The 54,246-nt window shown below is 68.0% G+C and carries 62 protein-coding genes (2 of these 62 only partly in view); 47 read left to right on the plus strand and 15 right to left on the minus strand.

Going from position 1 to position 54,246, the window contains the following annotated elements; translation table 11 throughout:
• Positions 1-1,042: the 3' portion of a DUF2264 domain-containing protein gene (locus V9K99_RS30180; RefSeq protein WP_337005399.1), read on the plus strand. Its footprint begins 824 nt before the window's first position; 1,042 of the gene's 1,866 nt are visible here — the last part of the coding sequence; the start codon falls outside the window, past its left edge; it ends in the stop codon at positions 1,040-1,042.
• Here V9K99_RS30180 and V9K99_RS30185 read toward each other — a convergent pair.
• The 5 genes from V9K99_RS30185 to V9K99_RS30205 form a co-directional block, all read right to left on the minus strand.
• A complete protein-coding gene (locus V9K99_RS30185) occupies positions 1,025-2,137 on the minus strand; it encodes a substrate-binding domain-containing protein (RefSeq protein ID WP_337005401.1) in 1,113 nt (370 codons plus the stop codon). The genes V9K99_RS30180 and V9K99_RS30185 overlap by 18 nt on opposite strands.
• 175 nt (positions 2,138-2,312) lie before the next feature.
• Positions 2,313-2,969: a DedA family protein gene (locus tag V9K99_RS30190; protein ID WP_337005403.1), complete on the minus strand. Its 657-nt coding sequence runs from the start codon at positions 2,967-2,969 to the stop codon at positions 2,313-2,315.
• A gap of 58 nt (positions 2,970-3,027) precedes the next feature.
• Positions 3,028-4,062 (minus strand): ArsR/SmtB family transcription factor, encoded by a 1,035-nt coding sequence (locus tag V9K99_RS30195; RefSeq protein WP_337005405.1) that lies wholly within the window; start codon positions 4,060-4,062, stop codon positions 3,028-3,030.
• A gap of 55 nt (positions 4,063-4,117) precedes the next feature.
• Entirely contained in the window at positions 4,118-4,498 is a 381-nt protein-coding gene (locus tag V9K99_RS30200) for a hypothetical protein (RefSeq protein WP_337005407.1), read from the minus strand.
• Between the two features lie 28 nt (positions 4,499-4,526).
• Positions 4,527-4,973 (minus strand): hypothetical protein, encoded by a 447-nt coding sequence (locus tag V9K99_RS30205; RefSeq protein ID WP_337005409.1) that lies wholly within the window; start codon positions 4,971-4,973, stop codon positions 4,527-4,529.
• A gap of 81 nt (positions 4,974-5,054) precedes the next feature.
• Here V9K99_RS30205 and V9K99_RS30210 point away from each other — a divergent pair, with 81 nt between their 5' ends.
• The 7 genes from V9K99_RS30210 to V9K99_RS30240 all read left to right on the plus strand — a co-directional run bounded on the left by V9K99_RS30210 (position 5,055) and on the right by V9K99_RS30240 (position 11,194).
• A complete protein-coding gene (locus tag V9K99_RS30210; protein ID WP_337005411.1) occupies positions 5,055-5,876 on the plus strand; it encodes a tryptophan 2,3-dioxygenase in 822 nt (273 codons plus the stop codon).
• Between the two features lie 86 nt (positions 5,877-5,962).
• Positions 5,963-6,547: a hypothetical protein gene (locus V9K99_RS30215; protein WP_337005413.1), complete on the plus strand. Its 585-nt coding sequence runs from the start codon at positions 5,963-5,965 to the stop codon at positions 6,545-6,547.
• Positions 6,534-7,487: a winged helix-turn-helix domain-containing protein gene (locus tag V9K99_RS30220; RefSeq protein ID WP_337005415.1), complete on the plus strand. Its 954-nt coding sequence runs from the start codon at positions 6,534-6,536 to the stop codon at positions 7,485-7,487. Before V9K99_RS30215 ends, V9K99_RS30220 begins: the two co-directional genes overlap by 14 nt.
• A gap of 75 nt (positions 7,488-7,562) precedes the next feature.
• Positions 7,563-8,141 carry a hypothetical protein gene (locus V9K99_RS30225; RefSeq protein WP_337005417.1) on the plus strand — a complete coding sequence of 193 codons (579 nt, stop codon included), beginning with the start codon at positions 7,563-7,565 and terminating at the stop codon, positions 8,139-8,141.
• Between the two features lie 80 nt (positions 8,142-8,221).
• The gene (locus V9K99_RS30230) at positions 8,222-8,902 is read left to right on the plus strand and encodes a response regulator transcription factor (RefSeq protein WP_337005419.1); all 681 of its coding nucleotides are present in this window, start codon (positions 8,222-8,224) and stop codon (positions 8,900-8,902) included.
• 2 nt (positions 8,903-8,904) lie between these two features.
• Positions 8,905-10,209, plus strand: coding sequence for a sensor histidine kinase (locus tag V9K99_RS30235; RefSeq protein ID WP_337005421.1), 1,305 nt, complete (start codon positions 8,905-8,907; stop codon positions 10,207-10,209).
• A 19-nt stretch (positions 10,210-10,228) separates the two neighbouring features.
• Positions 10,229-11,194 (plus strand): ABC transporter substrate-binding protein, encoded by a 966-nt coding sequence (locus V9K99_RS30240; RefSeq protein WP_337005423.1) that lies wholly within the window; start codon positions 10,229-10,231, stop codon positions 11,192-11,194.
• A 24-nt stretch (positions 11,195-11,218) separates the two neighbouring features.
• On the opposite strand, the gene V9K99_RS30245 is transcribed toward V9K99_RS30240, so the two are convergent.
• The gene (locus tag V9K99_RS30245; RefSeq protein ID WP_337005425.1) at positions 11,219-12,187 is read right to left on the minus strand and encodes an NmrA/HSCARG family protein; all 969 of its coding nucleotides are present in this window, start codon (positions 12,185-12,187) and stop codon (positions 11,219-11,221) included.
• 80 nt (positions 12,188-12,267) lie between these two features.
• On the opposite strand from V9K99_RS30245, the gene V9K99_RS30250 reads away from it, so the two are divergent.
• Complete coding sequence (locus tag V9K99_RS30250) at positions 12,268-12,768, plus strand: MarR family winged helix-turn-helix transcriptional regulator (RefSeq protein ID WP_442914737.1); 501 nt, start codon at positions 12,268-12,270, stop codon at positions 12,766-12,768.
• Between the two features lie 235 nt (positions 12,769-13,003).
• Here the strand turns inward: V9K99_RS30250 and V9K99_RS30255 are convergent, their stop codons facing one another.
• On the minus strand, positions 13,004-13,156 hold the full coding sequence (locus tag V9K99_RS30255) for a hypothetical protein (RefSeq protein ID WP_337005429.1): 153 nt from the start codon (positions 13,154-13,156) through the stop codon (positions 13,004-13,006).
• Between the two features lie 24 nt (positions 13,157-13,180).
• Between V9K99_RS30255 and V9K99_RS30260 the strand changes: the two genes are divergently transcribed.
• The 6 genes from V9K99_RS30260 to V9K99_RS30285 all read left to right on the plus strand — a co-directional run bounded on the left by V9K99_RS30260 (position 13,181) and on the right by V9K99_RS30285 (position 21,360).
• Positions 13,181-14,089 (plus strand): FAD:protein FMN transferase, encoded by a 909-nt coding sequence (locus V9K99_RS30260; RefSeq protein ID WP_337005431.1) that lies wholly within the window; start codon positions 13,181-13,183, stop codon positions 14,087-14,089.
• Entirely contained in the window at positions 14,089-14,661 is a 573-nt protein-coding gene (locus V9K99_RS30265) for a hypothetical protein (RefSeq protein WP_337005433.1), read from the plus strand. Before V9K99_RS30260 ends, V9K99_RS30265 begins: the two co-directional genes overlap by 1 nt.
• Positions 14,658-15,878, plus strand: coding sequence for an NADH-ubiquinone oxidoreductase-F iron-sulfur binding region domain-containing protein (locus V9K99_RS30270; protein WP_337005436.1), 1,221 nt, complete (start codon positions 14,658-14,660; stop codon positions 15,876-15,878). The genes V9K99_RS30265 and V9K99_RS30270 overlap by 4 nt, the downstream gene beginning before the upstream one ends.
• Entirely contained in the window at positions 15,875-16,084 is a 210-nt protein-coding gene (locus V9K99_RS30275) for a ferredoxin (protein WP_337005438.1), read from the plus strand. Before V9K99_RS30270 ends, V9K99_RS30275 begins: the two co-directional genes overlap by 4 nt.
• Before the next feature lie 128 nt (positions 16,085-16,212).
• Entirely contained in the window at positions 16,213-21,075 is a 4,863-nt protein-coding gene (locus V9K99_RS30280; RefSeq protein WP_337005440.1) for an NAD-glutamate dehydrogenase, read from the plus strand.
• Between the two features lie 45 nt (positions 21,076-21,120).
• The gene (locus V9K99_RS30285; RefSeq protein ID WP_337005442.1) at positions 21,121-21,360 is read left to right on the plus strand and encodes a hypothetical protein; all 240 of its coding nucleotides are present in this window, start codon (positions 21,121-21,123) and stop codon (positions 21,358-21,360) included.
• Here V9K99_RS30285 and V9K99_RS30290 read toward each other — a convergent pair whose 3' ends face one another.
• Positions 21,361-22,098 carry a GntR family transcriptional regulator gene (locus tag V9K99_RS30290; protein WP_337005444.1) on the minus strand — a complete coding sequence of 246 codons (738 nt, stop codon included), beginning with the start codon at positions 22,096-22,098 and terminating at the stop codon, positions 21,361-21,363. It abuts the gene before it with no gap.
• A gap of 194 nt (positions 22,099-22,292) precedes the next feature.
• Here V9K99_RS30290 and V9K99_RS30295 point away from each other — a divergent pair, with 194 nt between their 5' ends.
• From V9K99_RS30295 to V9K99_RS30350, 12 genes are all read left to right on the plus strand, one after another.
• The gene (locus V9K99_RS30295; protein WP_337005446.1) at positions 22,293-23,279 is read left to right on the plus strand and encodes a Gfo/Idh/MocA family protein; all 987 of its coding nucleotides are present in this window, start codon (positions 22,293-22,295) and stop codon (positions 23,277-23,279) included.
• Positions 23,280-23,308: 29 nt separating this feature from the next.
• Complete coding sequence (locus tag V9K99_RS30300) at positions 23,309-24,193, plus strand: sugar phosphate isomerase/epimerase family protein (protein ID WP_337005447.1); 885 nt, start codon at positions 23,309-23,311, stop codon at positions 24,191-24,193.
• A 233-nt stretch (positions 24,194-24,426) separates the two neighbouring features.
• Positions 24,427-25,407 carry a 5-dehydro-2-deoxygluconokinase gene (gene iolC / locus V9K99_RS30305; protein WP_337005586.1) on the plus strand — a complete coding sequence of 327 codons (981 nt, stop codon included), beginning with the start codon at positions 24,427-24,429 and terminating at the stop codon, positions 25,405-25,407.
• 76 nt (positions 25,408-25,483) lie between these two features.
• Positions 25,484-26,380, plus strand: coding sequence for a Cgl0159 family (beta/alpha)8-fold protein (locus V9K99_RS30310; RefSeq protein WP_337005449.1), 897 nt, complete (start codon positions 25,484-25,486; stop codon positions 26,378-26,380).
• Positions 26,377-27,270, plus strand: a complete 894-nt coding sequence (iolB, locus tag V9K99_RS30315; RefSeq protein ID WP_337005451.1) for a 5-deoxy-glucuronate isomerase — start codon at positions 26,377-26,379, stop codon at positions 27,268-27,270. The genes V9K99_RS30310 and iolB overlap by 4 nt, the downstream gene beginning before the upstream one ends.
• Complete coding sequence (gene iolD / locus V9K99_RS30320) at positions 27,267-29,180, plus strand: 3D-(3,5/4)-trihydroxycyclohexane-1,2-dione acylhydrolase (decyclizing) (RefSeq protein WP_337005453.1); 1,914 nt, start codon at positions 27,267-27,269, stop codon at positions 29,178-29,180. The genes iolB and iolD overlap by 4 nt, the downstream gene beginning before the upstream one ends.
• A 1-nt stretch (position 29,181) precedes the next feature.
• Positions 29,182-30,078 (plus strand): TIM barrel protein, encoded by an 897-nt coding sequence (locus V9K99_RS30325; RefSeq protein WP_337005455.1) that lies wholly within the window; start codon positions 29,182-29,184, stop codon positions 30,076-30,078.
• Positions 30,079-30,158: 80 nt separating this feature from the next.
• Complete coding sequence (locus tag V9K99_RS30330; RefSeq protein WP_337005458.1) at positions 30,159-31,157, plus strand: sugar ABC transporter substrate-binding protein; 999 nt, start codon at positions 30,159-30,161, stop codon at positions 31,155-31,157.
• Between the two features lie 9 nt (positions 31,158-31,166).
• The gene (locus V9K99_RS30335) at positions 31,167-32,213 is read left to right on the plus strand and encodes an ABC transporter permease (RefSeq protein WP_337005460.1); all 1,047 of its coding nucleotides are present in this window, start codon (positions 31,167-31,169) and stop codon (positions 32,211-32,213) included.
• Complete coding sequence (locus tag V9K99_RS30340) at positions 32,210-33,067, plus strand: ATP-binding cassette domain-containing protein (RefSeq protein ID WP_337005462.1); 858 nt, start codon at positions 32,210-32,212, stop codon at positions 33,065-33,067. The genes V9K99_RS30335 and V9K99_RS30340 overlap by 4 nt, the downstream gene beginning before the upstream one ends.
• Before the next feature lie 123 nt (positions 33,068-33,190).
• Entirely contained in the window at positions 33,191-34,201 is a 1,011-nt protein-coding gene (locus V9K99_RS30345; RefSeq protein ID WP_337005464.1) for a Gfo/Idh/MocA family protein, read from the plus strand.
• A gap of 55 nt (positions 34,202-34,256) precedes the next feature.
• Complete coding sequence (locus V9K99_RS30350) at positions 34,257-35,753, plus strand: CoA-acylating methylmalonate-semialdehyde dehydrogenase (protein WP_337005466.1); 1,497 nt, start codon at positions 34,257-34,259, stop codon at positions 35,751-35,753.
• Between the two features lie 261 nt (positions 35,754-36,014).
• Here V9K99_RS30350 and V9K99_RS30355 read toward each other — a convergent pair whose 3' ends face one another.
• A complete protein-coding gene (locus V9K99_RS30355) occupies positions 36,015-36,896 on the minus strand; it encodes a LysR family transcriptional regulator (RefSeq protein ID WP_337005468.1) in 882 nt (293 codons plus the stop codon).
• A gap of 76 nt (positions 36,897-36,972) precedes the next feature.
• On the opposite strand from V9K99_RS30355, the gene V9K99_RS30360 reads away from it, so the two are divergent.
• Positions 36,973-37,716: a CTP synthase C-terminal region-related (seleno)protein gene (locus V9K99_RS30360; RefSeq protein ID WP_337005470.1), complete on the plus strand. Its 744-nt coding sequence runs from the start codon at positions 36,973-36,975 to the stop codon at positions 37,714-37,716.
• Here the strand turns inward: V9K99_RS30360 and V9K99_RS30365 are convergent.
• Both V9K99_RS30365 and V9K99_RS30370 read right to left on the minus strand, forming a co-directional pair.
• Positions 37,671-38,672, minus strand: coding sequence for a Gfo/Idh/MocA family protein (locus V9K99_RS30365; RefSeq protein ID WP_337005472.1), 1,002 nt, complete (start codon positions 38,670-38,672; stop codon positions 37,671-37,673). The genes V9K99_RS30360 and V9K99_RS30365 overlap by 46 nt on opposite strands.
• Positions 38,673-38,859: 187 nt before the next feature.
• Entirely contained in the window at positions 38,860-39,993 is a 1,134-nt protein-coding gene (locus tag V9K99_RS30370) for a phytanoyl-CoA dioxygenase family protein (protein WP_337005474.1), read from the minus strand.
• 99 nt (positions 39,994-40,092) lie between these two features.
• Here V9K99_RS30370 and V9K99_RS30375 point away from each other — a divergent pair, with 99 nt between their 5' ends.
• The 12 genes from V9K99_RS30375 to V9K99_RS30425 all read left to right on the plus strand — a co-directional run bounded on the left by V9K99_RS30375 (position 40,093) and on the right by V9K99_RS30425 (position 48,640).
• The gene (locus V9K99_RS30375; protein WP_337005476.1) at positions 40,093-41,106 is read left to right on the plus strand and encodes a LacI family DNA-binding transcriptional regulator; all 1,014 of its coding nucleotides are present in this window, start codon (positions 40,093-40,095) and stop codon (positions 41,104-41,106) included.
• A 67-nt stretch (positions 41,107-41,173) separates the two neighbouring features.
• Positions 41,174-41,917 (plus strand): GntR family transcriptional regulator, encoded by a 744-nt coding sequence (locus V9K99_RS30380; RefSeq protein WP_337005478.1) that lies wholly within the window; start codon positions 41,174-41,176, stop codon positions 41,915-41,917.
• A 162-nt stretch (positions 41,918-42,079) separates the two neighbouring features.
• Positions 42,080-42,391, plus strand: coding sequence for a hypothetical protein (locus V9K99_RS30385; RefSeq protein WP_337005480.1), 312 nt, complete (start codon positions 42,080-42,082; stop codon positions 42,389-42,391).
• Positions 42,392-42,406: 15 nt separating this feature from the next.
• Positions 42,407-43,852 (plus strand): recombinase family protein, encoded by a 1,446-nt coding sequence (locus tag V9K99_RS30390; RefSeq protein WP_337005482.1) that lies wholly within the window; start codon positions 42,407-42,409, stop codon positions 43,850-43,852.
• Between the two features lie 319 nt (positions 43,853-44,171).
• Positions 44,172-44,375: a hypothetical protein gene (locus V9K99_RS30395; RefSeq protein ID WP_337005484.1), complete on the plus strand. Its 204-nt coding sequence runs from the start codon at positions 44,172-44,174 to the stop codon at positions 44,373-44,375.
• Positions 44,365-44,682, plus strand: a complete 318-nt coding sequence (locus tag V9K99_RS30400; protein ID WP_337005486.1) for a hypothetical protein — start codon at positions 44,365-44,367, stop codon at positions 44,680-44,682. Before V9K99_RS30395 ends, V9K99_RS30400 begins: the two co-directional genes overlap by 11 nt.
• Positions 44,679-46,094 carry a hypothetical protein gene (locus V9K99_RS30405; protein ID WP_337005488.1) on the plus strand — a complete coding sequence of 472 codons (1,416 nt, stop codon included), beginning with the start codon at positions 44,679-44,681 and terminating at the stop codon, positions 46,092-46,094. Before V9K99_RS30400 ends, V9K99_RS30405 begins: the two co-directional genes overlap by 4 nt.
• Positions 46,095-46,168: 74 nt before the next feature.
• Positions 46,169-46,456: an HNH endonuclease gene (locus V9K99_RS42780; protein ID WP_442914738.1), complete on the plus strand. Its 288-nt coding sequence runs from the start codon at positions 46,169-46,171 to the stop codon at positions 46,454-46,456.
• A gap of 165 nt (positions 46,457-46,621) precedes the next feature.
• Entirely contained in the window at positions 46,622-46,870 is a 249-nt protein-coding gene (locus tag V9K99_RS30410) for a hypothetical protein (RefSeq protein WP_337005490.1), read from the plus strand.
• Complete coding sequence (locus V9K99_RS30415; protein WP_337005492.1) at positions 46,867-47,124, plus strand: hypothetical protein; 258 nt, start codon at positions 46,867-46,869, stop codon at positions 47,122-47,124. The genes V9K99_RS30410 and V9K99_RS30415 overlap by 4 nt, the downstream gene beginning before the upstream one ends.
• A 221-nt stretch (positions 47,125-47,345) precedes the next feature.
• Entirely contained in the window at positions 47,346-48,488 is a 1,143-nt protein-coding gene (locus tag V9K99_RS30420) for a phage major capsid protein (RefSeq protein ID WP_337005494.1), read from the plus strand.
• Positions 48,488-48,640: a hypothetical protein gene (locus tag V9K99_RS30425; protein ID WP_337005496.1), complete on the plus strand. Its 153-nt coding sequence runs from the start codon at positions 48,488-48,490 to the stop codon at positions 48,638-48,640. The genes V9K99_RS30420 and V9K99_RS30425 overlap by 1 nt, the downstream gene beginning before the upstream one ends.
• 230 nt (positions 48,641-48,870) lie before the next feature.
• On the opposite strand, the gene V9K99_RS30430 is transcribed toward V9K99_RS30425, so the two are convergent.
• The 3 genes from V9K99_RS30430 to V9K99_RS30440 are packed head-to-tail and all read right to left on the minus strand — an operon-like array spanning position 48,871 to position 49,495.
• A complete protein-coding gene (locus V9K99_RS30430) occupies positions 48,871-49,011 on the minus strand; it encodes a hypothetical protein (RefSeq protein WP_337005497.1) in 141 nt (46 codons plus the stop codon).
• Entirely contained in the window at positions 49,008-49,205 is a 198-nt protein-coding gene (locus tag V9K99_RS30435; protein WP_337005499.1) for a hypothetical protein, read from the minus strand. Before V9K99_RS30435 ends, V9K99_RS30430 begins: the two co-directional genes overlap by 4 nt.
• On the minus strand, positions 49,202-49,495 hold the full coding sequence (locus tag V9K99_RS30440; protein WP_337005501.1) for a hypothetical protein: 294 nt from the start codon (positions 49,493-49,495) through the stop codon (positions 49,202-49,204). The genes V9K99_RS30435 and V9K99_RS30440 overlap by 4 nt, the downstream gene beginning before the upstream one ends.
• A gap of 105 nt (positions 49,496-49,600) precedes the next feature.
• Here V9K99_RS30440 and V9K99_RS30445 point away from each other — a divergent pair, with 105 nt between their 5' ends.
• The 7 genes from V9K99_RS30445 to V9K99_RS30475 are packed head-to-tail and all read left to right on the plus strand — an operon-like array spanning position 49,601 to position 53,887.
• Complete coding sequence (locus V9K99_RS30445; protein WP_337005588.1) at positions 49,601-50,590, plus strand: CpaF family protein; 990 nt, start codon at positions 49,601-49,603, stop codon at positions 50,588-50,590.
• Positions 50,590-51,450, plus strand: a complete 861-nt coding sequence (locus tag V9K99_RS30450) for a type II secretion system F family protein (RefSeq protein ID WP_337005502.1) — start codon at positions 50,590-50,592, stop codon at positions 51,448-51,450. The genes V9K99_RS30445 and V9K99_RS30450 overlap by 1 nt, the downstream gene beginning before the upstream one ends.
• A 59-nt stretch (positions 51,451-51,509) precedes the next feature.
• Positions 51,510-52,385 carry a type II secretion system F family protein gene (locus tag V9K99_RS30455; RefSeq protein ID WP_337005590.1) on the plus strand — a complete coding sequence of 292 codons (876 nt, stop codon included), beginning with the start codon at positions 51,510-51,512 and terminating at the stop codon, positions 52,383-52,385.
• Positions 52,386-52,399: 14 nt separating this feature from the next.
• Entirely contained in the window at positions 52,400-52,597 is a 198-nt protein-coding gene (locus V9K99_RS30460) for a hypothetical protein (protein WP_337005504.1), read from the plus strand.
• A 35-nt stretch (positions 52,598-52,632) separates the two neighbouring features.
• A complete protein-coding gene (locus V9K99_RS30465; RefSeq protein ID WP_337005505.1) occupies positions 52,633-52,986 on the plus strand; it encodes a TadE family protein in 354 nt (117 codons plus the stop codon).
• Positions 52,983-53,462, plus strand: coding sequence for a TadE/TadG family type IV pilus assembly protein (locus V9K99_RS30470; protein ID WP_337005506.1), 480 nt, complete (start codon positions 52,983-52,985; stop codon positions 53,460-53,462). Before V9K99_RS30465 ends, V9K99_RS30470 begins: the two co-directional genes overlap by 4 nt.
• A 26-nt stretch (positions 53,463-53,488) precedes the next feature.
• A complete protein-coding gene (locus V9K99_RS30475; RefSeq protein ID WP_337005507.1) occupies positions 53,489-53,887 on the plus strand; it encodes a Tad domain-containing protein in 399 nt (132 codons plus the stop codon).
• A 5-nt stretch (positions 53,888-53,892) separates the two neighbouring features.
• Here the strand turns inward: V9K99_RS30475 and V9K99_RS30480 are convergent, their stop codons facing one another.
• Positions 53,893-54,246, minus strand: the end of a protein-coding gene (locus V9K99_RS30480; protein ID WP_337005508.1) for an NAD(P)H-binding protein. 459 nt of this gene lie beyond the right edge of the window; 354 of the gene's 813 nt are visible here — the last part of the coding sequence; its start codon lies off the right edge, out of view — the gene reads right to left on this strand; the stop codon is at positions 53,893-53,895.

A 54,246-nucleotide genomic window follows, 5' to 3' on the forward strand; every position in this document is an offset into this window, starting at 1 on the left:
CGGTGCGACCGACGTACCACCGGGCCTGCTCCGGCGCGCGGCATCCGGCATGCTCGGGCACTTCCTCGACAACGAGGTGCCCGACGACCGCGGCCTGCTGAACCTTGGCTGGTACGGCGAATGGCCGCGGATCGCACAGTCGTACTCCGGCCCGGGATCGCCGTACTGGGCGGTGAAAGGCATGCTCGGCCTGATGCTGCCGCCCGATCACCCGGTGTGGACCGCGACGGAGGAACCGCTGCCGGTGGAGACGGGGGACTTCACGCTGGAGGTGCCGGAGCCGGGCTGGATCGTCAGTGGTACCAAGGCCGACGGGGTGGTCCGGATCGTCAACCACGGCACGGACCACTCGGTGCCGGGTGATCAGCGTGCCGACTCACCGCTGTACGCGCGGCTCGGGTACTCGACCCACACGATGCCGCCGCTGGATCAGACGGCCTGGTCCGAGGCGATCGAGAACAGTGTGGCGATCGTGCATCCGGAGTTCGGTCCGAGTCATCGCAACGGGTTCTCCACGGTGCGCACTGGTGTCTCGGTGACCTCGGCGCACTGGGTCCGGACTGACGAGGACAAGGGCGCCGAGCACGGATCCGGTCGTGGCGGGAGTGTCATCGAGGGGCCGCGCCTCGTGGTGGGCTCGGTGGTGCACGGCAGTCACGAGGTGCGGGCGGTGGTGATCGAGGGGGAGATCGATCCGTCCCGGCACTTGGAGTTCAGCGGCTGGCCGCTGTCCGCAGTGGAGCCGCCGACGGAGACGGTCGAGGGGTTCAAGTCGGGGGTCGAGGCGAACGGGCTCAGCTCGTACGTCGCCGCTGGGACCGCTTTCGAGTACGACGTACGCCGTCTGACCGATGCGAGTCCGGTGGGCAACCACACCGCGATTCCCTGCGCCAGAACGCATCCCGACGCCGGCGAGGTGTACGTGGCGATCGTCACGCTCGGCGGATCACCCGAGCCACCGCCGACCGTCTCCGACGAGGGCCGCACGGTTCGGGTCAGCTGGTCGGACGGTCGTGTGGACTACTTACGGCTGGACACGTGACGCCAGCGGGATCGAGGAGTCGCGGATCATCAGTTCCGGGGTGATCAGGATCCGTTGCGACGGACGCCGTCGGCCCTCGACCAGGCGAGCCACCATCAGCTCGACGGCGGTCCGCCCGACCATCGGTTTCGGCGGCCGGATCGCGGTCAGGGCCGGCTCCGCCAGTCGCGCGACTTCGTCGTCGTAGGCAACGATCGCGAGGTCTTCCGGGATCGCGATCCCGCGTTCGGCGCAGTACTGCTCAATCGACATCGCATCCGGATCCGAGTGGACCACGAGTGCCGTCGTACCGGACGCGCGGCAGCGTTCGATGAGGTGGCCGATCGTCTCGCGGTAGCCGGGTTCCTCCATCCGGACCGACTCGCGCACGATCAGGTCGGGGGAGATCCCGAGCTCCGCGCAGACCAGCTCCCAGCCGCGTTCGAGATGCGCCGACGTCGGGCTGCCCTTGGACAGCACCAGACCGATACTGCGATGACCGTGCTGGTGCAGATGCCGTACGGCGATCTCCAGGCCGAGCGCGTGATCACTGCGAACCCATTCCAGCTGGTTCTTCGTCGGCGTCCACCGCGGTGGCTGCCGCTCGACCAGGATCACCGGGACCGGCAAGTCGCCGATCCACTGGATCATCTCGGGAACATCGTCGCCGTCCAGATTCGGCGCGAGCAGCAGCCCCTGCACCCGCTGAGCCTCGATCAACCGGGTGATCTGCCGCTGATCCTCGGCCCAGTCGTACGTCGACCCACGCAACTGGATCTGGACATCCTGAGCAACCGCCGCCGAGCGTGCACCAGTCACGATCGCCGGCCAGTAGTAGTCGAGTGACGGGACCACCATGCCGATCGTGAACCGCGGCGGCCCGGTCCCGCGACGACGGATATGAGTCGCCGGCCCCAGGTCAGTCGGTAGCGTCGCCCCGCCATGCACCTTCGTCAGCAGATTCTGCGATGCGAGCGCAGCGATATCCCGGCGCACAGTCAACTCACTGACCCCGAGCAGCGCCGCAAACTCCCGGACCCGGATCGACCCATGGCGCCGCAACTCATCCATCAACCGCTCCTGCCGCTGCGGCCCGAACAACCTCTCCTCAGCCACCACGCCTCACCTCCGAAGCATCTGTGAAGGGCAGCACCTCCGGCAGCGACTCTTCCTTCAGCCGCCTCCGGCGGCGAGCCGCCCAATGCTGACACGGATCGACGTGAGGGGCGACCGAGCCGTCCACAGCCAGGCGGCCGGATCACCAGTTCACGTCCCGCCGAACGCGGTGTCCTTACTTGGTTGCCCGCCTGGTCGGCCGAATCCACCGCTTGATCAGCGGGATGAGCAGGGCAACGCCGATCATCGTCAGGCTCACGACGGAGGCGTACTTGTCGACGAGCAGGACGATGTCCACGGCCCGTTGACCGGCCCAGTAGCCGAGTCCCGTCACCAGACCGGTGATCAGCAAGGCCCCGGCGAAGTCCAGTAGGAGGAACACGGTCAGCCGCATCCCGGCCCAGCCGGCCATGGCGTACACCACCGCCGTCGGAACACCTGGAAGTACGGCGAAGAGTACTGCTGCCCGGATGATCCAAGGATTGAGCTCGGTCGTCCGGCCGGCGAAGCGCAACACTCGCTCGCTGGTGGTGAACATCCTGATGATGCCTTCGCCCCACTGGCGGCCCGTCCACCAGGTCAGCCAGTCGAACTTCACCATGCCGATCGCCCCGGCGAGGACGACAAGCCAGACCGGAGCATCGCCGACCCGGGCGAACGCTGCCGCGGCGCCGATCGCGACGAGATCGCCGGTCAGGAAGGCCAACGCGACCGGATGCGACGCGACCAGGAACGGCTTGAGCGGCCGCAGCGCCAGCCCGATCGCGACAACGCCGAGGATCGCGCCCAGTAACGCCAGGTCGGTCCGGGTGGCGCGTCCCTGCCAGGGCACGAAGCGACGCCAGCGAGGGGCCGCTTGCTCCGGAGCATCGGCTGGGTCGGACACCGCCTCACGCCTCCAGCAGCGAGTCGCCCAGTGGCGTACGGCGATAGACGACCTTGTTGCCACGTCGGGTTCGTCCGACGAGACCGGCCCGCAGCAGTACCTGAAGGTGGTACGACACCGTCGGAGCGCTCCAAGGCAGCCGGCTGCTCAGCTCCGTCGTCGAGTGGTGATCGCCGAGCTCGGTCAGCAGCACCGCACGCGTGTCGCCCAGCAGATCAGCTAGCGCGCGGCCGGGGGCCTGCACGTCGCGCTGCCAGAGACGTCCGATCCCGTTCGATCGGTAGACGACGGCTGGTTGCTCTGGGCACTTCACCGTGAACTGCACCGGCCCGACGTGTGTCGACGTCGGAATCATCAGTACGCCGTCATCGGCCCAGTCGACGGTGACGTCGTACGGGCGATCCAGGACGATGCCGCTGCCGTCCCACACCATTCCGCGGCCGAGGTCGTTCAGCATCGCGACGGCTCCTCGGGATGCGAGGAGATCGCTCTTCCGGCGTACGTCGTCTTCGAGTACGACCGTCGTACGGCGCCAGTCCGGTTCGATGGCCAGCTCGAAGAAGAGCTGCAGGGCCTTGGCCGCGGCGACGGCCACCGCCTCCGGACCTTCGGCGATCACTCGCTCGAGCGCATCGGGTGCCGGTCGACGCCACCTGCGGTAGGTCTCCTCGTCGCCGAACAGTGCCACCACATCGTCGCGAACAGGCCGTCCGTGCAGGCCGATGTCGAGCTGGCGCTCGATGTCGTCGGGGGACGTCCGGGCGATGATCCGGGCCTGCTCCTCGATCGTCGCCAGCGGGCGCGCCGGTGGCGGGGTCAGGAAGTCCGGGGCGTAGTCGTGGTCAGCCGGTACCAACGCCTCCAGCAGGGCCAGCTCGCCGGGCGGCATCAACGCCTGGGCTCGGCGGTACCAAGTCCTCGCGTGCCGCGCGGGATGCGCAGCGCGGAGACGAACCGTGCTGACCACTTCCTGGGCGGGCGAGATGGCGAAACGCGATCGGCCGAGCTGGTCCGCGGTCATCGTGAGGTGAATCGCCACCACTGCAGTATGCCCAGCGGCGACTGAACAGGAAGCAGATTCGAGGAGGTTCGAATCAGTCGTTGATCCAGCTCCACACGCTCGTGGTCGCCGCCACCCCGGCCACCTCGAAACCCTCGAGCACCCGGCGCTGATTTCCTTTCAGGCCGAGGCGGTCGCCGTCGCTGAGTGCTGTCCTGAGCCCGTCGACCAGCCGATCCGCCGCGGCCCCTTTCGCGTCCGGCGCGTAGTGGTCCGCGAGGGTGTCCAGGGCGTCGTACGGCGCGTGCACGCTGTAGCCGTACTCGCGGCCGGGATCGTCACCCGCCGGGCCGTAGTCGTAGAACTCGGTGAACGTGATCCCGCGGTCGCCACCCTCCGGATCGAGGATCAGCGTCAGCGTGAAGATGCAGCCGTTCTGCCGATGAACACGCAGCAACGTCTCCCGTCGCGTCATGCCACGCAAGGTACCCCGCGTCAGTCGATCAAGACATCAGCAGCGAGCCGAGGACGACTGTCGCCATGAGGACGGTGAAAGCGATCGCCACCCGGCGACCGCGCTCGGTCCGCTGCGGGATGGTCGTCGCATCGAGGTCCCGGGCACACGGGTTGAAGTCCAGCGCGTCGGACGGCGCGAACACGCTGCCCAACCGGCACAACGCCGTACGCCGCGATGCCTGCCGGGCAGCCTCTTGTACGACGCGCCGCCGGAGGAGCTCGCGATGGTACGACCCGTCCGGCATCACCCGCTGTACGACGCCATGCGCCGAGGCGATCCGCCGGGGCCGGCTGATCGACGGCGGCAGGATCAGGTAGGCCAGCTGGACCAGGGAGGCGTAGTCGTCGGGCAGCAGCGCCTCGATCTGCGGTTCCTCACGCGTGGGCCCCTGAATGGGACCCGGGACGAGCGGGGTCTCAACCGTGGCGGACATACAACTCCTTGTATCGGCGTACCTCAGGTCCAACGAGCGAATCGCTGACCGGTCACGGAGCGGTCATATACCCTCGGCCTCATGAGCACTGGTGACGGGGTGGCCGGACGGTGGGGCGGGGTCGACATCCACTTCGGTGAGGAGGGTGGCCGGCTCACGTACGGTAGTTATCTGCGGCTGGCCGAGCTGCTCGACCAGCAGCGGCTGGAGTCGGATCCGCCGGCCCATGACGAGCTGCTGTTCATCACGATTCACCAGGTGTACGAGCTGTGGTTCAAGCAGGTGCTGCACGAGCTGACCGCGTCCCGCGACGCGATGCTGTCCGGTGAACTCTGGCTGGCCGAACACCTGCTCCGCCGGGTGCACACGATCGAGCGGACGCTGACCCAGCAGGTCGACATCCTGGAGACGATGACTCCGCAGGACTTCGGCGAGTTCCGGCATCGGTTGTCACCGGCAAGCGGCTTCCAGTCGGTGCAGTTCCGGGAGATCGAGTTCCTGTCCGGTGCGAAGGACCCGTCGTTCGTGAAGCGGTTCCGCGGCCTGACCGACACCGAGAAGGCCCGCCTCGGGCAACGCCTGGACGAACCCACGCTGTGGGACGCGTTCCTCGCCGTACTCGAGAAGGCGGGCTTCGCCACCGACACCGAGGACGCCGTCCGCGACGCCCTCCGCAAGGTCGCCGGCGACCGCGCCCACTACGCCGCCGTCTGGGAGCTCGCCGAAGCCCTGCTCCAGCACGACGAACTCGCCGCCGCCTGGCGCGCCCGCCACGTCGTCATGGTCGAACGCATGATCGGCACCAAGCCCGGCACCGGCGGCTCCTCCGGCGCCGGCTACCTCCGCAGCCGCCTGGACCTCCGCTACTACCCCCTCCTCTGGGACCTCCGCTCGAGCCTCTAGAAAGCCACGAACATACAAGCGGGAATCAGTCTGCCTGCTCGGACCGACCTGTTTACATGTTCGATTCGAGTGGATAACGTAGTGGTATGTTCGCGCTCGAAGGACTGCAGGAAGCGCTTGAGACTCTCGGTGCCGTGCTCGCGAGCCGAGGCATCGACAGTCGCATCCTCGTGGCCGGGGGTAGCAGCCTGCTGCTGTTGGGTGTGGTGAAACGGCCGACCGCCGACCTGGATGTCATCGGGCTGGGCGAAGATGGTCGCTATGTGAAGGCCGAGACCATCCCGCGGCCGCTCGCCGAGGCCGTTCGCGATGTCGGTGCGGCGCTCGGCTTGTCGGAGAAGTGGCTCAACAACGGGCCGGCCTCGTTGTTCGATTTCGGCCTGCCGGAGGGCTTCGAGAGTCGCGTCACGGTCCGGCGGTACGGATCGCTCGAGGTTCATGTGGTCGGCAGGTTCGACATGATCTGCTTCAAGCTGTACGCCGCGGTCGATCACTCCGGCCAACGGACCAGCAAGCATCTGACCGACCTCGAGGCGCTGGATCCATCAACCGGCGAGTTGCTGACAGCGGCGCGCTGGACCCGGACTCACGATGACTCGGACGGCTTCCGTCAGGAGCTCACGAAGATCCTCGGGCATCTGGGAGTAGGGGTCGAGGATGCCGAGTTCTAGGAAACGTCGTACGTCGCTGCTCGAACTCGAGATCGAACTGCTGTGGGGTGCCTGGTCCGAGCTCGGAGTCTCGGGGTGGGGCCGGACGCACCGGGACTGGGTGGTAGATCCGGAGCCGTTGATCGTTCGTACGGCGGAGGTGGCCGACTCCGATCCCAGGCTTCGTGACGAGGCACTCGACTGGTGCATCCACTACTGGCGCTACGTCTCTCGTGTTCGCTTGCGTGGTCTATTACGCGGCAGAACGGATGAGGCCGCAGAAGCATGGGGCTGGTTTGCGGCGACCGTCAACAAGCACTCGACCGCTCGCTGGCCGGGATCGACCGATGAGATCTCCTACAAGATCACCGGACGCTCGTCCCTGACGACGATGAAGCAACCGTCGCGTGCTTGGCTGCGGATGCGCGCCGCATTCGGCGTGGGAGCCCGCACCGAGATCCTCCGGTACTTCCTCTCCGGTCCGTCCTTGGGTTCGACAACCGCCATCGCCGAATGGGTCGGGTACGCGAAGAGCAACGTGGTCAACGAATGTGACGCACTCGAGAAGGCAGGGGTCCTACGGCGTCGGCATATCGGCAACCGGTTCTACTACTCGCTAGCCCACCGGGAGGCGCTGCAGAACTTCGTCGGCGACATAGCTCCGCACCGACCGTCCTGGGCAGCGCTGCTCGGTGTGACATCTACTCTTGTCGACCTGGAGCAAGCCGCGGCGACGCTTCCGAATCCTGTGTTGATGGTCGAATCGCACCGGGTGAACAGTCAGATCGACGATCTCCTTGATCAACTGGAGATCGAGGAGCGGCCCGACCTGAGCCGGCCTGACGAGTACTGGCCGAAGACGAGAGACTTTGCCTACACCTACCTCTCCGCGTGGGCATCGGGAGCATGGGACCCTGCTTCACCAACGCGTCGATCACCTGGCCCGAAAGCACCGTCCTAAGGAGATGTTGCCGTGAAGCTCTACTCCGATGTTGGGGGTCAGCGGGTTGGGCAGGTTGTTGGGGATTTGGTGTTGGTGGGGTGGATCTGGGTGTGTGTGGAGCTCGGGCGGTTGGTGTTCCGGATCACCAATGCGTTGGGGGCGCCGGGGCGGAAGGCGGCTGAGGCGGGGGACGGGCTGGCGGGGGATCTGCGGCGGCTGTCGGAGCCGATCGGGAAGGTGCCGGTGGTGGGGGACCAGTTGCGGTCGCCTGTCGACGGTGCCGCGGGGGCGGCGGGGAAGCTGGCGGAGGCGGGCCGGGATCAGGCGCATGCGGTGGAGCAGTTGGCGTATCTGCTGGCCGGGGTGACGATCGGGCTGCCGGTGCTGTTCGCGTTGCTGATCTGGTTGCCGCGGCGGATCCGGTTCTCGCGGCGGGCGACGGCGGCGCGGAAGTTCATCGACAGCGCCGCGGACCTGGACCTGTTCGCGCTCCGGGCGATGGCGAACCAGCCGATGCACCGGCTGGCCAAGATCTCCGACGACCCGGTCGCGGCCTGGCGCGACGGCGACACCGAGATCATCACCCGGCTCGCGAGCCTTGAACTCCGCAGCACCGGGCTGAAGGTGCCGCGGACCTCCAGCACTCAGCAAGTCCCGACCGAGGGCCCCTGAACCGGGCAACCACGCTCAGCGCGCCGGCAAGTTCGCGGTTGGTGAGTGGTGGAGTTCCGCCCGCCGTCTACCCTCATCGCATGGCTCGGGTGTTGCTGGTCGAGGACGATGATGCGATCCGGACGTCGCTGGGCAAGTCCCTGACGGCCGCCGGCCATGTCGTCACGGCCGTGGCCGCCGGTGCCGAAGGTGTCGCCGTGGTCGCGCGGGACCGTCCCGACGTCCTGCTGCTCGACCTCGGCCTGCCGGATCTGGACGGCCGCGACGTACTCGCGATGGTTCGCGCGGTCAGCGACGTACCGGTGATCGTGGCAACGGCCCGCGACGACGACGCCAGCGTGGTCAAGTTGCTCGACGCCGGTGCGGACGACTACGTGATCAAACCGTTCAGCTCGGCCCAGATCGACGCCCGGATCCGCGCCGTACTGCGGCGACTCGGTCATGACCAGCAAGGCGAGTCGACGGTCGACCTGGGCGCGCTGCGGATCGACCCGCGCAGTCGCGAGGTGACTGTCGACGGTGCGCCGGTCGACCTGACCCGTAAGGAGTTCGACCTCCTGCTCGCCCTGTCCCGTCGCCCTGGAGCGGTGGTCACCAAGCGCGAGTTGCTCGCCGAGGTGTGGGGTCTGCCGTGGGGCGGCGGCGATCGTACGGTCGACGTCCACCTGTCCTGGTTGCGCCGCAAGCTGGGTGAGACGGCGGCCGAGCCGCGGTTCCTGCACTCGGTCCGTGGTGTCGGCATCAAGCTGTCCGGCGGCTGACCATGCGTCGAAGGATCCTGCTGCTCTCGGTCGGCATGACCACGCTGGTCGTGCTGGCGTTCGCCGTACCGCTGATCATCCTGCTGCGGAGCACGACCGCGTCGGAGTCGAAGGACGAGGCGCGTTACCTGGCCGAGTCGGTCGCGTACTACGTAGGCGACAAGGACCACACGGCCGACGACATCACGGCGTACATCGAGGGCCTCGCGGACAAGCCCGGGACCATCTCGGTGCGGCTCGCCGACGGGACGACGCTGGGCGATCCGCCGCCGGGTGGAGTCTCGGCGCCGAAGGCGTTGCCGAGCGACTACGGCGACGGTGACGACGACGACAAGAAGGGGCCGCCGAAGATCGGTGACGCCGACTACCGCGACGTCGGCAGCGGGATGGCGGTCGAGGTCAGTGTCGGTACGGCGAGCGGCCCCGCGTCCGTCTGCCTGTACCTGACCGCGGACGAACTGTACGACGGCCTCGTCCCGCGCGTGCTCATCCTGATCGGCGGCAGCCTGCTCGTCCTGCTGCTCAGCATCCTCGGCGCCGAACTCGTCTCCCGCCGGCTCGCCCGCCCGCTGGAAGAGACAGCCGGTACGGCGGAACGCCTGGCACTCGGCGACATGGACGCCCGGGCCCCGACGACCGGCCCGGCCGAGGTCGCCAAGGTCGGTGCCGCGCTCAACGGTCTCGCCGACCGGATCGACGAGGTGATCGCGGTCGAACGCGAAGCCGTCGCCGACCTGTCCCATCGACTCCGTACGCCGTTGACAGCACTCCGGCTGCAGGTCGAGGCGTTGCCGGATCGCGAGCGCGCCGAGGAGCTCAACACCCAGGTGAACAGCCTGGAGCGGACCCTGACCGCGGTGATCAGCGCGGCCCGACGACCGCAGCGAGAGGGCCGTGTACCGCACTGCGATGCGGTCGAGGTGACCAGGCAACGGGCTGCTTTCTGGGAGCCGCTGTTCGAAGACCAGGGCCGGGAGCTCGCCCTGGATCTCCCGGCGCCGCCGGCGATCGTTCGTGCGTCCGCGGAGGACCTCGGTGCCGCGCTGGATGCGTTGGTCGAGAACGTCGTCGCCCACACGCCCGACGGCACACCGGCACGGATCACGTTGACGCGCGAGACTCACGGCGTACGGATCGTCGTCGCCGACAAGGGGCCTGGCATCCCGCTCGGCGCCGGTGAGCGGGGCCGGAGCGATCGTGGCTCGACCGGCCTGGGACTCGACATCGCTCGCCGCTGCGCCGAGGCCGCCGGCGGGCACTTGTCCATCGGACGGAACGAGGTCGTCCTGGTGCTCGCTGCACCCTAGGTAAGGTTAGGCTCCCCTCATGACTTCACGCGTGAGGCGGCCTAGCGTGCTGGCGGGTGGGCTTGCGGTCCTGCTGGCCGGGTGTGGGCAGGATGAAGCTGCCGGGCCTTCCGAACCGGCATCCTTGGTCATCGAGCACCACTACGGATCGACGACGATCAGCGGGTCACCCAAGCGGGTGGTGACCATGAGCGGCTCGTGGACCGATGCCTTGATCGCCCTCGAGGTGCCGATCCTGGCCGAGTACGTCACCACCGGGTACTCCGGTCCCGGCAACCGCTTCTCCTGGACGCCGGAGCACGAGTCGCAGCTGATCGAGATGACCACGCTGGCGGAGATCAGCATCGAGAAGCTCGCCGCGCTTCAGCCTGATCTGATCCTGGCCGGGTACGTCGGCGACAAGGCGACGTACGACAAGCTCGCGGCGGTGGCGCCGACGGTCCCGGTGATGGACGCGAAGGCAGTCCTCGACAGCTGGCAGGACGTCACCACGACCGCGGGCCGGATCGTCGGCCAGGACGATCAAGCGAAGCAACTGGTCACCGAGGTGGAGAAGAAGGTCACCGACTTCAGGGCCGCCCATCCGCTGGACGGCAAGACCTTCGTCTTCGGCCAACTGACCGCCGACGGCCAGTTCGGCCTGGTCGCCGACGAGACCGACCCGGCCACCAAGCTGATCACTTCGGCCACCGGTATGAAGCTCCTGCCGGCCATCAAGACAGTTGCCAAGGGCAACACCAGGGTGATGATCTCGGCCGAACGCGTCGATCTGCTCGCCGCCGACTTCGTCCTGATGTGGCCGCTGAGCGGCGGCCCGGAACAGTTCGCCAAGGTCCCCGGCTGGAACGCCCTCCCGGCCGCCCGCACCGGCGCCACCCTGTTCCTCACCAACGACAACGCCGCCGCCTTCGGCAACCCGACCATCTACTCCGTCCCCTACACCCTCACCCTGATGCAACCCGCCCTGACCAAACTCACCAGCTGACCCGGCCAGGGCGGATCGGCCGGCCTACTTCGTGGGGATGACGTCCTTGTGCTTGGCCAGCCAGTCGGGGAAGGACTGGAGGGCCGGGTTCAGCTCGCGGACCTTGGCGAGGTTGCGGTCGCCGGTGAAGCGTTCGTGGTCCTCGGCGTAGAACTGGAACATGTTCGAGAACTCAGTGGCCAGGGGGAAGGGGAGGGCTCGGTACTGGTCCCACGAAAGGGGGCGGTAGGCAACTTTCTCGCCGAGGGCCTCGGTGAGGGCTGCGGCGTATTCGGAGCCGGTGAGGTGGTCGCCGGCGATCGAGATCGTGGTGCCGATGAGGTCGGGGCGCTTGAGGATGGCGAGGGCGGTTCGGCCGATGTCGTCGGAGGCGATACCGGACAGCGGCTTGTCGGCCATCGGCATGGTGATGGTCAGGGTGCCGTCTTCGGCGCGGGTCGGTCCCATTCCGCTGATGAAGGCGTCGAAGTAGAACGTCGTACGCAGGAATGTCGTGGGTACGGCGTGTGACGTGAAGAGGGCGTCGGCTTCGCCCTTGGCGTCGAAGTGGGGGACCTTGTAGCGGCCGTCGTCCAGGCTGGATACGTCGTCCCGGTCGCCGAAGAACGGGCGGGTGTCCTCGAGGGTCGACCAGATCACGTGGGCGACGCCGGCCTCGCGAGCGGCCCGGGCGGCGGTCTCGGCCTGGGCCAGCTCCATCTCGGCGCGGGTCCGCTCGGCCTCCTCCTCGGGGGTCCGCGGAGCCCAGTAGTTCGTCACCACGTAAGCGCCGTACACGCCCTCGAAGGCGGCACGCACGCTGGCTTCGTCGTCGAGGTCGGCCGCGACCACCTCGGCGCCGGCCGCCGCGAGTGCCTTGGCGGCAGCGGATTCCGGGTTCCTGGTCAGCGCCCGTACGGCGAACTCCCCGGACGGGTCCTCGAGGATCGCGTGGGCCAGTCCTCCGCCCTGTGCTCCGGTGGCTCCGACGACGGCGATCAGCTTCTTGCTCATATTCGCGAACTCCTTGGGTTGATGTGTCAACTCACCCCAGCTTAGCGAGTTGAGTTGATGTGTCAACCCAGTCGGGTAGGATGGGGTTCGTGGGCAAGGGACCGTGGCTGGATGCCGACGAGCAGACCGCGTGGCGGAGCTATCTGCTGATGAACAAAACGCTGACGACGCACCTGGAGCGGCACCTGCAGCGTGAGTTCGGCATGTCCAGCTCGGACTTCGAGATCCTGGTCAACCTGTCCGAGTCGGAGTCCGGCCGGATGCGCGCCTTCGAGCTCGGCCGGGCGACGCAGTGGGAGAAGAGCCGGATGTCGCACCATCTGAGCCGGATGGAGAAGCGCGGCCTGATCCGCAAGGAGGCCTGCGACTCCCGCTACCCCGAGATCGTCATCACCGAGGAGGGCCTGGCCGCGATCCGGGCCTGTGCGCCCGTGCATGCCGCCCGGGTCCGCGAGTTCTTCGTCGACGTCCTCGGCAAGGACCGGTTGATCGCCCTCGGCGAGGCCTCCGACGAGATCGTCGACGCCATCGGCAATCACTGCGAGTCCGACTGCCCACCGGAGGTCAGCGGCCTGTGCTGACCTGAGAAGCACTTCTCAGAGAACGCTCAGGAGAACTTGATGGTCGCTTGACGTTCTCTTGGAGTGCGGCTGAGGAGCCTCCCGGGAGGCTTACGGCCATGGTCACCACAGATGCGTTCGAAGCGTCCCACTCTCCCCGCCGGCGCTGGTTGCGCCGGGCCTCGGCGGCTGCGGTCGCGACGGCGGTGCTCGGCATCGGCGGCACCGGGCTGTCGGTCGCCGTCCTGTCCGCCCGTCAGTCCGACTCCGGCAGCAGCACAGGTACGACGGCGAGCTCCAGCAGCTCCGACTCCGGCAGCTCCACCAGCAGCTCCGACAGCTCGAGCAGCAGCTCCAGCTCGGACGACTCGAGCAGCAGCGGGCTCGGTTCGGCGTCGTCGGGTTCCACGTCGCAGGGTGGGAGCAACGGGTCATGAGCGCGTCCCGGACCTGGACCGCGTGGAGCTGCACGGTCCGGCTGACGGTCGACGACCCGGCCGTCCTCGGCGCTGCCTGCGGTGAGCTGAAGGCGCTGATGGACCGGGTCGACAAGGCAGCCAGCCGATTCCGGCCGGATTCCGAGCTGTCGATTGTCAACAACCGGGCCGGCTCGATGGTCCCGGTGTCGCGGCTGCTGGTCGATCTGGTCGACGTCAGCCTGGTCGCCGCGTCGATGAGCGGCGGCGCGGTCGACCCGACGGTCGGCGCCGCGGTGATCGCGGCCGGCTACAACGACGACATCGAGCGGGTACGGAGGCGCCTCCCGCAGCCGGCCGAGGACCCGAAGCCGATCCCCGGCTGGGAGCAGGTTCGACTCAACCGGAAGCTCGCGCTGCTCGGCGTACCGAAGGACTCTGCTCTTGACCTGGGGGCCATCGCCAAGGCGTGGACTGCGGACCGGGCCGCGCTGGTACTCAGCAAGCGGTACGGGTGTGCGGTGCTGGTCGAGATCGGTGGGGACCTGCGCGCTGCCGGTGAGCCGGCCGAGCCGTGGGTCATCACGGTCGCCGAGCGCGCCGGCGATCCCGGAGTGCTGGTCACCCTCGCTCACGGCGGCCTGACGACCTCCACGCGGACAGTACGGCGCTGGGAGACCCCTGAGGGCTCCGCGCATCACCTGATCGACCCGCGCACCGGCAAGCCCGCGGACGGGCCGTGGCGGACCGCGTCGGTCTGGGCGCCGACCGCCGTACGTGCGAACACCTTCAGTACGGCGCTCGTCGCGACAGGCGAGGCGGCTGTCGGGCGACTGACGCTGGCCGGTCACCCGGCTCGGCTGGTGGCGGACGACGGTGAGGTCACCGAGCTGGCGGGCTGGCCCGCGGCAAGCAGGGCCGCCTGATGACGCTGTGGTACCTGGCCCGCGCGGCCGGGGTCGTCGCCATGGTCATGTTCACGGTGTCGGCGTCACTCGGCATCCTCACGTCGGGCAGTCGCAAGCCCGAGCGGCGGTTCTGGCTGCAGTACGTGCACCGATCGGCCGCAGCCACCGGTCTGATCCTGCTGGTCGCTCATGTGGTCGCGGTGATCTCCGACAGCTACGTGGCTATCAGTCCGACGGTTCTGGTCTGGCCGTTCGCCGCTGGCTACCGTCCCTTCGCCATGGTGGTCGGCACGCTCGCCCTGTACGGGCTGGTGCTCGCCGCCCTTGTCGGAGCCGCCCGTGGTCGGCTGGCCAGCTCCGAAGCCTTCACCAAGCACTGGCGGACGATCCACATCGCCGCGTCGGCCGGCTGGTTGCTGTCCATTGGGCACGCGCTGCTGGCCGGTACGGACCGCAGTACGCCGTGGATGCTCGCCATCACGATCGGCTGCCTGGCCGCAGTCGCCGGAGCGGGTGCCTACCGGATCCGCAGTCAGGCAGCACGCACCAGTACACCGCTCAACCTCGCACGAGCCGGGAGAACCCGATGATGACGTTGCAAGCAAGCAGAGTCGACCTGAGGGTCATCGGTGAGCCGAGACTGCTGGCCGGACTCGAGCAGGGCCGGGCCGACCGGCAGCGACACCTCTTTACTCATGGAGCTCAGCCGAACCTCACTCGCGAGGACTACACCAAGCTGGCCGAGGCTGTGGGACTGCGAGGACGCGGTGGTGCTGCATTCCCGGTCGCGCTCAAGCTGGCCGACCTACCGGCCAAGGGCATCGAGGCTGTGGTCGTCAACGGTTCTGAGAGCGAGCCGGTGAGCCGCAAGGACCGCCTGCTTCTCACACTCGCGCCACACCTGGTTCTGGACGGTGCCACGGGACTGGCCCGGGCCCTCGGCGCTCCACACGTGCTGATCGCCGTGCACGATGCCGAAGCCGCCAGCTCTGTCCGTGAGGCGCTGATGGAGCGAGAGGACGGTCTGGCGATCGAGGTGAGTGACACCCCGGGCCGCTTTGTCGCAGGCGAGGCCCGTGCGGTGTTGAGCGTGCTCGAAGGTGGTCCCGCCGTACCGCCGGGTCGGAGGGTGTTGCCGACGCGGAAGGGGTACCACCGGCGTCCGACGTTCCTGTCGAACGTGGAGACGTTCGCGCAGCTCGCCATACTCGCTCGGCTGGGGGCCAAGGGGTTCAGTGGCACCGGGTTGATCAGCGAGCCCGGGACGCAGTTGCTGACGGTCGATGGTGCGGTACGGCGACCTGGAGTGATCGAGACGCCGACCGGCGTACCCCTGGAGGCCGTGATGCAGTACGCCGGCGCCGAGGCCGGACCGGTGTTGCTCGGTGGGTACCACGGCCGATGGCTGCCGCATAGCGGCGGTGTGGTCCTGAAACGACCGGATGTGTCCGCGGGGATCATTCTGGCGCTGGGTACAGAGACCTGTCCGCTCGGCGAAGTACACCGGGTCTCGCAGTGGCTGGCGAGTCAGTCGGCCGGGCAGTGCGGGCCGTGCGTGTTCGGACTCGCCTCACTGGTCGACGACTTCGACCGGCTCGTGAAGGGCGACCCGTCCGGCTGGCACGACGCGCAGCGACACCTGGGCCTGGTCCCGGGGCGGGGAGCGTGTGCACACCCCGACGGATCGGCGCGGTTCCTCGCGTCCGCGCTGGAGGTGTTCGGCGAGGACGTCAGGCTGCACCTCGACGGTGGCGGCTGCGGGCGACAGACGAAGGGCATCTTGCCGGTACCAGGAGGCGCGTGGTGAACAAGGTAGAGATCGACTGGACCCGCTGCGACGGACACGGCCTCTGCGCCACCCTGTTGCCGGACGACGTGGCTCTCGACGAGTGGGGATTCCCGGTCCTCCGAGGCCGTGAGATCACCGCCCGTGAGCTGCCGCATGCGCGCCGCGCAGTACTCGCCTGCCCGGCTCTGGCACTACGTCTCGACGCACCTGTTAAACGTGATTGATCAGGCTTCGGACAGGCTCGTCCCGACATCACACCAGTGACAAAGGTGGACTAGTCTCTGAGTGACGGCACAATGTCGTGCGGTCCGGCGCGAAGTGCGCCGATGTCACGCGTTGGAGACGGTGGGGAATGCAGAGCAAGCTGGACGTCCAGAAGGCGGAAGTGCTCGCCAAGGCGGTGGCTGCGGGAACACACGGGCACGACAAGTCGATCGATCCGGCCAGACTGAAAACCTTCCTCGAGCGGTACTACCGCCATGTCGCCGCCGAGGACGTCGCCGAGCGGGAGCCGACCGACTGCCTGGGTGCCGCGAAGCACCACTACAAGTCCGCGACGTCGCGGCCGCAGGGGACCGCGAAGGTCCACGTCTTCACCCCGACCCCGGAGGACCACGGCTGGTCCGCGGAAGGCCGGACCGTGGTGGAGATCGTCATCGACGACATGCCGTTTCTCGTCGACAGCGCGTCGATGGTCATCAACGAGCACAACCTCGAGCTGCAGGGGCTGATCCACCCGCAGTTCGTCGTACGGCGAGACATCGCGGGCACCCTGCAGGAGGTTCTGGACGACACCTCCTCCTCGGACGAGCACGACCTGGTCCGGGAGAGCTGGATGCACCTGGAGATCGAGCGGATCCCCGACGTCGGCGAGCAGCGGGCACTGGAGGAGGAGCTGCAGCGGGTGCTGCACGACGTCCGGGTCGCGGTCGAGGACTGGCCGAAGATGCACGAGAAGGCCGTCACCATCGCCGAGGGGCTGGACGCCGCCAACCTGCCGGTGGGCGAGAACGAGGTCGAAGAGGCCCGCGAGCTGCTCGAGTGGCTCGCCGACGAGCACTTCACCTTCCTCGGCTACCGCGAGTACGACTTCACCATGGAGGGCGAGCAGGGCATCCTCCGCGGCCGGCCGGGCTCTGGCCTGGGCATCCTCCGGGCCGACCCGAAGCCGAACTCGGGCAAGCTGCCGCCCGAGGTGAGCGCGAAGGCGCAGGAGCGCAAGCTGCTCATCCTGACCAAGGCGAACTCCCGCTCCACCGTGCACCGGTCAGCGTACCTGGACTATGTCGGCATCAAGCAGTTCGACGCGAATGGCGAGCCGGTGGCGGAGTCCCGGTTCATCGGTCTGCTCTCGTCGACGGCGTACACCGAGAGCGTCATGCAGGTGCCGGTGCTGCGGCGCAAGGCGCTGGAGCTGTTCCGGCTGACCGGCTTCGACCCGAACAGCCACAGTGGCAAGGGCTTGCTCGACGTACTGGAGACCTACCCGCGCGACGAGCTGCTGCAGGCTCCGGTGGAGGATCTGCTGCCGATCGTGCAGTCGGTGCTGCACATGCAGGAGCGCCGCGCGGTCAAGCTGTTCGTCCGGCGGGACGTCTACAACCGCTACCTGTCCTGCCTCGTCTACCTGCCGCGTGACCGCTACACCACCGCGGTCCGGTTGAAGATGCAGCAGATCCTCAAGGACGCCATCGGCGCCGAGACCGTCACGTACGCCGCCTATGTGACCGAGTCCGTGCTGGCCCGCGTCCACTTCGTCGTCCGGATGAAGCAGGGCGAGACGGTCGGCGAGTACGACGCCGACCTGGTCGAGCAGAAGGTGGTCGAGGCGACCCGGGCCTGGGCCGACGACTTCACCGCCGCACTGCACGCCAAGGGTGGTGACGGTGCGGTCGCCCAGCTGGCCCGCAAGTATGCGGACGCGTTCCCGGAGGCATACAAGGAGGACTTCGACGCTCGCGTCGCTGTCAACGACGTCGGCGTACTGGAGGGCCTGCCGCCGGAGAACGGCCTGGCCATGTCGCTCTACACCCCGATCGACGAGGAGTGGGCGGGCGAGCGGCGCTTCAAGGTCTATCGGACCGGTTCGTCGCTGTCGCTGTCGCAGGTACTGCCGCACCTGACCCACATGGGCGTCGAGGTGATCGACGAGCGTCCGTACGAGATCCGGTCCGGCGACGCGACGGCGTACATCTACGACTTCGGGCTCAAGGTGCCGACCGACACCGAGGAACGGCCCGAGCTGCGCAAGCTGTTCAACGACACGTTCCAGGCGGTCTGGGAAGGCCGGGCCGAGTCCGACAAGCTGAACGCGCTGGTGCTGCGCGGGAACCTCGAATGGCGGCAGGTGTCGATCCTGCGTGCCTACCAGAAGTACATCCGTCAGGGCGGTACGCCGTTCACCCAGAACTACATCGAGAACACCTTCCTGAACCACGTGGACGTGGCGAGACTGCTGGTCCAGTTGTTCGAGGCCAGCTTCGACCCGGCTCGCGGTGCCGCCGACGACCCGGACCGGCTGACTGTGGCGGGCCAGCTGGAGAAGGAGATCCTGGCCGCGCTGGACACGGTGAAGAGCCTGGACGAGGACCGGATCCTGCGGTCCTACCTGACCGTGATCAAGGCGACGCTGCGGACCAACTACTTCCAGCCGGCCGTCGCCGACGGCTCGCCGCGCCCGTACATCTCGCTGAAGCTGGAGCCGAAGGCGATCCCGGATCTGCCCCAGCCGCGGCCGGCGTACGAGATCTTCGTGTACTCGCCGCAGGTGGAAGGTGTGCACCTGCGCTTCGGCGCCGTCGCCCGCGGTGGTCTGCGCTGGTCGGACCGGCGGGAGGACTTCCGGACCGAGGTGCTCGGCCTGGTGAAGGCGCAGATGGTGAAGAACTCGGTGATCGTGCCGGTGGGTGCGAAGGGCGGGTTCTACGCCAAGCAGTTGCCGGACCCGGCGGTCGACCGGGACGCGTGGTTGGCCGAGGGCATCGCGTCGTACAAGACCTTCATCTCCGGGCTGCTCGACATCACCGACAACATTGTCGCCGGGGACATCGTCGCGCCGCGGGACGTGGTCCGGCACGACGGTGACGACGCCTATCTGGTGGTGGCCGCGGACAAGGGCACCGCGACCTTCTCGGACATCGCGAACGGGGTGGCGAAGGAGTACGGCTTCTGGCTGGGTGACGCGTTCGCCTCGGGTGGTTCGGTCGGGTACGACCACAAGGCGATGGGGATCACCGCACGCGGCGCATGGGAATCGGTCAAGCGGCACTTCCGCGAGCTGGGACACGACTGCCAGAACCAGGACTTCACCGTGGTCGGTGTCGGCGACATGTCCGGTGACGTGTTCGGCAACGGGATGCTGCTGTCGGAGCACATCCGGCTGGTCGCGGCGTTCGACCACCGGCACATCTTCCTGGACCCGTCACCGGATGCGGCGAAGAGCTTCGCGGAACGGCGCCGGTTGTTCGAGCTGCCGCGGTCGTCCTGGGCGGACTACGACGCGGCGCTGATCTCGGCCGGCGGCGGGGTGTTCCCGCGGACCGACAAGGCGATCCCGATCTCGCCCGAGGTGCGCGAGGTGCTCGGGATCGAGGGGGCGCCAGCGACGCTGACCCCGGCCGAGCTGATGAACGCGATCCTGAAGGCGCCGGTCGACCTGTTCTGGAACGGCGGGATCGGCACCTACGTGAAGTCGACAGGCGAGACCAACGCCGACGTCGGCGACAAGGCGAACGACGCGATCCGGGTCAACGGGTCGGAGCTGCGCGCCCGCGCGGTCGGCGAGGGCGGCAACCTCGGGTTCACCCAGCTCGGCCGGATCGAGTACGCGCTGAGCGGCGGCCGGATCAACACCGACTTCATCGACAACGTGGCCGGCGTGGACACCTCTGACCACGAGGTGAACATCAAGATCCTGCTGGACAAGGTGGTTGCCGACGGCGACCTGACCGAGAAACAGCGCAACGACATCATCGCGTCGATGACCGACGAGGTGGCCGGGCTGGTGCTGAAGAGCAACTACCGGCAGAATATCGCGCTGGCGAACGCGACCGCGCAGGCGCCGGCCCTGATGCACGTCCATCAGGACTGGGTACGGCGGCTGGAGAAGCAGGGACTGCTGGACCGCGAGCTGGAGTTCCTGCCGAGTGCGGCGGAGTTCAAGCGGCGCAAGGCCGAGGGCCGTGGACTGTCGACGCCGGAGCTGTCGGTGCTGGTCGCCTACACGAAGATCGTGCTCGAGGCGGACCTGCTGAAGACGTCGCTGCCGGACGACCAGTTCCTGGCGCACAAGCTGGCCAGCTACTTCCCGAAGCCGATCCAGCAACGGTTCGCCGACCAGATCCAGAACCACCAGCTGCGTCGGGAGATCATCACCACCCAGGTGGTGAACGAGTTCGTGAACACCTCCGGCATCACGGCGTACCACCGGCTCTCGCTGGAGACCGGCGGCACGGTCGAGGACGTGGTCCGGGCGAACCTGGCGGCCAGCCGGATCTTCCAGCAGCCGGATCTGCTCTCCCGCAACGCCGAGCTGGACAACCTCGTCGACGCCAAGACCCAGACCGGGATGCGGCTGGAGACGCGGACCCTGGTCGAGCGGGCGACCCGCTGGCTGGTCAGCAACCGGCGCCCACCGGTCGACATCGAGGAGCTGATCGAGTTCTTCGCGCCGGGGATCGCCAAGCTCACCGCCGCACTGCCGGAGGTACTGCGGGGACGCGAGCTGGCGTTGTTCGAGCAGCGCCGGGAAGCCCTGGTGGAGAAGGGGGTTTCGGCCGACTTCGCGACCAGGATCGCCGTACTGCCACCGGCGTACGCAGGCCTGGGCATCGTCGAGACCGCGTCGCATGACGACCTCGACATCCTCGAGGTCGCCAAGGTCCACTTCGCCCTCGGCGAGCGCCTGCAGCTCGGCCGCTTCCTGGAGCGCATCATCAACCTGCCGCGCACCGACCGCTGGCAGACGATGGCCCGGGCGGCACTGCGCGACGACCTGCACGCCGTCCATGCCCGGCTCACCGCGCAGGTGCTGGAAACCACCGACGCGTCGGCCGAACCCGAGCAGCGCGTCATCACCTGGCAGGACCAGAACGAGGCCGCGCTGTCCCGGGCCGCCACCATGCTCGAGGAGATCGTCGAGACCGAAGGACCGGAACTGGCGCACCTGTCGGTCGGCCTCCGGCTGGTACGGACCCTACTGGCGAACCAAGCGTGAACTTTTGCCTGATTCGTCAGGCAAAAGGTCCGACAGGATAGGTGTGTGAGCTACGAACCGGGTGCTGAGTTCGCGGCCTGGATGGATGCTTACCAGGTGGCGTCGGCGGATGCGGACAGGGTGGGCAGTCTGCCTTGTCCGCACTGCGGGCGGAGCTGTCTGAACCTCGTCTATGTCGTGCGTGACGAGGCCGCCGAGTCCGGTCTGGGTGTGTTCTGGTGCGGTCACTGCCTGTTCGGCCTGATACAGCTCGCGCCGAGCTTCAAGGCTGCCGTGGTGCGCTGATCAGCGTTCGGAGACGATGACGTCGACGGAGTACTGGTCGGCGCGGTAGCAGTGGTCGCCGAACTCGACCGGCGAGCCGTCGGCGGCGTACGCGGACCGCGTCATGGTGACGAGCGGTTCGGCCTTGGACATGTGCAGGGTACGGCGTTCGTCGGCAGTCGCGTTGCGCGCGCCGATCCGCTGCCGGGCAACCGTCGGCCGGATCCCGCGCGCCCGGAGGACGGCGTACAGACCGGTGCTGGTGAGTTCCTCCAGGGTCAGGTTGTCGAGTGCCGGAGGCAACCAGTTGCGCATGATCGCGAGCGGCATGTCGTCGGCGTACCGGAGCCGCACGATCGCCACCAGCGGGGTCCCGGGTGGGAGTTCGAGTACGGCGGCCGCGCGGTCGTCCTGGGTGTCGCAGTCGAGTGAGAGCACCTCGGTGCGCGGTGTCCGTCCCTCGCGTTCGAGGTCGTCGTACAGGCTGGTCAGCTCGGCCTTGCGGTGCACCATCTGGTTCGCGACCGTGGTGCCGATGCCGCGCCGGCGGACCAGCAGGCCCTGGTTGACCAGCTCGGAGATGGCCCGGCGGACGGTCGGCCGGGACAGGTTCAGCCGGTCGGACATGCCGATCTCGTTCTCGAACGGGTCGCCCGGGCGCAGCCGGCCGTCGGTGATGGCAGCGGTCAGCTGCTCGGCGAGCTGGTGATACAGCGGCACCGGGCTCGACCGATCGAGCTGAATCGGCAAGGCGGTCATGAGCGGATGTTACAACGACGAGGTATGTATGTCTCTACGTGAAAATGTGTTAACAAACTATTGACACCTCCCGCACGGGCCGGAAAGCTGGCGATCAACCAGCGCGCGGCCGGGCGGGATCCGGCGCGCCAGTGGGGTGGACATTTCCGGTGCTGTGCCGGGTGATGTTTCGGATGCCGAGGAGAGGGCTGCGGATGCGGATCGGGTTGGTCGGGGTCGGGCGGATCGGGGCGTTCCACGCCGCGACCCTGAAGGGGTTGCCGGCGGTGGACCAGGTGGTGGTCGCGGATGCCGACCCCACGCGCGCCGAGCTGGTCGCCAAGGATCTCGGGCTGGAGTACGCGCCGGACGTGGACGCGTTGCTGGCCGCGGGCTTGGACGGTTTCGTCATCGCCGCCGCGACGTCGGCGCACGCGGACCTGATCGAGGCCGGTGTCGCCGCGGGGATCCCGACGTTCTGCGAGAAGCCGGTCGCGATCGACCTGGCCGACACCCTCCGCGTGGTCGAGCTGGTCGAGGGCTCGAACGTGCCGGTGCACATCGGTTTCCAGCGCCGGTTCGACGCCGGGTACCAGGCCGCGGCCGCCCAGGTACGCGCCGGTGAGCTCGGCTTCGTCCACCACATCCGGGCGAACACGAACGACGCGTTCCCGCCGCCGGCCGAGTACATCCCGACCAGCGGCGGCTTCTTCCGCGACTGCACCGTGCACGACTTCGACATCATCCGGTACGTCACCGGCCGCGAGGTGGTCAGCGTCTTCGCCACCGGCGCGAACCGCGGTGAGCCCTTCTTCGGCGAGTACGGCGACATCGACGCGGCGGCCGCGCTGCTCACCCTCGACGACAACACGTTCGTCTCGGTCAGCGGCACCCGGTACAACGCCGCCGGCCACGACGTCCGGATGGAGATCCTCGGCAGCCTCGGCTCGGTCGCGATCGGTCTGGACGAGCACACCGCGCTGCGGTCGGCCGAAGCCGGTGTCATCTTCCCCGGCGGTCCTCCGCACGCCACCTTCATGGACCGCTTCCGGCCCGCGTACGTCGCTGAGTTGACCGCCTTCACCGAGGTGGTCGCCGGGACCCGCGAGGTCCCGTGCACGGTCCGGGACGCCTACCAGGCCTTCCGGATCGCCGACGCCTGCGAACTCTCCCGGCGCGAGAACCGCCTCGTCCACCTGTGACCCCTTCGACAACAGAGGAGATCGGCCCGATGACTGACCTTGTACTCCGGATCGCCGGAGCCCCGATCTCGTGGGGCGTCTGCGAGGTCCCCGGGTGGGGCTGGCAGTACGACCCGGAGACGGTGCTCGCCGAGATGCGCGACGTCGGCATCGCGGCGACCGAGTTCGGTCCGGACGGCTTCCTCCCCGACGACCCGGCGGAGAAGGCGAAGACCCTCGCCGACGTCGGCCTCCGCGCCGTCGGCGGTTTCGTCCCGGTCGTCCTGCACGACCCGTCGCATGACCCGTCCCCGGAGGTCGCCACGGCCCTCGACGGCTTCGTCGCCGCCGGCGCGACCACGCTGGTCCTCGCCGCCGCGACCGGCCAGGAGGGGTACGACGACCGCCCGGTGCTCGACGAGACCGGCTGGAACACGCTGCTCGGCAACCTGGACAAGCTGTCCGCCCTCGCTGCCGAGCGCGGGGTGCTCGCCACCATCCACCCGCACGTCGGGACCATGGTCGAGAACGCCGACGACGTCGACCGGGTACTGCGGGGGTCGTCGATCGGACTCACCTTGGACACCGGCCACTTGCTGATCGGCGGGGTGGACCCAGTCGCGCTGACGCTCGAGCACACCGCGCGGATCAAGCACACGCATCTGAAGGACGTCGACGCAGGGTGGGCCGCGAAGGTCCAGGCCGGTGAGGTCTCCTACACGGACGCCGTACGCGAAGGCATGTACCGGCCGTTGGGCGCCGGTGACATCGACCTCACCACGATCGTCGCCACCCTGGAGACCGCCGGCTACCGCGGCTGGTACGTCTTGGAGCAGGACACCATCCTCCAGTCCCGCCCCACCGACGAAGGCCCCGTCACCGACGTCCGCACCAGCATCACCCACCTCCACACCATCGCGGAGACCCTCGCATGAGCCCCGACGACCAGATGCCTCCCGCCCCCACCTCACCGGCAGGTGCGCAGCCGGTCGCGCACAACCCAGCCGACGGGCAGGTCGCTGGCGCCGTAGCCGGGCAGGTCCCCGCAGGTCCTGCGGGCCCCGGCTCCACCTCGCCGGTCGGCGGCCTGCCTGGTGCCACCGCACCGGGTACAACGGAAGGCGGCGCCACAGCGCCGGGTGCGGCGGAGGCCGGCAACCCGCGTGATCTGAGTGCGGAGCAGGTTGGCCCGGCGGATGGGCAGGCGGCGGCGGACGAGGTACTGACTATTGGGCGGATCGGGGTGGATCTGTATCCGTTGCAGGTGGGGACTCACCTGGAGGATGTGGAGAGCTTCGGGAAGTTCCTGGGCGGGAGTGCCACGAACGTCGCGGTGGCGGCGGCCCGGCACGGGCGGCGGTCGGCGGTGATCAGCCGGACCGGCAACGACCCGTTCGGCACTTTCATCCACCGGACGCTGCGTGAGCTCGGCGTCGACGACCGGTACGTGACGCCGGTCGACAACCTTCCGACGCCGATCACCTTCTGCGAGATCTTCCCGCCGGACAACTTCCCGCTGTACTTCTACCGGTTCCCCAAGGCCCCGGACCTCGAGATCTACCCGTCCGAGCTCGACCTGACCGCTATCCGCGACGCGCGGATCTACTGGTCGACGGTCACCGGCCTGTCCGCCGAGCCCAGTCGCTCGGCCCACTTCGTCGCCTGGGAAGCCCGCGAACGCCGCCCGCTGACCGTGCTCGACCTCGACTACCGGCCGATGTTCTGGGCCGACCCCACCGAGGCGCACGACCAGGTCAGCCGCGCCCTCGAGTTCTGCACGGTTGCCGTCGGCAACCGTGAGGAGTGCGAGGTTGCGGTCGGCGAGACCGACCCGGACAAGGCTGCCCAGGCCCTGCTCGATCGCGGCCTCGATCTGGCCATCGTCAAGCAGGGCCCGAAGGGAACCCTGGCCCGCACCCGCGACGAGCGCGTCGAGGTCCCACCGTTCCCGGTCGACGTGGTCAACGGCCTCGGTGCCGGCGACGGCTTCGGTGGCGCGCTCTGCCACGGACTGCTCGCGGGCTGGCCGCTGGAGAAGGTGATCCGGTTCGCCAACACGGCCGGCGCGATCGTCGCCTCCCGCCTCGAATGCTCGACCGCGATGCCCTCCGAGGCCGAGGTCCTGAATCTGCTGGGTGAACAAGCATGAGCGAGCGCAGCGAGCGAACAAGAGACACAGCCGAGTTCTCGCTCATGTCGGAGCCGAGCGCCAGCGAGGTGGAGGCATGAGCGAACGAATCATCAGCACGGCCGATCTGACTGAGTTGCGGGTGCGGCAGCCGGAGCGGATTACTGAGGCGTGGCAGCAGCGGCGTCGCCGCGAGCTCGTCGGTGCGGACGGTCGACTGCTGATTGTCGCGGCCGACCACCCGGCGCGGGGTGCGCTCGGCGTCCGCAGTGACCGGATGGCGATGGCGAGCCGCCCGGCCCTCATCGACCGGCTGACAACGGCGTTGGAGCGGCCCGGTGTCGACGGTGTCCTTGCGACTCCCGACGTACTCGAAGACCTGCTGTTGCTCGGGGCGCTCGAGGGCAAGGTCGTCATCGGCTCGATGAACCGCGGTGGCCTGCAGGGCGCGTGCTTCGAGCTGGACGACCGTTTCACCGCGTACCGCTCGGCCGGCGAGATCGCCTCCCGCCGGCTCGACGGCGGCAAGATGCTGACCAGGATCGACCTGGGCGACCCGGGCACGGTGGCGACGCTGGAGAGCAGCGCCGCCGCCGTCACCGGACTCGCCGAGCACAAGCTGATGGCGATGGTCGAGCCGTTCTGGTCGACGCGATCGGACGGGCGGGTGACGAACCTGCTCGACCCGGACTCGGTGATCAAGTCGATCCACATCGCCGCCGGCCTCGGCGCGACCAGTGCGTACACCTGGCTCAAGCTGCCCGTCGTCGATGACCTCGAGCGGGTGATGGAGGCAACGACACTGCCGACGCTGCTGCTCGGCGGTGACCCGACTGTCTCACCCGAGGAGACGTACGCCTCGTGGGGCAAGGCGCTCAGCCTCCCATCCGTCCGTGGTCTCGTCGTCGGCCGGGCTCTGCTCTTCCCGCCCAACGGTGACGTGGCCGCCGCCGTCGACCAGGCCGCCGCCCTCGTCCACGGAGGTGCCGCATGACGCAATGGTTCAGGCCCTCCGGTACGACGGCACGCGACGGGTTCGAGTTGATGGTCCAGCCGGGGGAGCCGGACTGGCATCACACCGGACTGTCGATCCGCACGCTGCTGCCGGGCCAGTCGGTGCAGATCGACACCGGCGACTGCGAGTACCTCGTCCTGCCGTTGAGCGGCTCGGCCGAAGTGATCGTCGAAGGCGAAACCCTCGCGCTGGGCGGCCGCGCCGACGTGTTCGCCGGCCCGACCGACCTCGCGTACGTACCGCGTGGCACGACCGTCGCGGTCACCAGCGCAGGCGGCGCCCGCATCGCCTTCCCGCACGCGAAGGCCGCGAACGACTACCCGTACCGCCGGATCGGCGTCGAGCAGGTGGAGACCGAACTCCGCGGCGCCGGCGTGTCATCCCGACAGGTCCGCAACTTCGGTACGCCGTCCGTCCTCGAGGCCGACTCGATCATCGCCTGCGAAGTTCTCACCCCGGCAGGGAACTGGTCGTCGTACCCGCCGCACAAGCACGACGAGCACAAGCCTGGCAAGGAGAGTGAGCTCGAGGAGATCTACTACTTCGAGCTGCAGCTCTCCGACGCCGCCCCGGAAGGTGTCAAGGGCAACGACCCGATCGGTTACCAGCGGGTCTACGGCACCGAGGACCGCCCCATCGATGTCCTCGCGGAAGTTCGCAGTGGGGATCTGGTGCTGGTGCCTCATGGTTGGCATGGTCCTGCGATGGCGCCTCCTGGCTATGACATGTACTACCTGAACGTGATGGCCGGCCCGGGGACCGAACGCGAGTGGCTGATCACCGACGACCCCCAGCACGGCTGGGTCCGTGAGCTGTGGAACACGCAGCAGATCGACCCCCGACTGCCCTTTGGAGGAGAAGAGTCATGACGGTGCGTCTGACAGTCGCGCAGGCGTTGGTGCGATTCCTGAGCGTCCAGTACTCGGAGCGCGACGGACAACGGCAGCGGCTGTTCGCCGGATGCCTGGGCATCTTCGGCCACGGCAACGTGGCCGGTGTCGGTCAGGCGCTGCTGCAGGCCGAGCTCGACGACCCGGACGCGCTGCCGTACATCCTGGCCCGCAACGAGCAGGCCATGGTGCACACCGCATCCGCCTTCGCCCGCACCCGGGACCGGCTCCAGACCTATGCCTGCACGGCAAGCATCGGCCCGGGCTCGACCAACATGGTGACCGGCGCGGCCCTGGCAACTATCAACCGGCTGCCTGTTCTTCTCCTCCCTTCGGATGTGTTCGCGACCCGGGTGGCGACACCCGTGCTGCAGGAGCTGGAGAGCTTCGGCGCCGGCGACCTCACCGTCAACGACGCGTTCCGCCCGGTGTCGAAGTACTTCGACCGCGTCTGGCGCCCCGAGCAGTTGCCGTCGGCACTGCTCAACGCCATGCGCGTGCTGACCGACCCGGTCGAGACCGGCGCGGTGACCCTGGCCCTGCCGCAGGACGTTCAGGCCGAGGCCTACGACTGGCCCGAGGAGCTCTTCACCGAGCGCACCTGGTACGTCGCAAGGCCGTTGCCCGAAGCATCAATTGTCGACAAGGCGGTAGATCTCCTACGGTCCGCGCAGCGGCCGTTGATCGTGGCGGGCGGCGGTGTGCACTATTCCGGGGCCGAGGACGCGCTCCGCGAGTTCGCCGAGGCGACCGGCGTCCCGGTGGCGGAATCCCAGGCAGGTAAGGGATCGCTGCGTTACGACCACCCGCAGTCGGTCGGAGCCGTCGGCTCGACCGGGACCACGGCAGCCAACGCTCTGGCCCGGGACGCCGACCTGGTGATCGGCATCGGCACCCGGTACAGCGACTTCACGACGGCCTCCCGGACCGCCTTCCAGAACCCGGACGTGCGGTTCGTCAACATCAACGTGGCGCGCTTCGACGGTGGCAAACATGCCGGCCTTCCTCTCGTCGCGGATGCCCGGGAAGCCCTTGTTTCCTTGCGATCCGCGGTTGGTGACTGGTCTGTGAGTGACCAGTACAGGTCGTTGACCGTCACGCTCGCAACCCGGTGGGACGCGATTGTGGAAAACACCTACAACCCGCCGGCCGAGGTGACCGCGAATCTCGCCGAAGGCCTGCTGACACAGGGCGAAGTGCTCGGTGCCGTGAACGAATTGTCGGCGCCGTCTGATGTGGTGGTCTGCGCAGCCGGTTCGATGCCGGGCGACCTGCACAAACTGTGGCGGACGCGCGACCCGAAGGGATACCACGTCGAATATGGCTACTCCTGCATGGGCTACGAGATCGCCGGCGGTATCGGCGTCCGCCTCGGCGCACCGGATCGCGACGTGTTCATCATGGTCGGCGACGGGTCGTACCTGATGATGTCGACCGAGCTCGTCACCGCGGTCCAGGAGAACGTGAAGGTCGTCGTCGTCCTGGTCCAGAACCACGGCTTCGCCTCGATCGGCGCGCTGTCGGAGTCGCTGGGTTCGCAGCGTTTCGGTACGTCGTACCGGCGCCGGAGCAACGACGGACGCCTGGACGGCGACTACCTGCCGGTCGACCTGGCCGCGAACGTCCGCAGTCTCGGCCTGGACGTGATCGAGGTGCACGACCGCGCCGAGCTGGAGAAGGCGATCGGTACGGCGAAGGCCGCGGACGGACCGATCGCGATCCACGTGACCACGGATCCGTTGATCGGCGCTCCGGACAGCGAGTCCTGGTGGGACGTGCCGGTCAGTGAGGTGTCGGCGCTCGACTCCACGCAGGCCGCGTCGGCGTCGTACCAGGAATCCAAGAAGGACCAGCGGCCGTATCTGACGCCGACCGAGGGAGATCGCTGACATGGGCCAGGTAAGGGTCGGTAGCGCCCCGGACTCGTGGGGTGTGTGGTTCGCCGACGATCCGCAGCAGACGCCGTGGGAGAGGTTCCTCGACGAGGTCGCCGCGGCCGGGTACACCCGGATCGAGCTCGGGCCGTACGGCTACCTGCCGACCGACCCCGCCCGGTTGAAGGAGGAGCTGGACAAGCGTGGCCTGACCATGACGGCCGGCACCACCTTCGAGCAACTGCACCGGTCGGACTCGTGGGACTCGACCTGGCGTGACGTCTCCAAGGTGGCCGAGCTGACCGCGGCGATGGGTGCGAAGCACCTGGTCGTGATGCCGTCGATGTGGCGCGACGGCGGGACCGGCGAGATCACCGAGCCGCGTCTCGACCGCGAGGGGCAGGTCCGGCACGGCGGGCAGGTCACCGAGCTCGGTCGCCGGATCGCGGAGGAGTACGGGCTGAAGACGCAGTACCACCCGCATGCGGATGGTCATGTGGACAATCCGGAGACCGTCGAGCGCTTCGTCAAAGACACCGACGGTGCGTACGTGAACCTGTGCCTCGACACCGGCCACATCAGCTACTGCGGTGGCGACAACCTGAAGCTGATCCAGGATCATCCGGACCGGATCGGGTATGTCCACCTCAAGCAGGTCGACCCCGAGATCCTGGCTGCGGTGGAGGCCGAAGGGGTCGGCTTCGACGAGGCGGTCAAGCGCGGCGTGATGTGCGAGCCGCCGAACGGAATCCCCGAGCTCCCGCCGCTGCTGGCGGCACTGGCCGGGCTCGAGGTGGACCTGTTCGCGATCGTCGAGCAGGACATGTACCCGTGTCCGCCCGACGTACCGCTGCCGATCGCGGAGCGAACGTTGGCCTATCTGAGATCCCACGGGGGTGGCGTATCGATCTGACGACCAGCAGAGTGTGCACTCTCTGGTCCTACGCAACACCGCGGTGTGACCGCGGATCCTTTGAAAGGCTGGTTGTAGCGATGGTTCGGTGGCAGAAGAAGGCGATGACCGCGGGGGCGGCATTGGCGCTGGTCGTGGCAATGGGTGCCTGCAGCAGCTCCGGCGGCAAGCAGGAAGAGGAGGGCTCCGGTGGCTCGGGCGGCAACGTCGCGGACACTCCGCGGATGAAGGTCGCGCTGATCACTCACTCGGGTCCCGGTGACACCTTCTGGGACATCGTCCGGCGCGGCGCGGAGGCGGCCGCGAAGAAGGACAACATCGAGCTGACGTACTCGTCCGACCCGGACGGCGCCGCGCAGGCGAACCTGGTGCAGACGGCGATCGACTCCAAGGTCGACGGCATCGCGGTCACCCTGAACAAGCCGGACGCGGTGATCCCGAACGTCAAGAAGGCGATCGCGGCGGGGATCCCGGTGACCATCCTCAACGGTGGTCTGGACTCCTGGAAGTCCACCGGTGCGATCGGCTACTTCGGGCAGGACGAGCGGATCGCCGGCCAGGCGACCGGTGACAAGCTGAAGCAGCTCGGCGCGAAGAAGGTCATCTGCGTCATCCACGAGCAGGGCAACGTCAGCCTCGAGGCACGGTGCCAGGGCATCAAGGACAAGCTCGGCGACGCCGTCTCGAACGTGAACGTCAACGGGACCGACCAGCCGGGCACCCAGGCGACACTCACGTCCAAGCTCCAGACCGACAAGACCGCCGACTACGTGGTCGCGCTGAACGCCGGCATCGCGCTGACCGCGGTCCAGGCGGCCAAGGACGCCGGCTCGTCGGCCAAGATCGGCAGCTTCGACATGAGCAAGGAGATGGCCAAGGCGGTCAAGGACGGCACCGTCGACTTCGCCGTCGACCAGCAGCCGTACCTGCAGGGGTACCTGGCGATCGACGGGATCTGGTTGTACAAGACGAACGGCAACACGATCGGCGGCGGCGAGGCCACGCTGACCGGGCCGGCGTTCATCGACAAGACCAACATCGAGGCCGTCGAGAAGTACGCCACGGCCGGGACGCGCTGAGGCACCGCCATGGCATCGACCATCACCTCGCCTGCGGCGACCGACGACCGGGTCTCGACCCGATCGATCGGTGCCCGGCTGCTGAGCCGGCCCGAGATCGGATCGCTCGTCGGTGCGGCGGTCATCCTGGTGTTCTTCCTGGTCACCGCGCCGCCGTTCCGCGACATCAACAACACCGGCACGATCCTGTACCAGGCCGCGCTGATCGGTGTGATGGCCGTGCCGGTGTCGCTGCTGATGATCGGCGGCGAGTTCGACCTGTCGGCCGGGGTCGCGGTGACGACCTCCGGTCTGACTGCCGGTCTGCTCGCCTATCAGTTCAGCTTGAACGTCTGGGCCGGAGTGATTGCGGCGCTCGCGTTCTCCCTGCTGATCGGCGCGTTCAACGGCTGGCTGCTGATGCGGACAGGGCTGCCGAGCTTCCTGGTGACACTCGGCACCTTCTTCATCCTGCAGGGCCTGAACATCGCGGTGACCCGGCTGGCCTCCGGAGCGGTGGCGTCGAACTCGATCAGTGACATGGACGGGTTCGGCGCGGCCAAGGCGGTCTTCGCCTCGGAGTTCAAGCTGGGCGGGATCACGATCAAGATCATCGTGGTCTGGTGGATCGCGTTCGTCGCGCTCGCCGCCTGGGTGCTGCTGCGGACGAAGATCGGCAACTGGATCTTCGCGGTCGGTGGCGACGCCGCGGCGGCCCGGGCGGTCGGCGTACCGGTGAAGAAGGTCAAGATCGGGCTGTTCATGGCGGTGGGCTTCTTCGCCTGGTTCACCGGCATGCAGTTGCTGTTCAACTCCAACGGCGTGGTGCAGTCCGGTGAAGGGGTCGGCAAGGAGTTCCTCTACATCATCGCGGCGGTTGTCGGCGGCTGTCTGCTCACCGGCGGCTACGGCTCGGTCGTCGGCGGGGCGATCGGCGCGCTGATCTTCGGCATGGTCCAGCTGGGCGTCGTGTACGCCGGCTGGAACCCGGACTGGTTCAAAGCCTTCCTTGGGGTGATGTTGCTGCTAGCAACGATTGTCAACCTCGTCGTCAAGAGGCAGGCGGAAGCACGATGACCACGACAGAGGGGTTTGCGTCCGAGGCGTCCACCAGCCCGACCACGCCGATCGTCCACCTGGAGGAGGTCGGCAAGAGCTACGGCAACGTGCACGCGTTGCGTGGCGTCTCGCTGGCCGTCCGGCAGGGGGAGATCACCTGTGTGCTGGGTGACAACGGCGCGGGCAAGTCGACGCTGATCAAGATCATCGCCGGCCTGCACGAGCACACCGACGGGACCCTGTCGGTGAACGGTGAGGAGCGCCGGTTCAGCTCACCGCGCGAATCGCTGGACAGCGGGATCGCCACGGTCTACCAGGACCTGGCACTCGCCCCGCTGATGTCGGTATGGCGGAACTTCTTCCTCGGCAACGAGATCACCAAACGCCCGTTCGGCCGGCTCGACGACCGGCGGATGAAGCGGATCGCCGACGAGGAACTGACCAAGATGGGGATCTCGATCCCCAACCTGGAACAGCCGGTCGGCATGCTGTCCGGCGGCCAGCGGCAGTGCATCGCGATCGCCCGGGCGATCTACTTCGGCGCCAAGGTGCTGATCCTGGACGAGCCGACCGCCGCGCTCGGCGTGAAGCAGTCCGGGGTGGTGCTGAAGTACATCGTCAAGGCTCGCGACGCCGGGCTCGGGGTCGTGTTCATTACTCACAACCCGCACCACGCCTACCTGGTGGGCAATCACTTCGTGGTGCTCAAGCTGGGCCGGGTCGCGCTCGACACCCACCGAGCGGACCTCACGCTGGCCCAGCTGACCAACGAGATGGCCGGTGGTTCGGAGCTCGAGGCACTCAGCCATGAGTTGCGCAGCGTCGACCCCGAAAAGGTCGCCGAACCACATGACCGACCAGGAGCGATCTAGTCCGGCGGTTCGCTGCCAGGGCCGGGATACGGTCCGGCCCTCGCAGCCCGTCGTACGGCGGCTTCTGAACAAGGCCCGTCGTACCAGTGCTTCTGAACAAGGCAGAGTAGAGAGAAGAGGGAGATGCGGGACCTGAGGATCGGGATCGTCGGGGTCGGGATGATGGGCGCGGACCATGCCGAGCGGGTGGCGCACCGGATCTCGGGTGCCCGCCTGGTCGCGGTGTCCGATCCGGACGCGGACCGGGCCGCCGCGCTGGCCGAGTCGTTCGACCGCGTCAGGATGTTCGGCGACCCGCTGGCGCTGATCCGGGACGAAGAGGTCGACGCGGTGATTATCGCGTCACCCGGTTTCGCCCACTCCGAGCAGCTGATGGCCTGCCTGGAGCAGGCCAAGCCGGTGTTGTGCGAGAAGCCATTGACCATGGACGCGGAGTCGTCGTTGCGGGTCGTCGAGGCGGAACACAAGATCGGCAAACAGCTGATCCAGGTCGGCTTCATGCGCCGCTTCGATCCGGAGTACGCCGCCCTGAAGGAGCTGCTCGACTCCGGTGACCTCGGCCGGACGCTGCTGCTGCACAACGTCCATCGGAACAAGACGGTGTCGCCGACGTTCCGCAGCGAGATGATCGTCCGCGACTCGCTGGTGCACGAGGTCGACGTCGCCCGCTGGCTGTACGGCGAGGAGATCGCCCGGATCACCGTGCACGCGCCGATGCCGAGCGGCCTGGTCGGCGAGGACGTGCTGGATCCGCAGTTCGCGGTGTTCGAGATGGCGAACGGCGCGATGGCCGACGTCGAGGTGTTCGTGAACTGCCAGGTCGGGTACGAGGTCCGGTGTGAGGCGGTCGGCGAGAAGGGCAGCGCGACCATCGGCCTCGGGGTCGACGTGCTGACCAAGCGGGCCGGACACTGGGGAGGTGCGGTCCCGGACGACTTCCGGGTCCGGTTCGGACTCGCGTACGACGTGCAGATCCAGCGCTGGGTGAACGCGGTGGGCAACGGCACGATCGACGGTCCGACGGCCTGGGACGGGTACGCGGCCGCCGCGGTCTGCACCGCGGGCGTGCGGTCGCTGCACGAACGGCGTCCGGTGGAGGTGGAGATGGTTCCGAGGAGTGAGGTGCTCGGCTGAGACCGAGCACCGTCAGGCGGGGAAAGATCTAGTCAACGAACAAAGGGATGCTGTTGTGAGTACTGAGCGAATCACCCATCTGATCGGCGGGGCCTCGTGGACCGGGGTCTCCGAGCGCACCAGCAAGGTCTACAACCCGGCGACGGGTGAAGTCACCGGCGAGCTGGACCTGGCCTCGGCGGCGACGGTCGACGAGGTGGTCAAGGTCGCCCACGACGCGTCCAAGGCCTGGGCGCAGACCTCGCTCAGCAAGCGGACCCAGGTGCTGTTCGCGTACCGGGAGCTGGTGAACCAGCGCAAGGAGCAGATCGCCGCCCTGATCACCGCCGAGCACGGCAAGGTGCTGTCGGACGCGCTCGGCGAGGTGACCCGCGGCCTCGAGGTGATCGAGTTCGCCTGCGGCATCCCGCACCTGCTCAAGGGCGGTTTCAGCGAGGGCGTCTCGACGAAGGTCGACGTGTACTCGATCCGCCAGCCGCTCGGGGTCAGCGCGGTGATCTCGCCGTTCAACTTCCCGGCCATGGTGCCGATGTGGTTCGTCCCGATCGCCGTCGCCTGTGGCAACAGCGTGGTGATCAAGCCGTCCGAGAAGGACCCGTCCGCCGCGAACGCGATGGCCGAGCTCTGGAAGGAGGCCGGTCTGCCGGACGGTGTGGTCAACGTCGTCCACGGCGACAAGGAGGCCGTCGACCGGCTGCTCGAGCACCCGGACATCAAGTCGGTGTCGTTCGTCGGGTCGACCCCGATCGCGAAGTACGTCTACGAGACCGGCACCAGGCACGGCAAGCGCGTGCAGGCGCTCGGTGGCGCGAAGAACCACATGGTCGTGCTGCCCGACGCCGACCTGGACCTGGCCGCCGACGCCGCCGTGAACGCCGGCTTCGGCTCCGCTGGTGAGCGCTGCATGGCGATCTCCGCGCTGGTCGCGGTCGAGCCGATCGCCGACGAGCTGGTGGGCAAGATCAAGGAGCGGATGGCGACGCTGAAGACCGGCGACGGGACGCGGGGCTGCGACATGGGTCCGCTCGTCACGGGTCCGCACCGCGACAAGGTCGCCGGGTACGTCGAGGCCGGGGTCGAATCCGGTGCGGAGCTGGTCGTCGATGGACGCGCCGGCGAGTTCGACGGTGCCGACGACGGGTTCTGGCTGGGCCCGACGCTGTTCGACAAGGTGACGCCGGAGATGTCGATCTACACCGACGAGATCTTCGGGCCGGTGCTGTCCGTCCTCCGGCTTCCGTCGTACGACGCCGCACTCGACCTGGTGAACTCGAACCCGTACGGCAACGGCACGGCCATCTTCACCAACGACGGTGGCGCGGCCCGCCGGTTCCAGAACGAGGTCGAGGTCGGGATGGTCGGCATCAACGTGCCGATCCCGGTCCCGATGGCGTACTACTCGTTCGGCGGCTGGAAGAACTCCTTGTTCGGCGACACCCACGCCCACGGCATGGAAGGCGTGCACTTCTTCACCCGCGGCAAGGTGGTCACCTCTCGCTGGCTCGACCCGTCCCACGGCGGCCTGAACCTGGGCTTCCCCACGCACGACTAGCCCGGGCTATTGGGGCTGCGTGGGTGTAGCGTCGAAGACAACCCCCGGGGCAAGAGGAGTACCGCGGCGTACGAAGGCCGTTGGCCTGTCCGCAGTCACCAGCTGGTCACCGAGCCAGCCATCCAGCCCCAGGAGTACGTCGTGTCCAAGAACAAAGGCGGGCGTGAGGTCCGCAAGCCCAAGCAACCCAAGAAGCCGAAGGCCGTCCCCGCCGACAGCGCCATCATCCCGCCCACCAAACAGGCGCGGAAGTAACCGGACTCAGCCCTCGTCGAGCAACTCGGCGAGGGCTGAGGCCGCTGATGAGTCGAGTTGGCCGTGGAGCAGTTCGACGCGGTGGACCAGGCGGGGTGCGTCGACCAGGATTTTCGCCATGCCCGGCGGGACGTCGATCGATGCGGGGAGTACGGCGAGACCGTGGCCGGCCGACACCAGTTCGAGCAGGGTGAGCAGGTCGGCGCCGGTGTAGACGAGCGCCGGCCGGAGGCTGTCGGTTTCGACGGCGGCCCGCAGATCGTCCAGCGGTGCGCTCACCGCGGGGGCATCGATCCAGCGCGCGTCGACCAGGGCCGCCAGGCCGAGCCGCTTGCGCTTGGCCATGGGGTGGGAAAGCGGTACGACGACTGCCAGCTTCTCCTGTGCGACTGCCGACGTACGGAGTAGGCCGACATCCGGCAGCTTCAACGGATCGCTCGGTGCGGCGACACCGTCGACCAGACCGAGGTGATACGCGCCGGACGCGACGCCACGGGCCACCTCGTCTCGGCGAGCCACCTCGAAGGTCACCGCGATGCCGGGCCGCGTCTGCCTGAGCTGGGTCAACGCCCGCGCGACCCGGGGTGCTCCGGCTAGTGGAGTCGCGGCGAAGACGATCTCGCCGGGTGGTTCCCCGACCATCCGTCGTACATCTGCCCGGGCGGCCTCGATGCGGAGCAGGATCGCGCCGGCGTGTTCGAGCAGCCGCTCACCAGCGGCGGTCGGAGCGACCGGACGGCGGGTCAGGAGCGCGGTGCCGAGGGAGTTCTCGAGGGCCGCGATGTGCTGCGAGACGGCTGACTGGGTGTAGCCGAGCTCGGACGCCGCGGCCGAGAAGGAGCCACTCGTCGCCACCGCGATGAACGTGCGGAGCAGATGCGGATCCACGGGGATCAGTATCGCTTATCAACCATGCAGAGATCATCGTTGGTGCTGATCCAGGTCCGCGGCCCAGGATTGCCTCATGACCAGCCACGCGTACTCCGCCCGCATCGCCCTCGTCGGCGATCGATCTCCCCATGTTCGTTCGCACCAGCGAGTGCCGGTGCTGCTCGATCGGTTGCGCGAGCGGGAAGCGCTCGACCTGGACGTGTACTGGGTGCCAACCGACGAGGTGGAGGCGCTCGAGACGTTCGACGGAATCTGGGTTCTGCCGGGGAGTCCGTACCGAAGTGAAGCCGGTGCGATCGCGGCGATCCGGACAGCGCGTGAGCGGGAGATTCCGCTGCTCGGGACCTGTGCCGGCTTTCAGCACGCGATGCTCGAGTACGCCCGCAACGTCTGCGGTGCGACCGGTGTAAAGCACGCCGAGACCACTCCGGACGCCGACGACCTGCTGATCGTCCCGCTCGCCTGCTCGCTCGACGGTCACGAGGCCGGCGTCGAACTACAGCCCGGCACACTGGCCGCTCGGCTGCTCGGCGTCGAGCGGTCCACCGAGCGTTACCACTGCTCGTTCGGACTCGACCCCGCGCGCCTCGGCCTCCTCGAAGAACACGGTCTGGTGTTCAGCGCGTACGACGACGAAGGCGCACCGCGCGTCGCCGAGCTGCCCGGGCACCCGTTCTACCTGGTGACGCTGTTCCAGCCCGAGCTTTCCGGCGACGGCACGCGGCCGCACCCGTTCATCCAGGCGTTCGCCCATGCGGCCGCCGGACGGGCTCAGATGGTGGAGACCGGGCGCGGGGTCATCCCGGCGCCGCGGTAGCAGGCGTCGATCAGCTCCATCGTCGCCAGCGCGTCGTCGGCGTCGGTGAGCACGGGTGCGCCGTTGCGGATCGCCGAGGCGAACGCCTCCAGTTGGTACGTGTACGACGAACGGGTGCCGAGGTGCTCGACCCAGGTGTCCTCCTTCGTCGTCACGATCACCCGGTCGTCGTTGTGCGGCAGCACGAAGAACGGCGCGAACGCCTCACCACGAGTGCCGACGACCTTGAGGCTGAAGTCGACGCTCTCGGCGGCCATGCTGGTCCGGACCGCACCGGTCGCACCGTTCGGGAACTCGAGATCCGCGTTGAGCCACTCATCCACTCCGGGGAGTCGCTTGCGCTCACCGGCCCGTGCGCTGACCAGCTTCGGCGCACCACCGGCGTACGGCGCCAGCATCCGCTGCGCGTGGATCGCGTAGCAGCCGACGTCCATCACCGCGCCACCGGCGAGCGGCAGCGACCAGCGTGGGTCGGCGTCCGGCGGCGGAGGCATCACCATGGTCGCCTCGACGTGCTGCAGGTCGCCGAGCTCACCCTTGGCGAGCAGCTCCTGCATCCGGCGCATCACCGGGTGGTACGCGTAGTGGAACGCCTCCATGAAGACCACGCCGTGCTCGCGGGTCGCGTCGCGTACCTGGACCGCTTCCTCGGCGTTGCTGGCCGACGGCTTCTCGGTCAGCACATGTTTGCCTGCGGCAATCGCCCGCAGGTTCCACGGGCCGTGCAGGCCGTTGGCCAGCGGGTTGTAGATCGCCTCGATCTCGGGGTCGTCGAGCACGTCCTGGTACGACGCGTGCACTCTCATCACCTGGTGTTCCGCCGCGAACGCCTCGGCCCGTGAGGTGTCCCGGGCCGCCACCGCGACCAGCCGGGCGCCGGTCAGCTGGGCCGGTTCGACGATCGCCCGGCCGGCGATCCGGGCAGCCCCGAGAATCCCGATACGCAGCGGTTCCATGCCTTCTCCTTCGATGGGCGGCCGTACGGCGGCGTACGGCAGGTCGTCTGAGTGGCGCGTTCTGCCGAGGGTAGTGCCCCGCCCCGACGGCGAACGCGCCATCCTGCCTGACGATCACCTGTCAGCGACACCACGTGCCCGTGATCCGGACCGGGTTCACCGAAGGTTCACTGATTTGATATCGGCTTCAGTCCGTTCGCCGGCGACTGGTGTACTCGGTGAGCGCCTGCCGCAGCCGGTCGGCGGTCCAGGTCTCGGCGACCGCCTGCCGGAGCAGATCGGCCTGGGACTGGGGTGCGAGACCGCCGATGGGCTGGTCGCGGTCGAGGTTGGTGGGGAAGGCGTAGCCCTCTGCGGTGGCGGCGATGACGTTGTCGACGGCTGCCGGATCGTCCTTCGCCAGCCGGAGCAGGACCGGGTACAAGGCTGTCGCCATCCGGGTCCGGTCGACGCTCTCCATCGCTCGCCCGAACGCGGATGACACCTGCAGGAGGTTCGCCATCCGCTTGATGTCCGTGGAGTGGTTGGTGCCGGCCGCGTGGAAGAGCGCGGGGTTGAAGAAGACGGCGTCACCCTTCTCCAGTGGCAGTTGGACGTGGTTCGCCACGAAGTACTCCGAGAACTCGGGTCGCCGATAGGCCAGGTACCCGAGCTCGTACTTCTGCGAGTGCGGCAGGTACAGCGTCGGCCCCGACTCGACCGGCATGTCGCAGTGAGCCACCGCGCCCTGCAACGTCAGAACGGACGACAACCGGTGCACATGAGCCGGGTACTGCGCCGCAACCTCATCTGACTGGAATCCGAGGTGATAGTCGCGATGGACGGTCTGTCCCTCACCACCCGGGTTCACCACGTTGACTTGCGAGGTCACCTGGTACGCCGGTCCGAGCCAAGCCGTCGCGACCAACGCGAGCAGATCGTTGGCGTAGTACGCGGCGAACACGTCGGGTGCGCCGACGGCCAGTTTCTCCAGGGCATTCCAGACCCGGTCGTTCGCGCCCGGCTTGGCGAAGTGGTCGCCGGCCGCGGCCCCGGATCGGCGCTGCTCGTCGATCAGCCGGTTGAACTCCGCCGTCGTCGCGTCCACGACTGCGTTGCCGAAGGCGCCCTTCAGGACGACGATGCCGGGCCCGGTGCTGAATGCGGTGGCGAACTCGGACTGCACGGTCCGCGGGTCCGCGGTCCGGATCCGGGCGGCGTCGTACACCGGGACCTGTTGCTCGATCAGTTCGGCGTGGGGGTAGTCGGCGGCGTCGGTCTGCTCCTTGAGGACGGTCAGCAGGTCGTCCAGGCGGACGTCGTCGGGGTTCAGCCAGTTCATCGGGTAGCTCCTTGTCTCCTCGTTGTTCTAGCGTGGTGGTTTCCTGATGGGTTCGGAATCCCCTGAATCCGTCAAAAAGCCGTCATTCGAGGGAGCGCGATGGGACGGGAGCACCGGGTCCGCGACATCGCGGTGCAGGCCGGGCTGAGCGAGACGACCGTCGACCGGGTGCTGAACGGCCGGGCCGGTGTCAGCGCCCGCGCCCGCCGTCAGGTCGAGCAGGCGATGAGCGAGCTGGACCGGCAGGTCACCCAGATCCGCCTCGGCGGCCGCACGTTGGTGATCGACCTTGTCATGCAGGCGCCCAGCCGGTTCTCCGGTGCGGTCCGTACGGCGCTCGAGGAGGTCCTTCCCGGGCTGCGTCCAGCGGTCCTGCGGGCCCGGTTCGAGCTGAGTGAGACCGCGTCGGTTGCTGACGTGATCGCGACGCTGGAGGAGGTACGGAAGCGGGGCTCGCAAGGCCTGATCCTCAAGGCGCCGGACGAACCCGAGGTGGTCGAGGCCGTCGACGCGTTGGTTGCCGCCGGCATCCCAGTCGTCACCCTCGTCACCGATCTGCCCGGCAGTCGGCGGCTTGCGTACGTCGGCATCGACAATCGATCCGCCGGCGCGACAGCGGCGTACTTCCTCACCCAATGGCTGGGCGACGAGCCGGGCAGTGTGCTCGTCACGCTGAGCCGTGGATCGTTCCGTGGCGAGGAGGAACGCGAGATGGGTTTCCGCTCCACGCTTCGCAAGCTCTCACCGGGCCGTGCGGTCGTGGAGCTGACCGAGACGGACGGCCTCGACACCACCATCCACGGGCAGGCCCTGGCCGCGTTGAAGGCTGATCCGACGATCAACGCGGTGTACTCGATCGGGGGTGGCAACCGTGCGATCGTCCAGGCGTTCGCCGATCTCGAACGTTCGTACCGCTGCTTCGTAGCCCACGACCTCGATGCCGACAACCTCGCTCTGCTGCGTGCCGGTGCGCTCTCGGTGGTCCTGCACCATGACCTGCCGACCGACCTTCACCGCGCGTGCCAGCACCTGCTTCACGCACACCGGCTTCTGCCCAATGTCCCGAGTACGCCGAGCAACCTGCACCCGATCACGCCGTACAACGTCCCGTAAACGAAGAGATCTGATCAAATCAGGGCGGTGGGTCGACGGATCGGGAGGAAGGCTTCAGGATGTGCGCATGAGTACCGTGCAGGTCCAGGTCGATCGGAACAGCCGTACACCGTTGCATGTGCAGTTGGCGCAGCAGCTGGAGGCGGCGATTCAGGGTGGGGAGTTGCCGGTCGGATCGCGGCTGAGCAACGAGGTGGACCTGGCGGAGGCGTACGGGTTGAGCCGGCCGACAGTGCGGCAGGCGATCGCACGCCTGGTCGACCAAGGGCTGCTGGTACGCAAGCGCGGCGTCGGCACGCAGGTGGTGGGGAACTCAGGCCAGGTACGACGCTCACTGGAGCTCACCAGCCTGTACGACGACCTGGCGGCGGCCCACCGCAAGCCGGAGACCGAGGTGCTGCGGTTCGGAATCGCTCCTGCGACTTCAGAGGTCGCCACTGCCCTGCAGATCGAGCAGGGGGACCGAGTGCTCAGGCTGGAGCGGCTGCGGAGGGCGGACGGCGAGCCGCTCGCACTGATGCGCAACTGGTTGCCCCCGGAGCTGCTGGAGACCGACCCGACCACACTTGCCGAGCGCGGGCTGTACGCGTTGCTGCGCGCAGAGGGGGTGCGACTGAAGGTCGCGCACCAGACCATCTCCGCACTGCCCGCCACACCGGAGCAGGCTCGGCTGCTGGGCGAAGAGCCGGGTGTCCCGTTGCTGGCGACCACACGGATCACGTACGACGACCACGGTCAGCCGGTCGAGTACGGCTCCCACCTGTTCCGGGCGAGCCGGTACGCGTTCGAGCACACGCTCGTCCACCGCTGACAGCTGTGGTGTGAGGGTCCGGATACCCTCGGTGAGCCTTTCGCATGTCACGGTTATCCACAGGCTGCCCGGTTTCGGGTGGCGCGGCCTCCTTCGCGGTTGAAAGGATGGTCGCGCATGGTGACCGAGCGGTCGCCAGACGGGACACACACGGGGAGACCGATGACTGCCGACAGACTCGCCGCGCGCCGGCCAGGCTGGGACGGTGATGCGGTCGAAGTGATCGATGCCCAGGTGCGCGACGTCGTACGCCGGGAAGGTATCGATCCACTCCGCGACCCGGGCGCGGTGAACGCGATCGTCGCCACGGTGGTCCGGGAGTACGACGAACGCAGTCTGACCGGTGTGGTGCCGCCGATCGGCGATCTCGAGGCGGTCAGCCGGGAGGTGCACGACCGGGTCGCCGGGTTCGGGCCGCTGCAGCGGTACCTCGACGACCCGGCGGTCGAGTGTTGCTGTCAAGTAGGTACCTAGTGCATTCTGCGATGTATGACCAAGTACGTCGCGTTGTATTGCCGCATCTCCAAGGCGCCGAACGGTAAGACCGAGGGCGTCAAGGCACAGGAGCGCTGGGGGCGCGACTACGCATCGAGCGCGTGGCCGGACCTGCCTGTCGAAGTGTTCGCAGACAACAACCTCTCTGCCGCCAACGGTGGGCCGCGACCTGAGTTCGAGCGGTTCCGCGAGTGGCTCGCAGCAGGGAGGATCGCTCACGTCTGGGCGGTCGAGCAGAGCCGATTAGAGCGCCGAGAGGTCGAGTGGTTCACGTTAGCCGCGGAGTTCGACGCGGCCGGCGTGAGCGAGCTGCACACCAACCGGGACGGCATCGTGAAAGTCCGCGATGAGGTCGCCGGGATCAAAGCGGTCCTGGCCGCTGGTGAGGTCCGCAAACTCAAGCAGCGCACCAAAGACCGGCTCGCCGAGATCGCAGCGGAAGGGCGACCGCACGGCGGTCGGACGTTCGGCTACCGGAGCGGAGTCGACGAGCACAACAAGAAGACCCTCCTCATCGTCGACAGCGAGGCCGCGGCGCTGCGGGATGCGGCGGACAAGGTCCTGTCCGGGTGGTCGCTGTCCAACGTGGCTGCCGACCTGACTCGTCAGGGCATCCGCGGCGTGAACGGCGGGACGATCACCTACAAGACGCTCAACAAGATGCTCACGAACCCCACCGTCGCGGCTCAGCGGATACACCAAGGCCGCATCATCGGTCAGGCGGTGTGGGAACCGATCCTCGACATGCCGACCTGGCAGGCGGTACGCGCGAAGCTCAGCAAGCCGCGCGCAGTCCGGATGAGCAACGGCGACACGTACTCGATCACCGAGCACCAGTACGGCGCTCACTCGACCCGGTCCCGGCGCCGCTTCCTGCTGACCGGTGGACTCACGGTCGCGCCGTGCGGTGGGCCGATGAGCGCCCAGCGGCGGAAGGTGAAGGGTCGCCGGCTCGACGCGCTCTACTTCTGCAAGACCGATCACTGCGCCGGGATCATGGCAGACGGACTGGAGAATCACGTCCGGGACGAGTTGCTAGCGGAGTTGGACAAGCCGGCGTTTCTCGCGGCGGTCACCGCGGATGACGACGGCGAGCGCCGGAAGACCATCCTCGAGGCGCTGGACGCGGTCGAGCGGCAGCGCAACGAGCTGGCTGAACTCTGGGCCGCACCCGGGGAGCTGACAGCCGCAGAATGGCGTACAGCCCGCCGAGCACTGGCCGAGCGGGAGCAGGAACTACAGGCCGAGCTGGTCGCGATCCCCGCACCGCTGGTGGGCATCGACATCTCACAGGTTCGCGAAGCCTGGCCGAACATGACCCTCGACGAGAAACGCGAGATGGTCGAGATGTTCATCGAGCGAGTGACCGTGCGCCCAGCCAAGCCGGGTACGCGATCGTTCGACCCCGAACGCGTCGTCATCACGTGGCGCACCGTCTAGCGTGTCGTCTGGCGATCGGTTCGGCGGACCGTGATAGCGTCGTGACCTAGTAAGAGGCGTGCCGGCCCTGGCGGGCCGGTTGTCGGCACAAGCCGACAATGACGGTAGGACCGCGTAACCGTATCGCCAGCCAGCGAGGCAGGGCGCTCCCACCTCGTGTGGCCGCTGGGTACGGCGAAGCACACAACGGCGTCACACGTAGCGCGTTGAGTTGAACGTGGACAGCCGTCGGCAGGGACCCCCACCGACCTTGACTGGCACCGAGACGGTGCGGTGATGCCGGGCTCTCGTAGGGAACTCACCTATGGGAGCCGTTGCCATGTCCACGCATCCTCACACCCCTGCCGTGCGCACCGCCGCCGCTACTGCAGCCGTCCAGCAGCACGCCGCCGAGCGCGCGATCGACGACCCCGCCAAGCTCGCCAAGGCCGCCCGTATCGTGCGTCTGGCGCTTGAGCGCCGCGTCCTCACCGAAGACGACATCCGCCCGACCCCTGAGGTTGGTGGCCCGGATGCTGCCTGAACGAGAAAGCCGCCCGGATGGGGACCGAGCGGCTTCCAGGAGCGACGGCGAGAAGCTCAAGCCCACTGTAACCCCTCGTCCCATCTATGGGATCAAGCCCAACCCTGCGTTGTTCCTCGCCGCGCTGCTGCAGGACCTGCTGAACCAAGGCGATGTCGGCCACCACCTGCGCCGTGCTGCCGAATGGGACCAGATCGACCCGTTCGTTGCTCTGCAGCTCCGACGCAAGGCGTGGGTCCTCGCCGAGTACGCCGATGACGAGATCTCCCCAGAGGTCTGGTCCGTGCTCGCGGAGGTGGCTGCATGACAGAGATTGACGCGACCCTGCAGGCCGTCGACGATGCCTGGGACGAGTACGTCGCCGAGAACTCGGCACTAGGCCAGGCGCACAAGATCTTCCGTCACTGGCTCGGCGCCGACTTCGACCTGGACTCGCTGAACGCGATGCTCGCCGCGGCCGCCGTGGAGCGGCTCGACGGCGATCCGCTGTGGCTGCTGCTGATCTCCGGATCCGGCAACGCCAAGACCGAGACCGTGCAGGCGCTCGACGGAATCGGCGCGATCATCACCAGCACGATCTCGTCCGACGGCGCGTTGCTGTCGGCGACCTCGCAGAAGGAGAAGGCGAAGGACGCGACCGGAGGGCTGCTCCGCAAGATCGGCAGCCGCGGCGTACTGGTGATCAAGGACGTGACCAGCATCTTGTCGATGGACAGGAACGTCCGCGGTTCGGTGCTCGGTGCGATCCGCGAGGTGTACGACGGCAGGTGGTCCCGCAACGTCGGAACGGATGGTGGGAAGACGCTCGACTGGTCCGGGCGCATCGCCGTCATCGGTGCTGTAACCACCGCATGGGACCGGGCGCATGACGTGATCGCCAGCATGGGCGACCGGTTCGTCCTCCTCCGGATGGACTCCTCCACCGGTCGACTCGCCGCCGGCCGACAGGCGATCGGCAACACCGGTTCCGAGGTGGAGATGCGCCTCGACTTGGCGCACGCCGTCGCCGTCGTACTGGAGAACCTGATCGAGAGCGAGATTGTCGTCACGACCGAGGAGACCGAGATCCTGCTCGCAGCGGCGGATCTCGTGACGCTCGCCCGGACAGGTGTCGAGTACGACTATCGCGGCGATGTGATCGACGCGCACGCGCCGGAGATGCCGACTCGGTTCGCCAAGCAGTTGGCGCAGATCGTGCGCGGTGGGGTCGCGATCGGGATGCAGCGGCCGGACGCGCTGCGGCTGGCGATCAGATGCGCGCGGGACTCGATGCCGCCGCTGCGGTTGCAGATCCTCGATGACCTGGAGAAGCACCCGGACAGTACGACGGCGCAGGTGCGGAAGCGGCTGGCGAAACCGCGGGCAACGGTGGATCGGCAGCTGCAGGCGCTCCACATGCTCGGCGTGCTCGAGTGCGAAGAGGAAGAGACCCAGTGGGCCGGCAGACCCGCCACGGTCTGGCGCTACTCCATTGCCGACGGCATCGACGCGTCGGCGCTCAACCCGGTGATCAGTACCAGATTAGTGACTACCTACCCCCAACCCCCTCAGAAAGAGGGGGAGGGCGTACGCCTACCTATTCACAAAGCTGGTATCGATCCCGCCACCTCGATTAGCACGAGTGAGGTGGTCGGCGATTGCGCAGCCTGTCGTCAACCTCACGGCAACCGCGACTCGCTGCTCTGCGACACCTGCCTAGCCAAGGCGCGTGCGTCATGACCGCCGCGAATTTAAGGGCGGCCGACCCGCGTCCACACCGCTGTGGACAGCCACACACACAAGGAGGTCAGTTGATGGTGGACAACGATGCCGCCTGGAAGAGGATCCGCAGGACGGTGCTCGCCGAGGAGCGCGTGTGCTATCTGTGCGGCCTATCGGCGGATCAGGTGGATCATGTGTTGCCGGTCAGCACCCACCCGCACCTGCGGCTGGAGCGGAGCAATCTGCGCGCGTGCTGCGGTCCGTGCAACAAGCGCAAAGGGAACCGTGTTGCTCGGGTCCCTTTGCGAGCTGCGTGTCCCGACTGCGGATCCCACTTGGGGCCGAACGCACCCGGCCGAACGACGCATTGGTGCCTCTGATGGCCCGACTTTTCCAGGGGGCAATCCCTCCACACCGCTGTGGAGCCTCTCTATCCCCGACGCATTCCAACGGAGGTTCCTGTGGAGAAACGACGCAAGTGCACCATCTGTGGCAGTGCGCTCCAGCAGCCCGCTACGGGACGCCCGCGACGCTACTGCGGTCAAGTGTGCCGGCGTGCCGCGGAGTACGAGCTGCGGCGCCTACAGGCGCTGCTGACGGCTGCTGAGCGGAGCGAGATGAAGTCGCACGCCGATGCCGCGCGGTTTCCGGAGTACAAGGCGGCGGGTGCCAGGGATGCCGCGCAGTACTGGGGCAAGGAGGTCCTGCGGCTACGCACCCGCCTGCACGAGGTTCTGTCCGGCCTGAGCGGCGACGAGGACGACGAAGTACCGCAGTTGGGCGGGTTCTCATGAGGAATCTGCTGGATTTCGACGATGACGGCAGCATCCTGGCGGTTCTGCGAGGTTCGACGGACCGCGAGCTACAGCGCAACATCATCCTGCTGCGGGATCTCCGCGACCACGCGGCCGGCTGGATGGCTGAGCAGTGGCAATCGGTCCTGTTGCTGGCCTGTCAGGTGCGGGATGAGCGGTTGCCGCTGGCCCGCGCGGTTGACGATGCGGTGAACCCGTTCACGGTGGTCGGGCGCATCGGCGAGGACACCTGAAGTGTCCTTGAGCCCTGTTATCCTGATGCAAGCTTGGAAGTTCGCCCGGTATTGCGAGGAGTCGCCCCGGAGCGAGGGTGCGGTCACCCCCAAGGCTGGACCGGCTGTCGCGGATGCGACGAGCCCGCGGCGCGTGGATTCGTGCCGCTTCCCCCATTTGCCTTACGCAACGACCCCGGTACGCCGGCGAGGTCGGCGCGTCCGCACCCCCTGAGGAACCCATGAGCATCATCGACACCCTGAAGACCCGTCGCGCCGAGCTGGCCGCCGAGGCTACGAAGATCGCCGAGACCGCGCACGTACACAAGCGCGACCTGTCCAGCGGTGAGGAGCAGCGTTTCGACGCTGCGATCGCCGAGGTCGAGAAGATCGACGAGCGGCTCGCCCAGCTGGAGGGCAGCGAGAAGCGCGCCCAGGAGATCGAGCAGACCTACGCGACCCTGCAGGGTCAGCCAGTGACCCGCGGTGGTACGCCGGCCGATCGGCACCCGCTGGCATTCTCGCCGCAGTCGCTGGACGCGCTGCAGATGGCGCTGGACTCCCGGTCTGCTGGCCGGTTCGTGGCCGCGGACGTGGAGCAGCGTGCCGCGCTTGCCACGACCACCTACGGCGCCCCGCGGGCGTGGGGTTCGAACGTCACCAGCGGACCGAGGCTCTTGCATGTCGCCGCCGGCGTACCGCAGCAGCCGGTAGACGCGGTGCTGGCTCAGGTCCCGAACCTGACCCTCCCCACCGCGTCCGCATCGGTCGGTGAGAACGTGAGCCTCGCCGAGTACGCCGCGTCCACCGCCGGATCCGTGACGCTGGCCCGGTTCGGCCGGTGGACGGACCTGTCCCGCGAGTCCATGGTCGGCACGGATGCCGGCGCGATCGTCGGCATGCACCAGATCGGCTGCGCGAAGGACCTCGACAAGGTGCTCATCGACGCGGTGGAGACTGCCGCGGGTGCCGCGGTCGCGTTCACTGCGGACGTACCCGCCGCGGTCAGGAAGGCGATGGCGGCAGTCATCGACAACACCGCCGCTGGTGACGCCTCCGACCTGGTGATCATGGTTCACCCGGACAATGCCGCGCTCCTGCAGGACGTGTCGCCGATCGGTGGGCAGACCATCGCCGAGGGGTTCCAGAAGTTCTCCGGCGCGCTGGTGTACCCGAGCAGCGCGGCGAACACCGGGTTCGTGACGGTGGCGAACCTGAAGGCCGGCGCGCGGTACTTCGAGGCGCGCGGCCTGGTGACCGAGACCGACACCGCCATCAAGACCGGCACCCTGACCGTGGCGACGAGCGTCATCGGCGGTTACGGGCTCGGCCTGGTCGGTGGCGCGTCCGGGTTCGCGATCATGGTCGACGTGGTGACCCCGTAATGACCGACGAGCCTGCTCGGGTCGCGCGGATCTGGCGCGAACTCGACGGCGAGTCTCTGGACGACGTGCTCGAGGACGAGCGGCGCGGCCAGGACAGCGCGTCAACCACGCCACCGATGCCCCTCCGGTCACCGGGTGGAACGGAAGGCTGAACGGGACTCTCACTCAAGCCCCAGCCTGCGCGCACACGACAGCACCCCCAGCCTTTATCCCCGTTCGGGCTGGGGGTGCTGCTCTAAGTTTGCAGATTTGCAAACTTCAGATCTGAACTTTGCCTACCGGCCGCGTACCCACCATCCGGTGACGACGCCCGCGGCGAACGAGAAGCCGACGATGATCGCGAGTTCTGCCACGTTCATCGAGACCCTGACGACCTCGCCGATCACGAGCGTCCGCCCTGGATCACCCGCAGCTGTGGCCGCGTGGGCCGCTTCTCCTCCTCAACCAGGCGGCGCAACTCCTCGCAGGCCCGGAGCCCGTCCTCGATCCGCCCACGTAGCCGTGCGGCGGTTTCCCTGGTCACCGTCCGGCCTCCGGTCGGATCTCCCGGAGCCGCGCCGTGAATACCTCCGGGCTGTCGATCGCGTCGTTGATGGCTTGGTCGTAGCCCTTCTGGTAGCCGTCTTCATGGCCCTGGTCATACGCCCAGCGCTCCGCCTCGGTGGCGGTCTCGAAGTTGTAGTCAGGCAGCCCGCCCTCGGGGATCTCGCCGCTCATCGTGCACCCGGGTTCAGCTTCTCGGTGGCGCGCTCGTCGATGAACTCAGCGAGCGTGGCCAACTGCTCCGGGGAGAGCTCTCCGGCCTTGGCTGCCTCGACGAGGGGCCGGTACAGGTCCCACGCGAGGAGGCGGCCGAGGTGCTCGCCGTACAGCTTGCCGCAGTCGTAGGCGTCGTTCGCCAGTGCCAGCCGTGACGGCCGGCGTACCGACGCGAGTAGACGGGCGAGCCAGGATTCGCGCGGCGCGGTCGACGGCGCAACGGCGCGGGTGCATAGCATGACACTCATGGTTCGGAACCAACCCTTCCGGATCTAGGGCCCGTCCGGAGATCTGCAGTCTCTCGGCGGGCCCGCTGTTTAGTTACTACTTCCGACCTTCTCTCGGTCGAGGAGATCTGGATCAACGAGCCGAGCCGGGTCTTCATCGCCCGCGACGGTCGGCACGAGCTGACCACGACGGTGCTGACCGAGGAGGAGGTCAGCGACCTGGTCGAGCGGATGCTGAAGACGACCGGGCGGCGGATCGACGTGTCGCAGCCGTTCACGGACGCGCGCCTGCCGGACGGCAGCCGGGTGCACATCGTGCTCGGCGGCATCACCCAGAAACATGCGGCGATCAACATCCGGAAGTTCACCGTGCGCGCGACGCGGCTGGCCGATCTGGTCGCGCTCGGATCGCTGACACCGCACGCGGCCGCCGTCCTGGACGCCGCCGTCGCGGTCGGGTTGAACATCCTCGTCTCCGGCGGGACGCAGGCGGGTAAGACCACGATGCTGAACGCCCTGGCCGGGTCGATCCCGGGCAGCGAGCGGGTGATCAGCTGCGAAGAGGTCTTCGAGATCAAGCTGCCGATCCCTGACTGGGTGTCGATGCAGACCCGGCAGGCCGGTCTCGAAGGCACCGGCGAGGTCCGGTTGCGCGACCTGGTCAAGGAGTCGCTGCGAATGCGGCCGTCGCGGGTGATCGTCGGCGAGGTCAGAGGCGAGGAGTGCCTGGATCTCCTGCTGGCGTTGAACAGCGGCCTCCCCGGCATGTGCACGATCCACGCCAACTCTGCCCGCGAGGCGCTGACCAAGATGTGCACGCTGCCGCTGCTTGCGGGGGAGAACATCGGCTCGCGCTTCGTGCTGCCGACCGTGGCCGGGTGCGTTGATCTCGTCATCCATCTGGGCATCGGGGCCGACGGGCAGCGGCGGGTGCGGGAGATCGTCGCGGTCAGCGGGCGGATCGAGGAGCAGGCGATCGAGACCGAGACCGTCTTCGGCACGTACGACGGACTGCTGCGACGGGCCGAGGGTCACCTGCCGCATCCGGAGCGGTTCCAGCAAGCCGGGTACTCGGTGGCAGGTCTGCTCACCGAGTTGCCACGAGGGGTGGGCTGATGGGGCTGCTGCTGGGGCTGTTCTTCGGGATCGGCGTACTGCTGATCATCTGGACGTTCGTGGCGCCTGCGGACGAAGGGGCTGCCGGTGAGGGGCGGGTGGTCACGCGCAGCCGCGAGCTGCTGGCCAGTGCGGGCGTCGAGGGAGTGACGCCGGGTGCGTTCATCGGGGTCTGCGTGATCACGGGTGTGGTCGGGTTCGTGCTGATGTTCGTGGTGTCCGGTGCCTGGCCGGTCGGTGTGGTGTTCGGGCTGATGGCCGGTGGGATGCCGGTTGCCCTGTTGCGGAGCCGGTCGCGGAAGCGGCTCGCCGAGTTCCGTGAGTTGTGGCCGGATGTGGTGGACAACATCGCTTCGGCGGTCCGTGCCGGGTTGTCGTTGTCGGAGGCGTTGGCTCAGGTGGGTGAGCGCGGGCCGTTGCCGCTGCGCGAACCGTTCCGGCGGTTCGGGGCGGACTATGCGTCGACCGGGCGGTTCGCTGATTCGCTCGACCGGTTGAAGGGGCGGCTCGCTGATCCGGTCGGCGATCGGGTGGTCGAGGCGCTGCGGATCGCGCGCGAGGTCGGTGGTGGAGATCTCGGCCGGTTGCTGCGCTCGCTGTCGACGTTCCTGCGCGACGATGCCCGGACCAGATCCGAGCTCGAGTCCCGCCAGTCCTGGTCCGTGAACGGCGCGCGCGTCGCCGTCGCCGCGCCCTGGCTGGTCCTCGCCCTGCTGTCGTTCCAGGGCGACGTCATCCAGCGCTACAACTCCCCGATGGGCGCCCTCATCATCGCCATCGGCGCCACCGTCTGCGTCATCGCCTACCGCCTGATGCTCCGCATAGGCCGCCTCCCCGAACCAGAACGGGTCCTGCGATGAGTCCTGTGGTGGTGGGTGGGCTGCTTGGCGGGTTGTTCGGGGCTAGTTTGTTGTTGGTGGTGCGGCGGTTGCCGTTTTTGCGGAAGCCGACGGTCGAGGACCGGGTCGCGCCGTACCTGCGGGATCTCGGCGGCGGGGACGTGTTTCTCGGCGTGGTCGATTCCAGTTCGCCGTTCTACGCGATCCTGCGGCTGTTCGGCCCGTCGCTGCGAGCTGGCGCGACCCGGCTGGAGCGGTTGCTCGGCGGGGCCGGTTCGGTCCGTCGGCGGTTGTCGCGGGCCGGGATCGAGCGAACGGTCGAAGAGTTCCGGATCGAGCAGTTGCTGTGGGGGACGGTCTGCTTCGGGTTCGCTCTGGTCGTCTCGATCGTCGCGTTGTCCTTCGGCGCCGGGAACCCGGTCGGCATGCTGCTGTTCTGCGGCCTGCTCGGCGTGCTCGGAGTGCTTGCCCGCGACACCTATCTGACCACGCAGGTCCGGAGTCGTGAGCGGCGACTGCTCGCCGAGCTGCCGACCGTGGCGGAGTTGCTGGCGCTTTCGGTCGCGGCGGGTGAGGGCCCGGCTGCCGCGCTCGATCGGGTGGCTCGGTCGTGCCGGGGAGAGCTCGCCGAGGAGCTGAAGCGGGTGCTGGGTGAGACCCGCGCGGGTGAGACGCTCGTGCGCGCGCTCGACGGGCTGGCGGACCGGACCGGTCTGCTGGCGTTGTCGCGGTTCGCGGACGGGCTCGCGGTCGCACTCGAACGCGGTACCCCGCTGGCCGACGTACTGCGGGCTCAAGCGGGTGACATTCGTGAGGCCGGGCGGCGCGAGTTGATCGAATCCGGCGCGCGCCGGGAAGTCGCCATGATGATCCCGGTGGTGTTCCTCGTGCTGCCGGTGACCATCGCTTTCGCCTTCTATCCAGGCGCTGTCGGAATCCGGCTGATCGCCGGATGAACTGAGGAGAGGTCATGCCGTTACTGCTGACGAAACTGTTCGTGGCGCTGGTCCTGGCGCCACGCCCCGCACGAAAGGAGCGCGGCGACGTCCCGGGCTGGGTCCTCATCACCGTGATGACCGCCGGCCTGGTGGTCGCGATCTGGGGTATCGCAGGAAAGCAACTCGGCCAGATGCTGCAGGACGCTCTGGACTCCGTCTCCAACAAGTGATGCACCGTGCTGCACGAGACGAGCGCGGATCCGCCGTGGTGGACTTCGTCCTGGTGTCGATGCTTGTCGTGCCGTTGTTCCTGGGGATCATGCAGGTCGGCCTGTACCTGTACGTGCGGAACACGGTGACCGCCGCGGCGTCGGAGGGCGCGCACTACGCAGCGGTGCTGAATCGAGAGCCGGCGGATGGTGAGGCGCGGACGCGGGAATTGGTCGACGGAGTGGTGAACGACCAGCTGGTCGACGCGGTGGAGGCCGAAGAAACCGAGGTTGCCGGACAGCCGGGTGTGCGCGTCACGGTCAAGGCGCACATGCCGCCGCTCGGCCTGTGGGGACCAGGCATCGAGTTCAGCGTCGAAGGGCACGCCGTCAAGGAGACGGGCGAATGACTGTCGGGCGCCTCTGGGTCTTCCGGTCACGCGTACGGCGGGGTGAGCGGGGGAGCGCGGTGGTGGAGTTCTCCTGGTTGGCGTTGTTGTTGATGGTTCCGTTGATCTACGTGATGTTGGCGGTGTTCGACGTACAGCGGGCGTCGTACGGCGCGACGGCGGCGACTCGGGCGGCGGGGCGGGCGTTCATCATCGTGCCGTCCGGACTGTCGGAGGACGAGGCGCGGGCGCGAGCGTTCGAGGCCGCGCGGCTGGCGATGAAGGACCAGGGGATGGAGCTGACCTCCGATCAGCTGTCCATCAGTTGCGATCCCGCCTGCCTGGAGCCCGGTTCGACCGTCACGGTCACGCTGAACACCGAAGTACCCCTGCCTCTCATCCCTGACGCCCTCGGTGGTGAGCCGCCGGCGGTCCACATCAGCGCGTCCCACACTGAGCCGTACGGCGACTACCGCGAAGCCAAAGGCACCGGATGAACAGGCGCGCGGACGAGCAGGGCCAGATGACTGTCCTGATCATCGGGTTCATGGCGGTCGTGTTGCTGATGATCGTCGTGGTGACGGACATCTCGAAGGTCTTCCTGGTACGGCGGGATCTGGATGCGACCGCTGATGGGGCCGTACTGGCGGCGGCGAACGGACTGGCGGCGATCTACGCGCAACCTGCGGCCGACGGGAACGCGGAGCTCGACCCGGACGAGGCGCGTCGACTGACCGCGGAGTACCTGGACCAAGTTGCCGCCAGCAACAGGTTCGACGGCCTGGACTGGTCGGCCGACGTCACCGGTACGACGGTCACCGTACGCCTGACCTCGACCGTCGACCTGCCCTTCGAACCGCCCGGTTGGCAAGGCTCTGCCGACATTGCCTCCGAGGCCGCCGCCGTAGTCCCCATCCGCTAGCCCGGTCAGGCGAAGGCTGCGGGGTTGTCCTTCAGCCAGGTGGTGAACGGGCGGGCAGGGTGCGCGGTGAGCAGTTCGACCGTGGGTTCGACGGGGTGGGGGCTGCCCACGCGGGAGGCCCAGTAGGACATCAGGTGGTCCAGTTGCGCTGGGTTGCGCATGGTGGAGGCCATCTCGGTGCGGGCCTGGTCGGGGGTGAGGTCGACCGCGTCGATCGGGGTGCCGGTGATCTCGGTGATGAGCTGGATCTGGTGGCGGCGTGTCATCGACTCGGGTCCGGTGAGGCCGTAGGCGCGGCCGTCGTGACCGTTGCCGGGGCCGTCGAGGAAGACGCGGATCGCGACGTCGGCGATGTCCTG

This window comes from Kribbella sp. CCNWLW201 (genome assembly GCF_037203805.1).
Lineage (GTDB): Bacteria > Actinomycetota > Actinomycetes > Propionibacteriales > Kribbellaceae > Kribbella.

Bases quoted from the DNA above. Each gene is read 5' to 3' on its own strand.
- V9K99_RS30200 (WP_337005407.1), bottom strand. From the start codon at position 4,498: ATGACGCGACGGGAGACGTTGCTGCGTGTTCATCGGCAGAACGGCTGC.
- V9K99_RS30205 (WP_337005409.1), bottom strand. From the start codon at position 4,973: ATGTCCGCCACGGTTGAGACCCCGCTCGTCCCGGGTCCCATTCAGGGG.
- V9K99_RS30210 (WP_337005411.1), top strand. From the start codon at position 5,055: ATGAGCACTGGTGACGGGGTGGCCGGACGGTGGGGCGGGGTCGACATC.
- V9K99_RS30215 (WP_337005413.1), top strand. From the start codon at position 5,963: ATGTTCGCGCTCGAAGGACTGCAGGAAGCGCTTGAGACTCTCGGTGCC.
- V9K99_RS30220 (WP_337005415.1), top strand. From the start codon at position 6,534: ATGCCGAGTTCTAGGAAACGTCGTACGTCGCTGCTCGAACTCGAGATC.
- V9K99_RS30230 (WP_337005419.1), top strand. From the start codon at position 8,222: ATGGCTCGGGTGTTGCTGGTCGAGGACGATGATGCGATCCGGACGTCG.
- V9K99_RS30235 (WP_337005421.1), top strand. From the start codon at position 8,905: ATGCGTCGAAGGATCCTGCTGCTCTCGGTCGGCATGACCACGCTGGTC.
- V9K99_RS30240 (WP_337005423.1), top strand. From the start codon at position 10,229: ATGACTTCACGCGTGAGGCGGCCTAGCGTGCTGGCGGGTGGGCTTGCG.
- V9K99_RS30245 (WP_337005425.1), bottom strand. From the start codon at position 12,187: ATGAGCAAGAAGCTGATCGCCGTCGTCGGAGCCACCGGAGCACAGGGC.
- V9K99_RS30250 (WP_442914737.1), top strand. From the start codon at position 12,268: ATGGGGTTCGTGGGCAAGGGACCGTGGCTGGATGCCGACGAGCAGACC.
- V9K99_RS30260 (WP_337005431.1), top strand. From the start codon at position 13,181: ATGAGCGCGTCCCGGACCTGGACCGCGTGGAGCTGCACGGTCCGGCTG.
- V9K99_RS30265 (WP_337005433.1), top strand. From the start codon at position 14,089: ATGACGCTGTGGTACCTGGCCCGCGCGGCCGGGGTCGTCGCCATGGTC.
- V9K99_RS30270 (WP_337005436.1), top strand. From the start codon at position 14,658: ATGATGACGTTGCAAGCAAGCAGAGTCGACCTGAGGGTCATCGGTGAG.
- V9K99_RS30280 (WP_337005440.1), top strand. From the start codon at position 16,213: ATGCAGAGCAAGCTGGACGTCCAGAAGGCGGAAGTGCTCGCCAAGGCG.
- V9K99_RS30290 (WP_337005444.1), bottom strand. From the start codon at position 22,098: ATGACCGCCTTGCCGATTCAGCTCGATCGGTCGAGCCCGGTGCCGCTG.
- V9K99_RS30295 (WP_337005446.1), top strand. From the start codon at position 22,293: ATGCGGATCGGGTTGGTCGGGGTCGGGCGGATCGGGGCGTTCCACGCC.
- V9K99_RS30300 (WP_337005447.1), top strand. From the start codon at position 23,309: ATGACTGACCTTGTACTCCGGATCGCCGGAGCCCCGATCTCGTGGGGC.
- V9K99_RS30310 (WP_337005449.1), top strand. From the start codon at position 25,484: ATGAGCGAACGAATCATCAGCACGGCCGATCTGACTGAGTTGCGGGTG.
- iolB (WP_337005451.1), top strand. From the start codon at position 26,377: ATGACGCAATGGTTCAGGCCCTCCGGTACGACGGCACGCGACGGGTTC.
- iolD (WP_337005453.1), top strand. From the start codon at position 27,267: ATGACGGTGCGTCTGACAGTCGCGCAGGCGTTGGTGCGATTCCTGAGC.
- V9K99_RS30325 (WP_337005455.1), top strand. From the start codon at position 29,182: ATGGGCCAGGTAAGGGTCGGTAGCGCCCCGGACTCGTGGGGTGTGTGG.
- V9K99_RS30330 (WP_337005458.1), top strand. From the start codon at position 30,159: ATGGTTCGGTGGCAGAAGAAGGCGATGACCGCGGGGGCGGCATTGGCG.
- V9K99_RS30335 (WP_337005460.1), top strand. From the start codon at position 31,167: ATGGCATCGACCATCACCTCGCCTGCGGCGACCGACGACCGGGTCTCG.
- V9K99_RS30340 (WP_337005462.1), top strand. From the start codon at position 32,210: ATGACCACGACAGAGGGGTTTGCGTCCGAGGCGTCCACCAGCCCGACC.
- V9K99_RS30345 (WP_337005464.1), top strand. From the start codon at position 33,191: ATGCGGGACCTGAGGATCGGGATCGTCGGGGTCGGGATGATGGGCGCG.
- V9K99_RS30360 (WP_337005470.1), top strand. From the start codon at position 36,973: ATGACCAGCCACGCGTACTCCGCCCGCATCGCCCTCGTCGGCGATCGA.
- V9K99_RS30365 (WP_337005472.1), bottom strand. From the start codon at position 38,672: ATGGAACCGCTGCGTATCGGGATTCTCGGGGCTGCCCGGATCGCCGGC.
- V9K99_RS30370 (WP_337005474.1), bottom strand. From the start codon at position 39,993: ATGAACTGGCTGAACCCCGACGACGTCCGCCTGGACGACCTGCTGACC.
- V9K99_RS30375 (WP_337005476.1), top strand. From the start codon at position 40,093: ATGGGACGGGAGCACCGGGTCCGCGACATCGCGGTGCAGGCCGGGCTG.
- V9K99_RS30380 (WP_337005478.1), top strand. From the start codon at position 41,174: ATGAGTACCGTGCAGGTCCAGGTCGATCGGAACAGCCGTACACCGTTG.
- V9K99_RS30385 (WP_337005480.1), top strand. From the start codon at position 42,080: ATGACTGCCGACAGACTCGCCGCGCGCCGGCCAGGCTGGGACGGTGAT.
- V9K99_RS30390 (WP_337005482.1), top strand. From the start codon at position 42,407: ATGACCAAGTACGTCGCGTTGTATTGCCGCATCTCCAAGGCGCCGAAC.
- V9K99_RS30395 (WP_337005484.1), top strand. From the start codon at position 44,172: ATGTCCACGCATCCTCACACCCCTGCCGTGCGCACCGCCGCCGCTACT.
- V9K99_RS30400 (WP_337005486.1), top strand. From the start codon at position 44,365: ATGCTGCCTGAACGAGAAAGCCGCCCGGATGGGGACCGAGCGGCTTCC.
- V9K99_RS30405 (WP_337005488.1), top strand. From the start codon at position 44,679: ATGACAGAGATTGACGCGACCCTGCAGGCCGTCGACGATGCCTGGGAC.
- V9K99_RS42780 (WP_442914738.1), top strand. From the start codon at position 46,169: ATGGTGGACAACGATGCCGCCTGGAAGAGGATCCGCAGGACGGTGCTC.
- V9K99_RS30415 (WP_337005492.1), top strand. From the start codon at position 46,867: ATGAGGAATCTGCTGGATTTCGACGATGACGGCAGCATCCTGGCGGTT.
- V9K99_RS30420 (WP_337005494.1), top strand. From the start codon at position 47,346: ATGAGCATCATCGACACCCTGAAGACCCGTCGCGCCGAGCTGGCCGCC.
- V9K99_RS30425 (WP_337005496.1), top strand. From the start codon at position 48,488: ATGACCGACGAGCCTGCTCGGGTCGCGCGGATCTGGCGCGAACTCGAC.
- V9K99_RS30435 (WP_337005499.1), bottom strand. From the start codon at position 49,205: ATGAGCGGCGAGATCCCCGAGGGCGGGCTGCCTGACTACAACTTCGAG.
- V9K99_RS30440 (WP_337005501.1), bottom strand. From the start codon at position 49,495: ATGAGTGTCATGCTATGCACCCGCGCCGTTGCGCCGTCGACCGCGCCG.
- V9K99_RS30450 (WP_337005502.1), top strand. From the start codon at position 50,590: ATGGGGCTGCTGCTGGGGCTGTTCTTCGGGATCGGCGTACTGCTGATC.
- V9K99_RS30460 (WP_337005504.1), top strand. From the start codon at position 52,400: ATGCCGTTACTGCTGACGAAACTGTTCGTGGCGCTGGTCCTGGCGCCA.
- V9K99_RS30470 (WP_337005506.1), top strand. From the start codon at position 52,983: ATGACTGTCGGGCGCCTCTGGGTCTTCCGGTCACGCGTACGGCGGGGT.
- V9K99_RS30475 (WP_337005507.1), top strand. From the start codon at position 53,489: ATGACTGTCCTGATCATCGGGTTCATGGCGGTCGTGTTGCTGATGATC.